Annotated in this window: 44 protein-coding genes and 1 tRNA gene; 19 read left to right on the forward strand and 26 right to left on the reverse strand. The window is 49.5% G+C overall.

Features of this window, described 5'->3' with window-relative positions:
• Positions 1-221: 221 nt before the first annotated feature.
• From phnE (ACX93W_RS26355) to ACX93W_RS26370, 4 genes are all read right to left on the reverse strand, one after another.
• Positions 222-1,028: a phosphonate ABC transporter, permease protein PhnE gene (gene phnE / locus ACX93W_RS26355; RefSeq protein WP_459395348.1), complete on the reverse strand. Its 807-nt coding sequence runs from the start codon at positions 1,026-1,028 to the stop codon at positions 222-224.
• A complete protein-coding gene (phnE, locus tag ACX93W_RS26360; protein ID WP_459395349.1) occupies positions 1,025-1,837 on the reverse strand; it encodes a phosphonate ABC transporter, permease protein PhnE in 813 nt (270 codons plus the stop codon). The genes phnE (ACX93W_RS26355) and phnE (ACX93W_RS26360) overlap by 4 nt, the downstream gene beginning before the upstream one ends.
• Positions 1,834-2,634: a phosphonate ABC transporter ATP-binding protein gene (gene phnC, locus ACX93W_RS26365; protein ID WP_459395350.1), complete on the reverse strand. Its 801-nt coding sequence runs from the start codon at positions 2,632-2,634 to the stop codon at positions 1,834-1,836. The genes phnE (ACX93W_RS26360) and phnC overlap by 4 nt, the downstream gene beginning before the upstream one ends.
• 101 nt (positions 2,635-2,735) lie before the next feature.
• A complete protein-coding gene (locus ACX93W_RS26370; protein ID WP_459395388.1) occupies positions 2,736-3,737 on the reverse strand; it encodes a phosphate/phosphite/phosphonate ABC transporter substrate-binding protein in 1,002 nt (333 codons plus the stop codon).
• Between the two features lie 182 nt (positions 3,738-3,919).
• Between ACX93W_RS26370 and ACX93W_RS26375 the strand changes: the two genes are divergently transcribed.
• Positions 3,920-5,569 carry a bifunctional metallophosphatase/5'-nucleotidase gene (locus tag ACX93W_RS26375; RefSeq protein ID WP_459395351.1) on the forward strand — a complete coding sequence of 550 codons (1,650 nt, stop codon included), beginning with the start codon at positions 3,920-3,922 and terminating at the stop codon, positions 5,567-5,569.
• 122 nt (positions 5,570-5,691) lie between these two features.
• On the opposite strand, the gene ACX93W_RS26380 is transcribed toward ACX93W_RS26375, so the two are convergent.
• Positions 5,692-5,985, reverse strand: coding sequence for a hypothetical protein (locus tag ACX93W_RS26380; RefSeq protein ID WP_459395389.1), 294 nt, complete (start codon positions 5,983-5,985; stop codon positions 5,692-5,694).
• Positions 5,986-6,142: 157 nt separating this feature from the next.
• Here ACX93W_RS26380 and motA point away from each other — a divergent pair, with 157 nt between their 5' ends.
• Both motA and ACX93W_RS26390 read left to right on the forward strand, forming a co-directional pair.
• Positions 6,143-6,949 (forward strand): flagellar motor stator protein MotA, encoded by an 807-nt coding sequence (motA, locus tag ACX93W_RS26385; RefSeq protein ID WP_459395352.1) that lies wholly within the window; start codon positions 6,143-6,145, stop codon positions 6,947-6,949.
• Positions 6,927-7,793: a flagellar motor protein MotB gene (locus ACX93W_RS26390; protein WP_459395353.1), complete on the forward strand. Its 867-nt coding sequence runs from the start codon at positions 6,927-6,929 to the stop codon at positions 7,791-7,793. Before motA ends, ACX93W_RS26390 begins: the two co-directional genes overlap by 23 nt.
• Positions 7,794-7,944: 151 nt before the next feature.
• Here the strand turns inward: ACX93W_RS26390 and rluF are convergent, their stop codons facing one another.
• Entirely contained in the window at positions 7,945-8,646 is a 702-nt protein-coding gene (gene rluF / locus ACX93W_RS26395) for a 23S rRNA pseudouridine(2604) synthase RluF (protein ID WP_459395354.1), read from the reverse strand.
• Positions 8,647-8,992: 346 nt separating this feature from the next.
• A complete protein-coding gene (locus tag ACX93W_RS26400) occupies positions 8,993-10,798 on the reverse strand; it encodes an ATP-binding protein (protein ID WP_459395355.1) in 1,806 nt (601 codons plus the stop codon).
• A 227-nt stretch (positions 10,799-11,025) separates the two neighbouring features.
• On the opposite strand from ACX93W_RS26400, the gene tadA reads away from it, so the two are divergent.
• Positions 11,026-11,490 (forward strand): tRNA adenosine(34) deaminase TadA, encoded by a 465-nt coding sequence (tadA, locus tag ACX93W_RS26405; RefSeq protein ID WP_459395356.1) that lies wholly within the window; start codon positions 11,026-11,028, stop codon positions 11,488-11,490.
• Positions 11,491-11,496: 6 nt separating this feature from the next.
• Here tadA and ACX93W_RS26410 read toward each other — a convergent pair whose 3' ends face one another.
• On the reverse strand, positions 11,497-11,691 hold the full coding sequence (locus ACX93W_RS26410; RefSeq protein ID WP_459395357.1) for a Spo0E family sporulation regulatory protein-aspartic acid phosphatase: 195 nt from the start codon (positions 11,689-11,691) through the stop codon (positions 11,497-11,499).
• Positions 11,692-12,077: 386 nt separating this feature from the next.
• Here ACX93W_RS26410 and ACX93W_RS26415 point away from each other — a divergent pair, with 386 nt between their 5' ends.
• The 6 genes from ACX93W_RS26415 (at position 12,078) to ACX93W_RS26440 (ending at position 19,145) form a co-directional block, all read left to right on the forward strand.
• Positions 12,078-13,556 carry a UDP-N-acetylmuramoyl-L-alanyl-D-glutamate--2,6-diaminopimelate ligase gene (locus tag ACX93W_RS26415; RefSeq protein WP_459395358.1) on the forward strand — a complete coding sequence of 493 codons (1,479 nt, stop codon included), beginning with the start codon at positions 12,078-12,080 and terminating at the stop codon, positions 13,554-13,556.
• Positions 13,557-13,837: 281 nt separating this feature from the next.
• Positions 13,838-15,679 (forward strand): asparagine synthase (glutamine-hydrolyzing), encoded by a 1,842-nt coding sequence (gene asnB / locus ACX93W_RS26420; RefSeq protein ID WP_459395359.1) that lies wholly within the window; start codon positions 13,838-13,840, stop codon positions 15,677-15,679.
• Positions 15,676-16,809 carry a C39 family peptidase gene (locus tag ACX93W_RS26425; protein ID WP_459395360.1) on the forward strand — a complete coding sequence of 378 codons (1,134 nt, stop codon included), beginning with the start codon at positions 15,676-15,678 and terminating at the stop codon, positions 16,807-16,809. Before asnB ends, ACX93W_RS26425 begins: the two co-directional genes overlap by 4 nt.
• A gap of 55 nt (positions 16,810-16,864) precedes the next feature.
• Positions 16,865-17,602, forward strand: a complete 738-nt coding sequence (gene cuyB, locus ACX93W_RS26430; RefSeq protein ID WP_459395361.1) for a cysteate racemase — start codon at positions 16,865-16,867, stop codon at positions 17,600-17,602.
• A gap of 180 nt (positions 17,603-17,782) precedes the next feature.
• A complete protein-coding gene (locus ACX93W_RS26435) occupies positions 17,783-18,145 on the forward strand; it encodes a PadR family transcriptional regulator (RefSeq protein WP_459395362.1) in 363 nt (120 codons plus the stop codon).
• Positions 18,132-19,145, forward strand: coding sequence for an HAAS signaling domain-containing protein (locus ACX93W_RS26440; RefSeq protein ID WP_459395363.1), 1,014 nt, complete (start codon positions 18,132-18,134; stop codon positions 19,143-19,145). The genes ACX93W_RS26435 and ACX93W_RS26440 overlap by 14 nt, the downstream gene beginning before the upstream one ends.
• Before the next feature lie 768 nt (positions 19,146-19,913).
• On the opposite strand, the gene ACX93W_RS26445 is transcribed toward ACX93W_RS26440, so the two are convergent.
• From ACX93W_RS26445 to ACX93W_RS26490, 10 genes are all read right to left on the reverse strand, one after another.
• Positions 19,914-20,768 carry a carbohydrate ABC transporter permease gene (locus ACX93W_RS26445; protein ID WP_459395364.1) on the reverse strand — a complete coding sequence of 285 codons (855 nt, stop codon included), beginning with the start codon at positions 20,766-20,768 and terminating at the stop codon, positions 19,914-19,916.
• Between the two features lie 51 nt (positions 20,769-20,819).
• A complete protein-coding gene (locus ACX93W_RS26450) occupies positions 20,820-21,731 on the reverse strand; it encodes a carbohydrate ABC transporter permease (protein WP_459395365.1) in 912 nt (303 codons plus the stop codon).
• A gap of 127 nt (positions 21,732-21,858) precedes the next feature.
• Positions 21,859-23,241, reverse strand: coding sequence for an extracellular solute-binding protein (locus tag ACX93W_RS26455; protein ID WP_459395366.1), 1,383 nt, complete (start codon positions 23,239-23,241; stop codon positions 21,859-21,861).
• Positions 23,242-23,296: 55 nt separating this feature from the next.
• On the reverse strand, positions 23,297-24,607 hold the full coding sequence (locus ACX93W_RS26460; protein WP_459395367.1) for a glycoside hydrolase family 125 protein: 1,311 nt from the start codon (positions 24,605-24,607) through the stop codon (positions 23,297-23,299).
• 218 nt (positions 24,608-24,825) lie between these two features.
• Positions 24,826-26,001 (reverse strand): GntR family transcriptional regulator, encoded by a 1,176-nt coding sequence (locus tag ACX93W_RS26465; protein ID WP_459395368.1) that lies wholly within the window; start codon positions 25,999-26,001, stop codon positions 24,826-24,828.
• Positions 26,002-26,282: 281 nt separating this feature from the next.
• On the reverse strand, positions 26,283-32,771 hold the full coding sequence (locus tag ACX93W_RS26470; protein WP_459395369.1) for a rhamnogalacturonan lyase family protein: 6,489 nt from the start codon (positions 32,769-32,771) through the stop codon (positions 26,283-26,285).
• Positions 32,772-32,961: 190 nt separating this feature from the next.
• Positions 32,962-33,756: a (2Fe-2S)-binding protein gene (locus ACX93W_RS26475; protein ID WP_459395370.1), complete on the reverse strand. Its 795-nt coding sequence runs from the start codon at positions 33,754-33,756 to the stop codon at positions 32,962-32,964.
• Positions 33,757-34,755, reverse strand: a complete 999-nt coding sequence (locus tag ACX93W_RS26480) for an ABC transporter substrate-binding protein (protein ID WP_459395371.1) — start codon at positions 34,753-34,755, stop codon at positions 33,757-33,759.
• An 82-nt stretch (positions 34,756-34,837) separates the two neighbouring features.
• Entirely contained in the window at positions 34,838-36,478 is a 1,641-nt protein-coding gene (locus ACX93W_RS26485) for an AraC family transcriptional regulator (protein WP_459395372.1), read from the reverse strand.
• A 160-nt stretch (positions 36,479-36,638) separates the two neighbouring features.
• Positions 36,639-37,652 carry an ABC transporter substrate-binding protein gene (locus ACX93W_RS26490; protein ID WP_459395373.1) on the reverse strand — a complete coding sequence of 338 codons (1,014 nt, stop codon included), beginning with the start codon at positions 37,650-37,652 and terminating at the stop codon, positions 36,639-36,641.
• A gap of 195 nt (positions 37,653-37,847) precedes the next feature.
• Here ACX93W_RS26490 and ACX93W_RS26495 point away from each other — a divergent pair.
• Positions 37,848-37,924, forward strand: a tRNA-Arg gene (locus ACX93W_RS26495).
• 172 nt (positions 37,925-38,096) lie between these two features.
• On the opposite strand, the gene ACX93W_RS26500 is transcribed toward ACX93W_RS26495, so the two are convergent.
• Positions 38,097-38,249: a hypothetical protein gene (locus ACX93W_RS26500; protein WP_459395374.1), complete on the reverse strand. Its 153-nt coding sequence runs from the start codon at positions 38,247-38,249 to the stop codon at positions 38,097-38,099.
• A 105-nt stretch (positions 38,250-38,354) separates the two neighbouring features.
• Here ACX93W_RS26500 and ACX93W_RS26505 point away from each other — a divergent pair, with 105 nt between their 5' ends.
• The 3 genes from ACX93W_RS26505 (at position 38,355) to ACX93W_RS26515 (ending at position 40,245) form a co-directional block, all read left to right on the forward strand.
• Complete coding sequence (locus ACX93W_RS26505; protein ID WP_459395375.1) at positions 38,355-38,585, forward strand: helix-turn-helix transcriptional regulator; 231 nt, start codon at positions 38,355-38,357, stop codon at positions 38,583-38,585.
• 449 nt (positions 38,586-39,034) lie between these two features.
• A complete protein-coding gene (locus ACX93W_RS26510) occupies positions 39,035-39,667 on the forward strand; it encodes a Ger(x)C family spore germination protein (protein WP_459395376.1) in 633 nt (210 codons plus the stop codon).
• Between the two features lie 32 nt (positions 39,668-39,699).
• Positions 39,700-40,245, forward strand: coding sequence for a Ger(x)C family spore germination C-terminal domain-containing protein (locus tag ACX93W_RS26515; protein ID WP_459395377.1), 546 nt, complete (start codon positions 39,700-39,702; stop codon positions 40,243-40,245).
• A gap of 63 nt (positions 40,246-40,308) precedes the next feature.
• Here the strand turns inward: ACX93W_RS26515 and mnhG are convergent, their stop codons facing one another.
• Genes mnhG through ACX93W_RS26545 form a run of 6 tightly spaced genes read right to left on the reverse strand, consistent with a single transcriptional unit; the run spans position 40,309 to position 46,009 of the window.
• A complete protein-coding gene (gene mnhG, locus ACX93W_RS26520; RefSeq protein ID WP_459395390.1) occupies positions 40,309-40,683 on the reverse strand; it encodes a monovalent cation/H(+) antiporter subunit G in 375 nt (124 codons plus the stop codon).
• The gene (locus ACX93W_RS26525) at positions 40,676-40,960 is read right to left on the reverse strand and encodes a Na(+)/H(+) antiporter subunit F1 (protein WP_459395378.1); all 285 of its coding nucleotides are present in this window, start codon (positions 40,958-40,960) and stop codon (positions 40,676-40,678) included. Before ACX93W_RS26525 ends, mnhG begins: the two co-directional genes overlap by 8 nt.
• Positions 40,957-41,286 (reverse strand): Na+/H+ antiporter subunit E, encoded by a 330-nt coding sequence (locus ACX93W_RS26530; protein ID WP_459395391.1) that lies wholly within the window; start codon positions 41,284-41,286, stop codon positions 40,957-40,959. Before ACX93W_RS26530 ends, ACX93W_RS26525 begins: the two co-directional genes overlap by 4 nt.
• A gap of 12 nt (positions 41,287-41,298) precedes the next feature.
• Entirely contained in the window at positions 41,299-42,804 is a 1,506-nt protein-coding gene (locus tag ACX93W_RS26535; RefSeq protein WP_459395379.1) for a Na+/H+ antiporter subunit D, read from the reverse strand.
• Entirely contained in the window at positions 42,801-43,136 is a 336-nt protein-coding gene (locus ACX93W_RS26540) for a Na(+)/H(+) antiporter subunit C (RefSeq protein WP_459395380.1), read from the reverse strand. The genes ACX93W_RS26535 and ACX93W_RS26540 overlap by 4 nt, the downstream gene beginning before the upstream one ends.
• A gap of 2 nt (positions 43,137-43,138) precedes the next feature.
• The gene (locus ACX93W_RS26545) at positions 43,139-46,009 is read right to left on the reverse strand and encodes a Na+/H+ antiporter subunit A (RefSeq protein WP_459395381.1); all 2,871 of its coding nucleotides are present in this window, start codon (positions 46,007-46,009) and stop codon (positions 43,139-43,141) included.
• 1,148 nt (positions 46,010-47,157) lie between these two features.
• On the opposite strand from ACX93W_RS26545, the gene ACX93W_RS26550 reads away from it, so the two are divergent.
• The 5 genes from ACX93W_RS26550 to ACX93W_RS26570 are packed head-to-tail and all read left to right on the forward strand — an operon-like array spanning position 47,158 to position 51,429.
• On the forward strand, positions 47,158-48,204 hold the full coding sequence (locus tag ACX93W_RS26550) for an FAD:protein FMN transferase (protein WP_459395382.1): 1,047 nt from the start codon (positions 47,158-47,160) through the stop codon (positions 48,202-48,204).
• Between the two features lie 17 nt (positions 48,205-48,221).
• Positions 48,222-48,884 carry a potassium channel family protein gene (locus ACX93W_RS26555; protein ID WP_459395383.1) on the forward strand — a complete coding sequence of 221 codons (663 nt, stop codon included), beginning with the start codon at positions 48,222-48,224 and terminating at the stop codon, positions 48,882-48,884.
• Positions 48,871-50,265, forward strand: coding sequence for a TrkH family potassium uptake protein (locus tag ACX93W_RS26560; RefSeq protein WP_459395384.1), 1,395 nt, complete (start codon positions 48,871-48,873; stop codon positions 50,263-50,265). Before ACX93W_RS26555 ends, ACX93W_RS26560 begins: the two co-directional genes overlap by 14 nt.
• Before the next feature lie 36 nt (positions 50,266-50,301).
• A complete protein-coding gene (locus ACX93W_RS26565; RefSeq protein WP_459395385.1) occupies positions 50,302-51,114 on the forward strand; it encodes an undecaprenyl-diphosphate phosphatase in 813 nt (270 codons plus the stop codon).
• 21 nt (positions 51,115-51,135) lie between these two features.
• The gene (locus tag ACX93W_RS26570; protein WP_459395386.1) at positions 51,136-51,429 is read left to right on the forward strand and encodes a hypothetical protein; all 294 of its coding nucleotides are present in this window, start codon (positions 51,136-51,138) and stop codon (positions 51,427-51,429) included.
• A gap of 142 nt (positions 51,430-51,571) precedes the next feature.
• Here the strand turns inward: ACX93W_RS26570 and ACX93W_RS26575 are convergent, their stop codons facing one another.
• Positions 51,572-51,748, reverse strand: coding sequence for a hypothetical protein (locus ACX93W_RS26575; protein ID WP_459395387.1), 177 nt, complete (start codon positions 51,746-51,748; stop codon positions 51,572-51,574).
• Positions 51,749-52,533: the final 785 nt, after the last annotated feature.

The following is a 52,533-nucleotide window of genomic DNA, read 5'->3' on the forward strand; positions in this document are numbered from 1 at the left end:
TGGTCATGGGTTATCCCTGCCTCATCACTATAGGTTTTCTCCCATCATAAAGGCTTACCTCTTCGTTGAGTAGTCTTGTTTTTCATTTATCCATAACTTGGAACTCTTGTGGGGCAAGCTTAGTCATTAATGTCCACTAGAGCAGAGCGGCCAGCATAATAGAGTAGAGCAGCCGGCAGAAAATGGCAAAACGGCCCCGAACAAATCCAGCCGCTCTGTGCTTACACCAACTTTTTGCGAATGTAGCCGGATAGAAGGTCGATCAGTGTAATCATCACGATGATGCCCAGCAAAATAATGCCGACGCGAGGCCAATTGCGGGCGCTGAGCGCAAAGATCAACGGCGTGCCTATGCCGCCGGCGCCGATAACGCCCAGAATCGTCGCGGAGCGCACATTGATTTCGAAGCGGTACAGCGTATAGGACAGAAATCCGGGCATGACCTGCGGAAGCACGGCAAACCACATCTGCTGCAGCCGGGTAGCCCCGCAGGCCAGCAGCGCTTCCGACGGGCCGGGATCGATATTCTCTACCTCGTCAGCGTACAGCTTGCCCAACATGCCGATGGAATGAAGTCCCAACGCAAGCACCCCTGCGAAAGACCCTGGTCCTACAGCTTTGATAAACATCAACGCCATAATGATTTCCGGAAACGTGCGAATAAAGCTGAGCATCATTCTGCCCGATCCCGTCAACCATCTGAAGCGGCTCATATTACGCGACGCCCAGAATGCAAACGGGATACAGAGCACAGCCGAAATGACCGTGCCAAGCACTGATATCGCAAGCGTGTCGAGCAAACCGCGCAGCAAATCCTCACCCTCGGGCAAATAAACGAAATTCCAATCCGGCGAAAAAATACCGGCAACGATCGCCTTCGTCACCTGGCCGGCGGTTTCTTTGAAGCCGCCCATAGGCACGCCGGAAAGCGCCCAGATGTAGACAAGGGCCAGCGCAACCACAATAATCAGGCGGAACGGGCTTTTGCGCGGTTTGGGCCGGACAACTCCGGCTTCTGGTTTCATCATAGCAATTTCTCCCGCAGCTTGGTGCTGGCGTAATCAATCAACAGCACGATTACAAGCGTCATCAAAATAATGGCACTGGTCTTGTCGTATTCCAGAAATCCCAGCGTAGCTTCATAATAAAGGCCGATGCCGCCCGCCCCGACAAGGCCCAGAATGGCGGCAGCGCGCACATTGATTTCAAAGGCGTACAAAACAAACGACGTGAACTGCGCCGCGAGCTGAGGCACCACGCCAAATACAATGAGTTGAATCCGGTTCATGCCGACCGCGGTCATCGCCTCAAGCGGCCCTCGATCAATCGTTTCCAATGCTTCATACGTTAACTTCGCGATCAGGCCAAGCGAAAACACCCCTAGCGCAAAAATACCGGGAACCGGCCCCAATCCAAAAATCGCAACAAACATCGCAGCCAGCAGCAAATCCGGCAGCGTGCGGATCAGATTCAACAGAAACCTGGCGGGATGGTACACCCAGACATTGGGCGTCAGATTGCCCGCGCAAAATATAGCGACCGGAATAGCGCCTATCGCGCCTATCGTTGTGCCCAACAGAGCCATTCGGATGGTTTCCAGCATACCCGGCAGGATGTTGTCCATATAGCTCCAGCGAGGAGGAAACATCTCCCGAAGCAGTTCCAACATATTGGGAATTCCCTCAAACAGCTCGCCAAAGCTGGCTTCCGTCTGCTTTGCGCTGGCAACGAGCAGCAGCAGAATGATCGCGGCGGTCAACACATGCTTGGTGCGTTCCGGCGGCTTGGGTCGGGTCGAGACGGCAGCGCTCTGCGGAGCGCCCATTTGCGTCTTCATGCCGTAATCCCCTCCTGCCCAGTCGGCCCGTTTCCTTTGCCCAGCAGCTCGTCCTCCTGAATCGGACGACCGTAAATAGCGGCAAACCGTTCATCCGTTGCTTCCGATACCGGCCCGTCAAATACAACCTCTCCCGCCCGCAATCCGATAATTCTCGTCGCATATTCACGCGCCAGGTCGATAAAATGCAAATTGACGATCGTTGTAATGCCCAACTCCTGATTAATGCGCTTCAAGTCGTCCATGACCTGTTTAGTCGTTAACGGATCCAGCGAAGCGACAGGTTCGTCGGCAAGAATGATTTTGGCCTCCTGAGCCAAAACGCGGGCAATCGCCACGCGCTGCTGCTGTCCCCCGGACAGTTGATCCGCGCGGATATAGGCTTTATCCACGATGCCGACACGCTCCAGCGCGCCGAAGGCCAACTCCACGTCAGCCGCCGGAAACCGCCCCAGAATCGTGCGCAGCGTCGAATGATAGCCAACGCGTCCGGCAAGCACATTGCGAAGCACGGTGGAACGTTTGACAAGATTAAAGCTTTGAAAAATCATGCCGATATCCCGCCGAATCATACGCAACGATTTCCCGTAGGACCCTGTTATGGATTTGCCGTTAATAACGATGTCGCCTTCGCTAATATCGTGGAGCCGGTTGATCGAACGCAGCAAAGTCGACTTCCCCGCTCCCGACAACCCTACAACGGCTATGAATTCCCCCTGCTCGATTGTCAGGTTAATATTGTTTAATCCTTTGGTTCCGTTGGGATATTCCTTGGATACCTGGCGCAGCTCAATCATCACAACATGCCTTCTTTCTTGGAAATAGTTCCTTCTTTCCATCCAACGCGCAAAAGGCCGGAACAGCGCAAGAAACGCTGATCCGGCCTGTTCGCTGCTTACTACTCTGTTTTTACTTTTTCGTTATACTGGCGGACAATTTCGAAATTGCTGTCTTTGGACTCAACATAACCCTCGTGGGTGTAGATTTCTTTGATGATGGCATGCCCTTCCTCATTTTTGCCGATGTCGATGAAGGCTTGTTTGATTTTGTCTACCCATTCCGCGCTCATATCGGAGCGTACGGCGATCGTGTCGTTTGGAATCGGCTCAGTGAAAGCCAAGACGCGGGTTTCTTCAAATACAGTCGAATAATCCTTTGTTACGATATTGCGGGCATCCTGAAAAATCGCAGCAGCGTCCACATCGCCGTTCAGAACAGCCAATACGCCTTGGTCATGTCCTTTAACGGTGATTGGTTGAACATCCTTCAGCGGATCGATGCCGTTATCCAGCAGCAGTCCGGCAGGCCATACATAACCAGCAGAGGACGTTACGTTTTGGTAAGCGATTTTGGCGCCTTTCAAATCAGCAACGGATTGAATCGGCGAATCCTTTTTCACGATAAACAATGCTTTGTAAAAGTCCACCAGATCTTCGGTAGGAGCGCCCGTCACATCGTCGACTCCGAAGCGCTGCGCCTGCAGAATTACTTCAGCCGCGCCCTTTTCTTTAGCAAGCACGTATGCGGTTGGCGGCAGGAAACCTACATCCACCTTTTTGGAAGCCATAGCTTCAATAATCGTGTTGTAATCGGTCGAAACGCTAACTTTAACCGGGATGCCAAGTCTTTCGTTCAGCAGCTTTTCCAGCGGCTTCGCTTTAGCTTCCAGCGTTTCGGCATTTTGGGAAGGTACGAACTGCACGGTTAATTCAGTCGGAGCATAACCTTCGGGAGCAGCCTCCGATTGCGCAGGTGTCGATGTACCGGCACCGGGGCTGGGCGAACCCCCATTGGCGCCATTGCTTGAGGATTTGTTGCCGGCTCCGCAAGCCGAGAGCAGCAAAACCAGGAACAAAACAGAGATCAATAAAGCAGACTTCTTCAAGTGAACACCCTCCAAAACGATTCTTGTATTTTTGTGCACTTGTCCACTATAAGCAAGAAATATTTGGGAAACGTCAAATCCATTTCGTATATTTGTAAAATTTGAGGAAGGGCTGTAAAGAGCTGCGGCATCTGCTAGAATAGCCTCATTACTATCGCGCTCGGCCTAAAAAGCGAGCCATACAGGGAGTGAACGCTGTGCCAATTAACCCATCCAACACCATAACAGCCGTCTGCGACATCATGATGACCAGCGACATTCACGGAGCAATTCGCCCCGTCGATTACAATACAAACGCCCCCCGCCGTGAGGGCCTTGCCATGTTGGCATCGCTCGTTGCTTCCGAGCGGGAAAAGTCTCCCGAGCTCCTGCTTATCGACAACGGCGATCTTTTGCAAGGTTCCCCTCTGGCATCCTACGCGGCTGCCTTTACCGGACAAGAGGATATTCATCCCTTTATCAACGTCTTGAATGAACTTCGCTACGATGCGGCGGTCATCGGCAATCACGAATTCAACTACGGCCTGCCTTTGCTGCGCAAAGCCGTACAGGATTCTCGCTTTCCATGGCTGTCTGCCAACATCGTTGCTTTGGAGGGGCAAACGCCTGTTAGCGAGAATCCCCCTACAGCAGGGCTGGTCCCCGCTTTTGGACCGCCCTATATGATCAAGACGTTATCCTCCGGCGTTAAGGTAGCCCTGCTCGGCGTCACGACCCATTACATTCCAAACTGGGAGCAGCCCGCTCATATCCATGGGCTGGCGTTTCTGGATACGCTGGAAACGGTGCGCCGCTGGGTTTCCCACATTCACGAGCATGAGCAGCCGGATGTGCTGGCGGTCAGCTACCATGGCGGATTTGAGCGCGATCCCGAAAGCGGCGAGCCAACCGAACGATTGACAGGCGAAAACCAAGGTTATGCCATATGCATGGAAGTTGAAGGGATCGACGTGCTGTTGACCGGACATCAACACCGCCGCTTAACAGGCGAGATCAACGGAGTAACCATTGTCCAACCCGGCGTCTCGGGAGCGGCGTGCGGAAGGATTGCTATTGAACTGGAGAAGCGCGAAGGCGAAAGATGGCGCATTATGAAGAAGGAAGCCCGGCTTTTGGAAGCCGACTCTGAAGGGAATAGTCCGGATCGTGCCGTTATGGAGCTGACGGAGACGACTGAAGCAGCGGCTCAGGCCTGGCTGGACCAGCCCATCGGCGTTTTAGATGGTAATTTGTCGGTTGACGATCCTTTTTTGCTTCGCCTTAGGGAGCATCCCTTTATGTCGTTTGTCCATCAGGTGCAGATGGAGGCTACGGGAGCTGAATTATCAAGCGCGGCATTTCTGAGCGAACAAGGCGGCGGGTTTTCGGGAAGCATCACCGTCCGGGATATTTCATCCAACTTTATCTACCCCAACACGTTGACTGTGCTTAGGCTGAGCGGAAGGGATATCAAGGAGGCCTTGGAGCAAAGCGCTCGTTATTTTGCGATGAATGATACGGGGGAGATCGGGGTTAATCCGGACTATCTGCGGCCCAAGCCGCAGCATTACAATTACGATATGTGGGCCGGTATTCATTACGAATTGAACATAGCAAAACCTCCGGGCTCGCGGGTGGCAAAGCTGGAGCGCAGCGGGCAGCCGCTGGAGATGGACGGCGAATATTCCGTCGTCATGAATAACTACCGGGCTTCCGGCGGAGGGGATTATGCCATGTATGTCGGCAAGCCGGTTCTCTATGAAGGCGCGGACGATATGGCCGCTCTGGTTGAAAGATACATCCGCAATCACCAGCCGCTCTCCGTTCCGAAGACGGGGAATTGGAGAGTGACAGCCCCGCGGGATTGACCATATTCCGTAGTAGGGAAAACAAGTCGAATCCCGCTGCAAGCGTTAAAGCTTGTTACCGATGCAGCCGAAAAAAGGACAGCTGGCAGACGAATCCGAGAGGCAGAGCCGTTTGCTTTGCCTCAAATCAAACGTACGATCTGGATAACATTGTCGCCTTGCGTTACCTCAATTACATGATGCTTGTTATTGTAGGAGACGGCTCCTTGCCCCACCTCGATTACCGGATGTTCGCCCAGCCCGAAGAACACATCATCCGCCAGAGCTTCCATCACTTCGCTTCTTTCTTCCTCGCCCAGTGCATCCCATTCTTCCTTTTCCATTTCGAAAAATGTATAATTTTCACCAATTTTACCCACAGCAGCGGTCAATTCCGTTAAAATTTCGCTATATTCTCTGGCATGGCGCACTCCCATTTTGTTCACAACTCCTTAAATTTACGGAACGGATTCCGTTTACTCTAATCTCAGAATACCCTTTTGACGATATAAATAGAAGTGGACAAACGCAAATGCCTGTCGCTCTTCTTTGGCGGCGCAGAAAATGCAGAATACATACTGGACGGGGTGTAAGATGAAGAACTCAACAATTATTGGACTCGTGTTAGGGATTATCGGAATATTCGGCGGAATGGTGGTAAAAGGCGCAAGTCTGTCATCACTATTAAATCCCGCCGCTTACTTGATCATTATCTTGGGTACAGTAGCTGCTGTTATGATTGCTTTTCCAATGTCCGAGCTTAAAAAAGTCGGAGCATTGTTCAAAATCATTTTTAACGCACCTCAGCTGCCTGAACGCGAACAACTCATCGCACGTTTTATGGATTGGGCATCCATTACTCGCCGCGAAGGCTTGCTGGCTCTGGAAGCAAAGGTTGATGAAATCGAAGATGACTTTCTCCGCAACGGCATGCGCATGATTATTGACGGAAATGACCAGGATCTGGTGCGTGATGTATTGCTTGAAGATATTGCCGCTACAGAGGACCGCCATAAGGCCGGCGCCTTGATTTTTACGCAAGCCGGCACCTATGCCCCTACACTCGGGGTTCTCGGCGCGGTGGTTGGACTAATCGCTGCCTTGGCAGATATGAGCGATATGGAAAAACTGGCTCATGCTATCGCGGGTGCGTTTATTGCAACATTGCTGGGTATTTTTACAGGATATGTATTGTGGCATCCCTTTGCCAACAAACTCAAACGTATTTCCAAGCAGGAAATTCAGATCAAGCTTATGATGCTGGAAGGCCTTTTGTCGATTCAATCCGGCGTTTCCACCATTGCAATTAGCCAGAAGCTGTCTGTCTTCCTGACCCCTACGGAGCGGAAACAAATGAGGGATAAGGAGGAAGGGGCCGTTGAGCAAAAAGCACAAGCATGATGACCACGAAGAACATGTAGACGAATCCTGGCTTATTCCTTACGCGGACTTACTAACCCTGTTGCTTGCCCTTTTTATCGTGCTTTATGCCACAAACTCCGTCGATATCAAGAAGTTTGAGCAGATGTCGCAAGCTTTCAAAATCGCATTAAACGACGGTGGCGGCATTATGAATATGCCTTCCATCACCCAGGATGGCGATAGTGCCGACAAGAAGAAAAAAGAGGAAGAGGAAAACAAGGATAGCCAGAACCAGGAGCAAGAAGAGCAGCAAAACCAGGAGAACCAGAAAAATCAGGAAGATCAAATGTCCGAAAGCGAGCTTCAGGAGCTGATCAAGCGAGAGGAAGCGGAGTTTGAGGATTTAAAGAAAAAAATCGATGCGTATATTGAGAAAAACGGCTTGGTCAGCGATTTGGAAACTCATCTGAATTTATCGCAGCTGGTTATTACGATCAGCGACAATGCGCTGTTTGCTCCGGCACAGGCCAACTTAAAGCCTGAAGCAAGAGAACTGGCCGTTGCGATAGCCATGATGCTTGAGGAATATCCCGACTATGATGTTGTGGTTGCCGGACATACCGACGATACGCCAATCAACAACAGCCAGTTCCGTTCCAACTGGGATCTGAGCTCCATACGGGCCGTCCGATTCCTTGACGTTATGCTGGAGAACGAAAATATTGATCCAAAACGCGTCAGCGCGACCGGCTATGGCGAAAATCATCCTGTAGCGGAAAATGATACCGTCGAGAACAAGGCAAAAAACCGCCGCGTTGAGGTTTCCATTCTCCATACGTATATCGATACCCGAAATGTGCAAACCTTAAAAGCTTCGCAATAGGCTGCGCATAAACCGGAATTATTGAAAATAAGCGATAGAGCCGCCGGCAGCTTCTCCTGGAGAGAAATTGCCGGCGGCTCTTGTTTTCCTGCATACCCGTTATGTTTGTTAGCGACGGCAGTTTACAGCGCCCGTTAACCGTAATGGCCGGTTATCTCGGGTTGTAGTCGAGCATGTTGAACAGCTCCAAACGCTCGTCTTCCGTCAAATCCCGCCATTTTCCGCGCGGCAGGTCGCCAAGCATGATGTTCATGATGCGAATCCGCTTCAGCTGACGGACATGGTAGCCAAACGCCTCGCACATTCTGCGAATTTGGCGGTTTTTCCCTTCAGTCAACACAATACGGAACATTCGCTCCCCGATCCGCGTCACCTTGCAAGGAAGGGTCATGCTGCCCAGGATACGAACTCCGTTCCCCATGCCCCGCAGGAATGAATCCGTCACCGGCCTGTCCACCGTTACGATATATTCTTTTTCGTGTTTGCCTTCGGAGCGCAGGATCGGATTAACCACATCGCCGTCATTCGTCAGCAAAATAAGCCCTTCCGAATCCTTATCCAGCCTGCCAATCGGAAAAATACGCTCCTTGTGGCCGACAAAATCAACGATGTTTCCTTTAATATGGAGCTCGGTTGTGCTGGTTATGCCAACCGGCTTGTTAAGCGCGATATAAACCGTGCGCTTGCGCTCTCCGATGCGCCGGCCATTGACCCTCACATCATCGCCAGGTTCAGCCTGGCTGCCCAATTCGGCCACAATCCCGTTAATGGTCACTTTGCGGCTTTCAACCAGTTTGTCCGCTTCCCGTCTTGAGCAAAAGCCCGTTTCACTAATGAATTTATTAATTCTCACAGCTGCTTCACCCCGTTCATGCGTATCCTACACCAGGAACGGATTTTGTGCAACAATGATGTATATATGTTAAAAAAGAGCTTCAGCGGTGTGGGCCGGCGTGTGAGAAGTTCTTCCGATCGCAGTTGTTCCCAGATTTGCCTGAATAAATTGTTCAAATGGTGAAATCCGGGAACACAAGCGAACGCTTGAAACGTTCTAGAAGAACGTTGCTTCGTAAGCATATGCTTTTCTCCTGAACCCCTCACACTCTGGCCTAACGCTGCTTTTTTTAAAAATACATGTACTGCTGCCCAAAAAGGACGGCTCATGCCAAAACTACTTTTCCAGCAATGCAACTACTTCTCTACCCTGCCGCGGCATCCTTTAAGACGGGTAAGGTCACTTTGACGGAAGTGCCGATGTTGACCTGGCTTTGAATATCCATCGTGCCCTGGTGGCTGTTGATAATTCGTTGGCTGACCATAATGCCGAGGCCGGTCCCTGATTCCTTGGCCGTAAAAAAAGGATCGCCGATTTTGGATATCATGTCTTCCGGAATGCCGATTCCTTCATCGGTAATGCTGATGGCTACGCTGCCGCCTTTCCGTTGAACGGAAATATGGACAACTCCGCCGCCCGGCATCGCCTCGATCGCGTTTTTGAGCAAATTAATAAAGACCTGCTTGAGCTGATTTTCTTCGCAGGAGATAGCGCAATTCTCCTCCGTGAACACTTGGCGGAATACAATATTGTGCAGATGGGCCTCGCTGTCCAGAAAAACCAGTACATCCTGCAGCACATCCCTGACATCCTTCGCTACAAACTTTGTTGCTTGGGGCTTGGCCAAAATCAGAAACTCTCCCACGATCAAATTGATCCGATCAAGCTCCGACAGCATCAGCTTTACATGCGATTGATTGAGATTTCCGCTCTGCTGCTGCAATTGCAGGAACCCCCGCAGCGTTGTGAGCGGATTGCGGATTTCATGCGCTACGCCTGCGGCCAGCTGCCCAACCGTGGTCAGCTTCTCCGAACGGCGAAGCAGCTCTTCCATCCGGTTGCGCGATCGCATGTCCCGGCATATGCTTGCAAATCCCGTAATTCTGCCGTCGGTTTCCCGTATAGGAGACAACGTGACGCTGACGGGGATCATTTCTCCTCCCAGGGTCACGCGCATCGTTTCGTGGGCAGGCAGCTTTTTTCCTTTTTTCAGCTGCTCCAGCATATGGCGAATTTCCTTAATGTTCGACTCCGGTATGGTCGGGTGAACAGTGCCCAGCACAACCGATTCCTCGTAACCGAACAGCTGCTCAAACGCCCGGTTGACTTGAATCACCTTCCCGTCGACGTCCATCAGATGAATCGCATCGTTGGAGTTGTTAATAAAGGATTCCAGGTACTCCTTCATATTGCGATTTTCCTCAAAAGCACGCCGAAGCTTATTCATATAAATGCTCAAATTTTGAGACATGGCGTTTATTTTGAGCGCGAGCAGTCCGAATTCATCCTTTCCCCGAATCTGAATCGGCTTCTGGAAGCGTACGGACGATACTTCATTCACCTTCCATAAGATATCCTTTAGCGGACGCATCATGACGCCGACCAGCCAATACACCAGAACGATGGCGGCGACCATAAAAAAAGCGGAATACAGCAAGGTGTAATCACGCTTGACCGCTACGATGGATTCGATGATGGACTGTTCATACAAAATGATGATGTCGTACGGAGCTCCCTCTTCCGGCTCATAACGGGTCAGATAAAGCCGGATGTCCCCATCTGCCGCTTCCATTAAGTCAAAATCTTGACCTGCATCAGCTTGCGGAACCGCGCCATCGTTGATAGCATTTAGATAGCGGCTTTCGCTTCCGTACCGCAGTTGTCCCGTCTGCCGGTCGTATACCGAAACTCCAACAATGGCGGGGTGTAACTTCTGAAGAACGGCGATCATTTTTTCGGGATGGTCGGGGCCCTCGGGTTGGCCGGCTGCTCCCGGCTTTTCATACTCCGCAATATTTTCCGTTAACTGCACGGAGATGCTCTTCATGGATTCAAGCAGTATATTTCTAACTCCCTGAACCATGGAGTATTCACTTAGAAGGTGATAGAGCACCAGCACGGAAACCAGCATGAGGGTAATGACGATGGACAGTTTCGACTTTATCGACAATGAACGACACATCCTTTTGCGAAGATGAATCAATAGTTGCATATCTCAAATCCTATACACAGTCTATCAACATCATCAACAGAGGTTATGCACATCAGTGGACTTAATGTGGATAAACATGTGGATAAGTCAATAGTTATCCACAATTTTGTCCACTACCTGTTAACATCGGAACCTTTGTTCGTTGTACAAACCTTTGATTATGAAGTGAATGGAGCCTAGAAGTCATGAGAAGAGAACAAGAAGATCAGGATTGGATGCTGGAAGCAATAGCGGAAGCGCACAAGGCCGAAGCCATCGGTGAAGTGCCAATCGGAGCCGTCATCGTCCGTGACGGGCAAATTATCGGCAGAGGCCATAATCTGCGCGAGACGACCCACGATCCAACAGCCCATGCGGAAATGGTTGCCATCCGGCAAGCTTGCGAAGCCATCGGAGCCTGGCGTCTTCTGGATTGCACCCTGTATGTCACGCTGGAGCCTTGTCCCATGTGTGCGGGCGCCATCGTGCAATCGCGCGTCAAGCGGGTGGTGTACGGAACGACAGATCCCAAGGCCGGCTGCGCCGGGACGCTTATGAACCTGCTGCAAGAGCCCCGTTTCAACCACGAAACGGAGCTCACAAGCGACGTCCTGCAGTCTCAGTGCGCGATGCTGCTCACTCAATTTTTCCGACGGCTGAGGAATCGATAATCTATTCTATTGTTTACTCTCTGTTTTGCTTGGCAATTGGATTTCGCTGCGTTGGATATGCTGCAGGGCAACAATCAACTGGTCAGCCTCCTCACTGATAGCGAGCACGGCAGGGTCCGTCAAACTGCCTCTCGCCTCGGCGATTTCATGAAGCTTTAGCCTAAGCGATTGCAGCTGAGCAAGTAAGTAATTTTTATCCATGTTCGCTAAAAGGCACGCTCCTTATCTCGTCGTGGTGTGGAATAGTACCATTATACTCTTTGCGCCAAAAAGTTTTTGTAAAAATCTGTCGACAACCTCCACCAAATTTCAGGCAATTTTCGACAAATTAAGGATATTGTCGATTTTTCTAGGACTATTGTCCCGAATGACTCTTTGTCCTTCGCCAAGTGTGACGGCGCACAATTGTAATATAAGAAGCGATGAAGTAAAATGACTTCAAGACGCTGTACGGGGCGGAATCATCCCTACATGAAGCCTCCGGCCCGATACGGGCCTTGAAAAAAGACAGAACATATAGATGAAGGCTTCCGGCAACGGGCCTTCGATCTCATTAACTATAGAATAAACATGAAGGGGCTGATGGCATGCTGCTGAGTTCCTTATTAAAGGATCTTTCCTATACGCTGCTCGCGGGCAATGTCGACGTTCCGATTACCGGCATCGCGTTCGACTCCCGCGAAGTTGAGCCGGGGGGCTTGTTTATTGCCATTGCCGGCTTTACGGTTGACGGACATGATTATATCGCCAAAGCCATCGAGCTTGGAGCTGCGGCTATACTGGTTGAACGCGATGTAGCGGCAGAAGGTTCCGCTACCGTGTTGAAGGTCGGGGACACGCGCGTAGCGATGGCCCATCTCGCGGCTGCTTTCTACGGCAATCCAGCGGATCAGCTTCAGGTGATAGGCGTAACCGGCACAAACGGAAAAACGTCCTCCGCCTATTTTATTAAATCCATTCTGGAGGAGTCCGGGGAAACGGTTGGCGTCATCGGCACCATCGGAGCTTTGGCCGGAGGACGGGCGCTGGCGACTCGTTCCACCACGCCAACGACCCCGGAATCGCTGCATCTTCAGCATATGTTTTGTGATATGACGGAGTCGGGGGTTACCTCCTGCGTGATGGAAGTATCATCGCATGCTCTCAGCCTGCACCGCGCGGCGGCCACCAATTTCCGCATCGGCGTTTTTACCAACCTGACGCCCGACCATCTGGAGCTCCACCGGACGATGGAGGAATATTTCGAGGCCAAAGCCATGTTGTTCGACATGACCACCGAAGCCAACATCATCAACCTGGATGACGAATACGGCGTAAAGCTGGCGGACCGTCTGAAGGACAGGGAAACCAGACTTGTCACATACGGTATTGAGTCAACGGCGGATGTTTACGCCACGGATATCCGGCAGGAAGCCGACCATACGTTTTATATCGCCCATACGCCTGACGGGAGCATCGACATTCAGGTAAAGCTGCCAGGACTCATTTATGTCTACAACAGCCTTGCTGCTGTAGCCTGCGCTTATGCGGCAGGCATTCAGCCCCGTCATATCGCCGGGGGCATCCGTGCCGTCTCCAGCATTAAAGGAAGGCTTGAGGTCGTTTACCAGGATGATGACCGCAAGGTCGTTGTCGATTTTGCGCATACCGAGGACGGCCTGGAAAAAGCGCTGACGACCTTAAAGCCGTTTACGAAAGGCCGGCTGATTCTGGTATTCGGCGTTTACGCCGCTCCCGGAGAGCAAGGCAGTCCCAAACGGAGCGCGATGGGCAAGGTAGCGGCGCAATACGCCGACCTCAGCATCGTCACCTCCGATAATCCGAAAAATCAGGACCCCGACGCCATCATTGCGGAGGTATCTGCAGCCGTTGCCGCCGAAGGCGGGCAATATATCGGCATCGTGGACCGCAAGGAAGCCATTCGCCACGCGATCGACATCAGCCGCAAGGACGATGTCATTCTGATTGCCGGCAAAGGACACGAAACAACCCAGGTCATCGGGAAAACCGAAATTCCGTTTAATGAAGCGGAAATTGTGCAGGAGTGGATTAGCGGCAAGGCTTGATGCGCGCGGCTGCAGTGTTTTGGGCGGCGGCAATCGCCGCGTGGGCAGCACGGTGCTGCTCCCCGTGTTGACGGGAAGGCAGCATCGTCGCTTCCACCTGTGATTGACGAGAAGGCAGCGTCGCTGCTCACGACTGTTGTTGACGGGAATGCAACGTTATTGCTCCCACCTGCGGTGGCGCCCCAACACTGTGCTTGCGCTCGTGATATTGTCGGCATGGCGGCAATTCATGCGCCGCCTCTCCGGCTTTTAAATCTAAGCAAAGGAATGGCAACTTCATTATGTGTGGATTTACTGGATTTGCAGACAGCCGCCTTGAGGCGGACAAGCATGCCATCATTCAAGACATGATGGATACCATCGTGCATCGCGGCCCCGATAGCGGGGGCGTATATTCCGATGAATCGGTAACGCTAGGTTTTCGGCGTCTCCAGATCATCGACTTATCCCCGGAAGGCAGCCAGCCCATGTACAATGAGGACCAGAGCTGCATTCTTATTTTTAACGGAGAAATCTATAATTATCAAAGCTTGAGGCAAGATCTTCTGGACAAAGGCCATCAGTTCACCAGCCATACTGACAGCGAGGTTATCCTTCACGGCTACGAGGAATACGGCACGGATATTCTGAAGAAGCTGCGCGGCATGTTTGCCTTTGTCATCTGGGACCGCAACAACGGCACGTTGTTCCTGGCCCGCGACCACTTCGGCATCAAACCGCTGTATTACAGCCGGCATACGACGGACGGAAGCCTGCTGTTCGGCTCCGAAATCAAGTCGTTTCTGAAGCAGCCTGCTTTCGTCAAGGAATTGAACAAGGACGCGCTGAAGCCATACCTGACCTTTCAATATTCCGTGCTGGACGAAACGTTTTTTAAAGGCGTATACAAGCTGCGCCCGGGCCATTATATGCTTTATAAGGATGGACAGCTGGAAACGCGCCAATACTGGGACGTTACATTTGACGCCAAGGACGGAACTCTCAAGGATTACGTCGAAAAAATCAAAGCTACGATGACGGAATCCGTCGACTATCACCAAATCAGCGATGTTAAAGTCGGCTCTTTCTTATCGGGCGGCATTGATTCCAGCTATATTACGGCCCTGCTGAAGCCGAACAAAACCTTTTCGGTTGGTTTCAAGGACCATGAAGGCATGTTTAACGAAACCCATCTTGCCGAGGAACTGTCGGATATTCTCGGCATTGAAAATCACCGCAAGATGATCAGCGCCGAAGAATGCTTCGAGAAGCTGCCGACCATTCAATATCATATGGATGAGCCGCAGTCCAATCCCTCCTCCGTCCCGCTCTATTTTCTTGCGGAATTGGCGAGCAAGCATGTTACGGTCGTGCTCTCCGGCGAAGGAGCCGATGAAATATTCGGCGGATACGCTTGGTACGAATCTACTCCGGCAATGAAGAAATATTCCCGCCTGCCCTTCGGCCTGCGCCGAGCAGCTTCCGGATTTGCCAAAGGCCTGCCGCGCAACCGAATTACCGCGTTTGTGGTGAAAGGCGGCCAAACCGTCGAGGAGCGTTTTATCGGACAAGCCAAAGTATTCGAGGAAGCCGATGCGCTAAGCGTGCTCAAAAACGATTACAGGGGCGGTCCCTCCGTCACCAGCATTACAGAGAAGGTTTACGCCAACATCCAGGGCAAGGACGATGTGACAAAAATGCAATACCTGGACATGAAGCTGTGGCTGCCGGGCGATATTCTGCTCAAAGCGGACAAGATGAGCCTGGCTCATTCCCTGGAGCTTCGTGTTCCTTTTCTGGACAAAGTGGTAATGGGGCTTGCCGGACAATTGCCGACACCGCTCCGCATTCATCCCGAAAATACGAAATACGCGCTTCGCACCGCCGCCAAAGAGGTGCTGCCGGAGGAGTGGGCTAACCGCGAAAAGGTTGGTTTTCCCGTGCCGATTCGCCACTGGCTGCGTGAAGAAAAATATTATGGCATCGTCAAAGAGCTGTTTCAGTCCGAAACCGCCGGCATCTTCTTCCACCGGGAAAAGCTTGTGACGTATCTGGAAAAGCATTATTCCGGAGAAGCCAACTATGCAAGATATATATGGACGGTTTATGTGTTCCTGATCTGGTACAAGAGGTTTTTTGAATGAAGAAAAGCAGAGGAAGACAGCGTGGAAGAATCGTTCAGCTCATCATTGCGCTGATGTTGATCGTGCTGACAGGCATCATCGTCATGCGTTTTTCGGACCAGGGCGGAGAGCGGCAATCCTCTGCTTCCCTGGCCGTAAACAGCAGTTCAACAGCTAGCGCCACTCCGGCCCCCACGCCGACGCCAAAGCCAAAACAAGGCAGCATTATCATTACCGTTACGGAAGAAGAAACCGGTTTGCCGGTGGTTGGCGCCGAAATCAGCGTAAAAGGAACCGGTTCAGCCGAAGCTAATGCGGAAACGCTGGCAACCGGCTCAGACGGTACGGCAAAATCCGGCCTGCTGGATTACGGCACCTCCTATACGGTTAGTCTGACCGGCGCTTCGAGCGCCTACAGCATCGACCAATACGAAACAACCGTCAGTATTGGCGCTCCAACTCAAACAACTGCGATAAGCCTTGGCTTGATGGAGCATGTCAAAGAGGTTGCCCGCGCCGAAGACGGAACGGTTTCCGTATCCAAGTCTTATATGGAAATTCCGGTCATTATGCAAAAGCCGGAGCTGCCTAACGGCTGCGAAATCACCTCCCTGACCGCCGTTCTGAATTTTTACGGCTATACGGCGGACAAGCTGGATATGGCGGATAATTATTTGCCCAAGGAAGGTTGGGTGCGCAAGGACGGCAAGCTTTACGGCCCTGATCCCAACAAGGCTTATGCCGGCGATCCACGAATGCAGCCGGGCGGTTTCTTCAGCTTTGCGCCGCCTATCGTCGATGCGGCCGAAGCTTATATCGCCGATAACGGGGGCAGTCATACGGTAACCGACATTACGGGAAGCACCCGTGAAGAAATCGTGGAAAAGCTGATGCAGGGCATTCCAGTAGTAGCTTGGACCACGCTGGATCTGTCGGCTCCAAAAATCGGCTATTTCTGGTATTTCAACGATACCGGCGAGCTGTACAATGCGCCAATCAATCTGCACGTTGTTGTTCTTAACGGCTACGACGTCGATACCAATACTCTTCATGTAATGAACCCGCTCGAAGGACAGGTATCTTATTCGGCGGACACTTTCTTCAAGAGCTATGAATTAATGGGCAGCCACGCCCTGATTGTGGAACCGTAGGCCCAGCCCGGCCTCGGAGGGGCAACTATTTTATAACTGCAAAGTAGGTTGAATCATGAACCAGACAAGCCTGGGCGTTATCGGGGGCATGGGCCCCAAAGCTACGGCCGTTTTTTTCGATATGATGCTGGAGAATACGGTGGCGGATCGGGATCAGGATCACGTGGATATGGTCATTTTGAATCATGCCAGCTTGCCTGACCGTACCACTGTTATTCTTGAAGGCCGGGAGGAACAGTTTCTGGAGGCGGTCTCCAAAGACTTCAAACTGCTGGAGCGCGCGGGTGTGTCCCATATCGCCATTCCATGCAACACCTCCCACTATTTTTACCGGCAAATGCAGGAGATGACAACAATCCCGATCATTAATATGGTCGAGGAAACCGTCAAGCTGGTATATGAGCGTTACGGCGAAGGAAGCAAGGTAGGCATTTTGGCCACCAACGGTACGATCAAAAGCGGCATTTATAAGCAGGTATGCAATCAATACGGTCTTCAGCTCCATGTACCGGATGAACGGCAGCAGGCGCAAGCTATGAAGATCATCTATACCAATGTCAAAAGCAATATGGATTTCTCTCCAGAAGAGCTGGAAGAGCTGATTCAGGAGCTGATTGGCAACGAAGGCTGCTGCTGCGTCATTCTGGCTTGCACGGAGCTTTCCTGCATTACGCTGGGCTCCGTTGCATCGGAAGTCAGCGTCGATGCCATGCAAGTGCTGGTGGAAAAAGCAATTGCACTGTCGGGCAGGCAAACGGTGCATTCTCTTTCTGTTAGCAACGAGTTGGAATAAGGCTCCTGCCGGAATCGATCTAACCCCCTATCTTAGATGGGGGGTTTTTGGTGTGCGCCGACAACAATGGAACCTCGAAATGAACGACTCCCCTTTTAAAAAAGTAATAAATTCCGCTTATTGATGTGGCATTTACAATAGTGTGTGTCATACAGTATAATAAAACCAGGAGTTGATGGAATGGCTGAAGTAAATGAAACGGTTAACGGTTTGCTTAGCGAGCTGCGAAGAGGGACCATTGTCATCGGCGTACTCAGCCAGCTATTGGATGAACCGCAATATGGCTATTCGCTGGTCCCGGTTCTGAAGGAGAAAGGGCTGGCCGTTGACCCTGGAACGCTATATCCGCTGCTACGCAGGCTGGAGAGCCAGAAGCTGCTGGAGAGCATGTGGGACACCAATGAGTCGCGGCCGCGCAAATATTATGTGCTTAGCTCCTTCGGTAGAGACGTATACAGAGAGCTTTGCAAGGAATGGCGCAACCTTATGGGCAGTATGGAAGGAATTATAGGTGCGGGAGGAATGCGGGATGGAATTGATTGATCGGTATATTTTCAGCGTTACGCAGCAGCTGCCCGAAAAACAGCGAGCCGATATTAAGCGGGAGTTAAACAGCTTGATTGCGGATATGCTGGAAGAGAGATCGCAAGGAGCCGTTTCGAAGGGAGATGTCGAAAGCGTGCTTCTTGAACTGGGACACCCCGATGCGCTGGCGTCAAAATATCGTGGACAAAAGCGATACTTTATTGGTCCCGCCTTATTCGGACCGTATCTAGACACGCTTAAAGTCGTTTTTATCTCGCTTGCCATCGCCATGACCACCGTATTGTTTTTGGACGCGTTTGCTTCCCCAAGTGATCCGGTCGATAAAATCATTAACTATTTAGGCTCCCTGTACTCCGCCGGCTCTCAAGGCTTCTTGTGGGTGACGCTCATATTCGCCTGGCTGCAATACCGCCAAAGTAAAAATGCGATTGGCGACGGGGAGAACCACGCCGAATGGAAACCTTCCGCGCTCCCTCAAATCCCTCACGCAAAAGCGCAGATTAAAATGCGCGAGCCTATCATTAATATCTTTTTGACCATCCTTTTTATGTCTCTTTGCCTCTATGCGATTGATTGGATTGGCGTTTGGACCTATCAGGACGGGACTAGGTTTGCGATTCCGTTTTTTGAATCAGACGTGTTCCGTCACTATTGGCCGCTTGTCTGGATCATTGGGGCGCTGGGCATATTGAAGGAAACCTTGCGTATTATTGCCCGCAGAAGAAGCGTAAAGCTATTGGCGGCCCATGCCGTATTAGCGGCTGTGTCGACACTGCTGCTCGTTATGATTCTGGCGGATGCCGCCATCTGGAATTCAGGCTTCGTTGACCATCTGGTAAATGCCGGGGTATTGTTCACAGGAACCGAAAGCTACGATACGGTATCCTCCTTGTGGAAAGGCGTTTCGGAATGGGCCTTGTTTGCCATCGTCATCGTTGCTTTGATCGATATTGGCTCCGAAGCTTACAATACGTTCAGCACCAAAGATGCGGGCTAAGGCGCGAAAGGCATGAAAGGCGCGAGAGAGAAATCCCATAACGGGAAACATGAGGAATTGCGTGCCGTGTTGCAGGGTTGAAGGAGAGTAGATGTACCCTTCTGGCAGTAACTCTAGGCCGAGGGTTTCTGGGGGTGTGCAGCCGTGTTGCGCACTCTTCCGCTTTCCATGTAATCGGCTGCTGTCTTGCGCTGTATCTCACCTAACGGTCAGATCTGTCCATTACACTCGTTTTTTCGCCAAAATGGATTTGTAACGGACAAATCTGTCCATTAGAGCCAAAAAATTGACATTTTCCGCTTCATTTACGCTCTAATGGACAGATATGACCAGTAGAAATGGTCTGGTCGGTTCAAACGTCTTCTAAGGACCATTTTTGTCCGTTAGAAAATTCTTCGAGTCCGTAAGGCTAATCCTTCTTGTGCTTTTAACAGGTCTACGCAAGCAGGAAACCACAAACGCGGCCTTTACAAAAAAAGCTTCCAACCCGTGAACGGGAATGGAAGCTTTTTTGATATGAGGGTAGCCGCTTGTGATGGATAAGCGCATGTCCCGCGTGCAGCTTTTGATGCGATCAGTTAGCACGGGTCCCGCTTGCAGCCTTTGATGCGATCAGTTAGCACGGGTCCCGCTTGCAGCCTTTGATGCGATCAGTGAGCAAATCTCCCACGTGCAGCCCTTGATGGAATCAGTTGACACACATTCCGCTTGCAGCCCTTAATGCGATCGGTTAACACATGATGTATGGGCAGCCTCCGTTTTAACAAGCTAACCTTTATTGGCTCCGCCGAAGCTGAAGCCTTGAGACATAAAGCGTTGGCCGATGATGTAGAGGATAACAGCCGGCATGGTGTATAGAATAGAGAACGCGGCAAGCTTGCCATATTGAACGATGCCGTTTTGCCCGAAGTACTGATAAATGGTAACCGCCGCAGGCAGTTTCTCGGGACTTTGCAGCAAAATGAACGGCACCAGGAAGTTGCCCCAGCTTCCGGAGAACGCATAGATGCCAACCGTAAAGATGCCTGGCAGCAGCAACGGGGTGATGACGAGACGAAGCGTAGTCCAGATCGACGCACCGTCCACCCATGCCGCTTCCTCCAGCTCAACGGGAACGGAATCCATGAAGTTTTTCATCATCCAGATGGAATACGGCAAAGCGGAAGCCGTAAGGAACAAGATGGTGAAGAACAAATCGTCTTGAAGTTTTAAAGCGATAAAGAATTTATAAACAGGAACCATCACCGCCGTAATCGGCAAACCCGTAGCAAATAGAATGATGTACATAAACATCTTTTTGTAGCGCAGCTGATACCGGGACAGCGGATAGGAAGCCAGACCGGCTACGATAACAACCAGCAGCGCTTGTCCCAGGGCCAGAATCAGGCCGTTGGCGAAGGAGCGCTGGTTATCAGCGCTGGTAATGGTAGCTGCATAATTGTCAAGCGTGGCCTGCTCCGGCAGCTTCAGTTGCAAAGTGGCGTTCGCATCGAACGAAGCCAGCGCCAACCATAGCAGCGGCAGCAGGAACAATACGCCAATGATGCTTAAAACGATATAGGGTAACGCCCGGTTCGCCATGTAGCGGTTGAACAAGGGGCGCTTGCGTTTGACGCTGCTCATAGTTGCATCCTCCTTAATTTTCGCGAATTGCCTTGGTGTTCTATGCGGAAGCTACAGCTTCACTTTGAGTAGCTTCATGTACAGCAGGCTGGCAACAATGCCGATCAGGAGCAGGACAAGCGAAATCGCCGTTCCATAGCCAAGCTGATAGTTCACGAAGGCCTGATGGTACATGTACAGCGGCAAGGTTTCCGTAGCATTACTTGGGCCGCCGCCCGTCAGCGCAAAAATCAGGGTGAACGAACCAAGCGTCTGAAGCGTGATCAGAACCATGTTAGTCACGACCGAGCTCATAATCATCGGAATCGTGATGCGAACAAGCCGCTGCCAAGGAGAAGCGCCGTCGATCATAGCGGCTTCCTCTACTTCTTTTGGAACATCGCTAAGCGCCGTCTGGAACACCATCATGGAAAACGCAGTCCCCCGCCAGATATTGGCGATAATAACGGCTACCATCGGAAAGGTATATAACCAAGTTATCGGTTCAAAGCCAATGCTTTCGATGATGGCATTGACCGTGCCGGTATCATTCAGAAATGCAAACCACACAAAAGCGGTAACGACTTCAGGCGCAACCCAGCCCGAAATAACGATGGAGCCGATGACGCTGCGGAAGGTTTGATTACGGCCGTTCATCAGAAACGCGATGATAAAGCCCAGCACCTGCTGGCCAACAACGGCTGAGAAGATCAGAAATACGATTGTATTCCACACGGAAATGCGGAACGTTTCATCCTGGAACATGTACGTAAAGTTTTGAAAGCCTATAAACTTGGTATTGGCGGCCGCAGCCCCCGTTAAAGCCATGTTAGTAAATGCTAAATAAAAGGTTAAGGCTGCTGGTACAAAGAAAAAGAGCAAAAGTAAAACCCAAGTAGGCGATAAAAAGAGAGCCGCCCTCCACTGCTCGCTGCGATTCCCATTCCGCTTCCGGTTGGAAGATCGGTTGTTGGTGTCTCCCATCTGGCACCCTCCTGATGTGAATTAAACAGGCAAGCCGATTGCTGCGAGCAACAATCGGCTTCCCGATTTCGTTACTGAACGGGACCGCCTTACCTGCAATATGGCAACGACCCCGATAAAGGCTTTATTACTTCGCCGTTACTTTATCAGCACCGACTTTTCTTTCCACGCTCTTCGCATAATCCTTCATGGCTGCTTCAGGCGCAAGCGAAGCGCTCGCTACTTTTTCAACCATTTCCTGTACTGCCGTGGAAACTGCAGGGTAATCGGAGTTCGTCGGACGAACATGCGTATACGTGATAAATTCAGCTGCTACACCATACAGCGTGCCCGGTTGGCCCGTGTACTCTTCGTCTGCCGCAACGTCTGTACGAGGAGTCAAAGCGCCGTCCAGCATTGCGAATTCTTTGTTGTGCTCTTTGCTGGTTGCCAGTTGAATAAACTTAAAGCCCAGTTCTTTTTCGTCGGCTTTGGCGCCAACGCTCAGTGTCCAGCCGCCGGACATCGACGTAAAGCCTTGGCCTTGTCCGTTTTGCGTCGGCATCTTAGCGAAGCCGTATACGTCCAGCGCTTCCGGCCATGGCTTGCCGCCTGTAGGAGACCAGTTGCCTGTCAGCCAGTTGCCGTTCAATGCGATAGCAACTTTGTTATTCGGCATCAGGTCGGTTTCAAGAATTTGTCCAGCCTGTGCAGTCATCACTTGCGAAAGCTTAGGACCCATGCCCTCAGAGTAGATCGTGTTGATAAATTCCAGGGAGCTCAGAAGGCCCGGGCTTTCAGTAACCCATTTGCCGTCTTCAAACATTGTGTCGTCCGTGCCATACAGCAGCATTTGCAGAGTTTGCATCGTTGTAGCCTCTTGACCCGCTTTGCTGGAGTTCATCCAGAACGGAATAACGTCAGGAAGCTGGGCTTTAATCGTACGGGATGCTGTCAGGATATCATCCCATGTTTTTGGCTCCCATGGTACAGGAAGACCGGCTTGCTCGAACAACACCTTGTTGTAGTAAAGTCCGCGAACGTCAGTGGAAAATGGTACGCCGTAGATTTTGCCGTCCGTTCCCGTTACGGCTGCTTTAATGCCTTCGTTGAAATTGCTCCAGTCATCCCAAGTATCAACAGCCAGCGGCTCCAGATAACCGGCTTCGCTGTCCGCATTGATCATGAAGGAATCCTCAGCCAATACTTCCGGCGCTGTTTTTTCGTCCATCATCAGAAGCGGAATTTTTGTAGCATATTGCGAGCCCTCGATCGGGTTCAATTCAACCTTTACGCCGGGATTGGCTTTTTCAAACTCTTCTTTAACGCCAGTCAGCCATTTGCCCCAGTTGTCCGTTTCATTCCATTTGCCGTAAGCGACTGTAATTGTTTTTGTAGCGCCCGCGGATGAACCGTTGCCGTTCTCGCCGGAAGTGCCGGTGTTGGAGCCGCCAGTGTTGTTAGAGCAAGCTGCCGCAAATAATGTTACAGCCGCCAATGTTCCCGCCAAAACTGTTTTTCTGATTGTCATCCTAAAGTCTCCCCTTTTGACTGTCTTGTGATTTTGACTTGACGGTGTTCCTATCTTAACGAGTGTTCATACTCGATGGAACCGAATATCCAAGGTAAGTCAGGATCAATTCGCTGAACAGAGAGTTGGCCCAAGAAAACCATTCGCGGGTATATTCCGCAGGATTGTCCTTATGGAAGCCCTCGTGAAGGAAGTCGGTGCCGGCATCAGTGCTTTCCAGCACATTCAGCAGTTGTTCGATCTCTTCCTTATTCTGAGAAGTCAGCGCTTGCATGGCGAGCGAAATATGCCAGATGTAACCTTCAGGCGTATGCGGACTGCCGATTCCTTTAGCAGCCGTGCCGCTGTAGTAATAAGGATTTTCTTCGCTCAAAACAAATTTTCGCGTATTGAGGTATACCGGATCGTTGATATCGCAGCATCCCAGGTAAGGCAGGGACAAAAGGCTAGGCACGTTGGCGTCGTCCATCAAGTTATAGCCGCCCAGACCGTCCGTCTCGTATGCATACATCGTGCCGTGTGTCGGATGCTCAACCGTGGCATGTTTGACCGTGCCGGCTTGAATTTCGGAACGAAGCGCCGCAGCTTGCTTGGCCAGCTCTTCATCCTTCAGAATTTCGACAGCGATGGTCGCCATGTAGTCCAGAATAACAATTGCAAACAGATTGGATGGAATCAGGTAACCGTACTCACAAGCGTCGTCGCTTGGGCGGAAGCCGGACCAAGTCATGCCCGTTGGCGCGCTTGGCGTTCCTTTGCCCTCATTAGGCAAAGTATCCGATGCCGGGCAATCAAACCGCTGGAAGCGATAAGCCGATTGCTCATCGTGATTCTGCTCCGTTCTCCATAGCTTCAGGATACTGTAGCAGGCTTCGCGGAAATTATTATCCAGGTGGCTGGTTTTGCCTGTTGTATTCCAGAGCAGATACGCTAGCTGGATAGGATAACACAGAGAGTCGATTTCGTACTTGCGTTCCCAAATCCATGGGGTCATTACTGTATCGTCGTTTTGATGGCCTCTGCCGTCTGCGGTTTCATTAAATGCATTGGCATAAGGATCATGCAAAATATATTGAATCTGCTTTCTGACAACGCCTTCAATCATAGCCGCTAGCTCTTGATCTTCTTTGGCCAGAATCAGATAAGGCCGAACTTGAGCTGCAGAATCCCGAAGCCACATAGCCGGAATATCGCCGGTAATGACGAATACGGAGCCGTCCGATTGCGGCTTAAGCGTCGTAATCAACGTGTTTGCATAACAATTGCCGAACATGCGGGCCAGCTTTGGCCGGTCCTTCAGTTTTTCCTCTACTTCCCGAATCAAGCCTTGCACCGATCCAGGCAGCGCTCCTATTTCTCTAGACATGCAACACATCCCTTTCAATTAACCGCTTTCATGGTGTTGATTAGAATATTAATATACCTTATCCAATAAGTCAATATGTTATGTTATATTATTTTAGCAAATGACTTATACCCTATTATGCGCAAAAAATCCCCCTTCCATGTGAGGAAGAGGGATTTTTATTTTAGAGCTGAGGTGGCTGTTAATGGTGTTCTTACATGCCGATAGAATCTCGGCGATTAGGCCTGCTGCGGCGCCGGACCCGTCGATTTGCCGGGAACCAGCTCTACATCCAGCGAAATTTTGCTTGGAAGCGGATTGCCTTCAATCAGCTTCAACACATTGTGAACCGCCAGCTGTCCGATTTCCTTCTGGTTTTGCCGCAGGTGGGTAAAGGAATACAGCGCCGATGTGCTTGGCGGGCTGTCAAAGCAAATAATGGAGATTTGGCTTGGGATATGCATGCCTAGTCCCTCCACCGCTTCCTTGGCGATCAGAGCCAGCTCGTATTCCATGGCGAACAACGCCGTAATGCGCGGGTGCTCCAGCAGCATGCTTTGAATCATTTTGACATTTTTCTGGATTTGATCATCTGCCGAACCGGTTCCGGTCCAATTCATATCCGTCAGCCAAGAGGATCTATCCAGCAAAATACCGCCTTCGGCATGCGCCTGCACGAAACCTTCGATACGTTCCTCAATCGCCACATTATCTGTTACGCGGGAAGCCAGCAGGCCGATATGGCGGTGCCCCCCCTGAAACAGATGCTGTACGCCCATGCGGGTCGCCGCTACGTTATCCGAACTGATTGCCGTTGTATCCGTCCATTTCAAATAACGGTCCACCAGCACATGCGGGAACTTGTCGATTACGAGCTTGAGTATTTCCGTGCTGAAATTCTGTCCGCGCGTCGGATAAATAATAAGCCCGTCCACGCCGTATTCCCGCAGCATCATAATGGCTTGCTCTTCAACATCCGGCTGACAGAATGAAATGCGCAGCAGCAAATAAACGCCCAGCTCTTGGGCCGTACGCTCCATCTCCGCCAACATTTCCTTGCCGTAGCTGTCGCTAAAATCCTCCATAATCAGCCCCAGCACGAGCTGCTTGCTTCGCGCAGGCTCCTCGGCCGAAGGTTCTCTCACTTGCGGCTGCTGCGGTTCCGGCTCCGCCGTTTCCCCGGAATTATGCTGGATGACAAAGGAGCCGCGGCCTGGCTGTCTCATAATATAACCGTCCTGCACAAGCATATCGAGAGCTTTCTTGGAGGTGATTCGGCTGACCGAAAACTCCTCCATCAGCTCTTTCTCCGAAGGGATGCGGTCGCCGACCGCGTATTCCCCTGCCCGAATTCTGTCGCGCAGCATCAGATACATTTGCTCATACCGCGGCTTTAAAGATTTTATGCCTTCCATACAACTCACCTTCAGCATCTATTTGTCATATTTTCATAATTACATTGCTTCATTAATAGCTAGATTAGTCATTACAACTTAGTATACTATGTTATATCATTTATGGGAAGGTTGAAATCGCTTTATTTTCAATCGGATGGAAAAACAGCACCGCCTGCGGCATTAAACCGGGCAGTGCTGCTTTTGCGCTTGCTCTTCACTTGCGTTTGATTTCGCCTTACTTTTGCTTTTGCTTTACTTTTGTGTTTATTCAGTCTGGCGACATGCCGCCCTTCATTTTTTTAATGCCGTCCTTCCAAATGGGCAATCATCCGGTACAATACTTGAATGCTCTCCGCTCGCGTCAGACTTTCCTGAGGAGCATAGCGGTTGCCTCCGCGCCCTTCGATCCAGCCTACGGCATGCAGGCGACGAACTGCCTCTTCGGCCCACGGGCTAATAGAGGAGTTGTCTTTAAAAGCCGTCTTTTCTGTCTCCGGCAAGCGGTCTTCATCCGATGCAAGCCCGTAGGCCCGCAGCATCATCACGGCCATCTGCTCCCTTGAGATTGGAGCATCCGGCCTGAAAAGTCCATCCCCGTAGCCCTGAATGATACCGGCTTGATGGGCAACTGCCACTTCCTTTGCATACCAGGATACGGGGGACACATCACGGAATGTGGACTGAACATTCATATCGAGACGCAACGAGCGGACCAGCAGCGCGGCGAACTCCGCACGAGTCACTTCCCGATCAGGGGCAAACCGGTTGCCGCCCGTGCCCGATGCAATTCCTTTGGCCGAAAGCGCCCTTATGGCAGGGTAACCCCAGAACGTAGGCGCTACATCCTCAAAGGAACGTTGGATCTGAAGGATGCCATAATCGCTGAAATGCCTAATGTCCGCCGTAAGCCATCCGTCCGATAATACGCCGCCGGCGTAGACGATCTCTCCATTTTCGGCGAAATGGAACAGTCCGGAAATGTCGCCCTCCGCGGAATCCGGCAGACGCAGGCTGAGCGCAATCGGAACGTCGAAGCGGTCAAGCTTGGTCACGGCTACTCCATTTTGGGCTAGCGCAAGCTCCAGGCGATAGACATCTCCCGCTGTCACGACCACGGTTTGGCCCGCTCCAACGGCCCGTTGAGCCAATTCCTCCGCCTCCGAGGCTTCAAGCTTCTGCAGAATTAGCCGAATCGTCGCCCCGCCTTCCAAATTACCTGACGAAACCCGCTCCAGCAGCTGAAGGAATACCCGGCCCGGCATCTTCAATGAAAGGCCAGCCCCGGTCACCAGCACGTCGTTCTCCTCCGAATATTGTCCCGGATCAGACGGCAATAAAATCTCTTTGGTTTCCGGCTTCAAATGGATAACCGCTACGCCTTGCGCATCATAGGACAAGGTATCCACCTTCAGAATTTCGTTATCGGCTTCTCCGACAATCGGGCCTATCCATCCGCTTCCCGGAGTTCCGCCGGTATTCCATAATTTAAGACCTTGTATTGCTCCATTGATGTCGTCCAAAGCGGATTCCAGGGCGGCCGGGGTTGCCAGCGTCTCCAGATTGCTCTGAATTCTGCTAATAGCAGCAAGCAAGGCTTCATAGGAGTCCGCCGTATAGCGGTTGTCCGCATTGGCAATTGCCTTGGCTTCTTGCAACATCTGTAACAGAATATCCAGCTCAACCGCAGCTCGATCTCCCGTCGAAATCATCGGCTTTGGAGCCGGGTCCATGCCTTCGCCCAGGAAAAAGCCGGTGTGAGGCGGCTGGTTGTAGGCGACATTTTGCCAAGCTACCCCAAGGCGATAGACCGGATCATGCATCAATGTATAGATGCGATGCTCCGTTACGTCAACGGTCGTATGAATCTGCAGCTCGGTGCTGTCGCTTGAAGCCCAGATCACCTCTTCCCGCCAATCGCCGAACAGGTCCGCCTGAAGTACGGGATTGCCTTTTGTATGGTTGCTGGTGCGCGTTCCCTCCGGTCTATAGATTTCCTCCAGCGTGGAGGTCTCCCAGTTCCATTTTTCGATTTTTCCATAGCCGTGAGGATCTGCGTCGGGATCAAAATCGTGATCCAATAGCTCCCGCAGCAAATCGCCGTCCCACCATACGGCGTGGTTGATGGATTTAGGCGAGTTTTCGGAGATGACTTCTCCTTCGACCGAATACAAATTGCTGCGGCCCGTGACTCCATTCCAACTGTTCGACGCCCATATTTCCGCCCCCTCATAACGCGGGTCAATGTCCGCCGCAAGCCCACGGCCTACGTCGCTGCCCGTCCGTACGCCCCACAGAATTTCGCCCGTTTCCGCATCGCGAAGACTGAAGCCATACGGAGAGGAGGAGGATTCATGAGGCTGGTATACCTCAAGCCCTTGCCGGTTCGGATTCAGGTTCGATACATGAATGGCATCGCCGTGTCCCCAGCCGGTTGTGTACAGGCCGGTTCCGTCATGATCAATGACGCTGGCGCCGTAGATGATTTCGTCAAACCCGTCGCCATCCACATCCGCAACGGACAAATTATGATTGCCTTGTCCGGCATATGAGCCGTTGCCGGAATCGTTGCTGTCGAATACCCACTGCTGCTTCAGCTCCCCGTCCGTAAACGCATAAGCGGCAAGCACCGTGCGGGTGTAGTAGCCGCGCGCCATGACCAGACTTGGCTTTTGGCCATCCAGATAAGCGACAGCGGCAAGAAAACGATCCACCCGATTGCCGTATCCGTCGCCCCAACTGCTGACGTTGCCCCTCGGCGGATGATAATCCACAGTATGCAGGGCTTTGCCTGTAGCGCCTTCAAAAACCGTCAAATACTCCGGCCCATCCAGAATATAGCCTGCCGAATTGCGCCAATCCGCGTCGGCATCCCCGATGACCGTTCCTTCTCCGTCTATCGTGCCGTCCGCTGTTTTGAAGGCAATTTCGGCTTTGCCGTCGCCGTCAAGATCATAGACCATCAGCTGAGTGTAATGCGCGCCCGCCCGAATATTCCGTCCGGCGTCTATGCGCCATAACCGTGTGCCGTCCAGCTTGTAGGCATCAACAAACACATTGCCCGTATAGCCCGACCGCGAGTTATCCTGGGCATTCGAAGGCTCCCATTTCAAAATAATTTCGTACACGCCATCCCCGTCCACGTCCCCGACGCTGGCTTCATTGGCCACGTACGTATAGGCATTGCCGTCCGGCGTCACGCCGTCTGCCGGTTTGTCCAGCGGAATGCTCCAATACTGCTTGCTCCATACGGGCACCTTGCCGGTCGACAAAGCGCCGCTGCCGCCAATGACCTTCACCTCGTACTCCGATTCCGCCGTCCCTTCAAGGTCCAGGTAGTTGGTGCTGGATACAATGGGTTCGTTGTTCACTTTAACCCCGTTGCGGTAAACGTTGAACCGGACGCTTTCGGGATCGGTGCCCAGCATTCTCCAGCCGACATAGACGCCGTTCTCCGTTTCAATCGCAACAACCGACCGGTCCAGCTTCTCCATTTGCCGGATCAGCGGCTGTACAGCAGGGGAATGCAGCGGCTCGCCGAGCGCGGAAATGCCTCCTTCACCTACAGCTCCGACCCGATAGTAATAGTCGCTGTGTAGCGATACGCTTTCATCGAGATATGACGCCGTTTCCGACGAGCCAATCCGGACATACGGTCCGTCCTCATGTCTGGAGCGGTAGACGTAATAGGCAAGCGCTCCCTCCGACTCCCCCCATGCCAGCTTTACGGCATTGTCTTCCGTCCCTGCAATAGACAATCCGACAGGAACGGCCTGAGCCGACAACTCGCCATTCCACAAATCGGCTTTAACTTCGTTGCTGGGAGAGGATTCGATACCCTCGACGGTTACCAGCGTGACATGATACACATATGAAAGTCCCAATTCGGCCGTCTCATCGCGGTAAGCCGGCTCGTTCGTGCTGCCGATCAAAACAAATCCGGCTTCGCCATCGATTTGGCGATATACATGATAGCTGGCCGCCGCGCCGGACCTTGTCCATTTCAAGCCGACTGCGGCATCCGGCGTCAAAACAATTTCTTCCGTTGTTAAGCTGTCAATCGACGACATCGATATGATTTCCAGCGCATTGATTCGTCCGTTGTCCCGAATGTCAATGTTCAGCTGGCCGTCGCTCACGGTCGTCATTACCGTCAGCTCCGCAAATTGACCGGCAGGCGAGGTGATGCTTCCCGCATCCACGCCCTCCACCGTAAAGCCCGAACGGTTAAAAGCAATTTGATCGCCCGCGATGATGCGCAGGAAATAGTCGCCGTCCGGCACATCCACCATAAAAGAATATCCGCTGCCTATAACAAAATCCCTTCGCAAATCATCCGGAGTCCCTCGGTCGCGCTGATCTACGGCTTTGCTCAAGCCGTAACCCACGCTTTCGTCATATACCGAGTTATTGGCTATACGAATATATCCTTGGGCAACGGGACTTGTGGCTGAGCCAAAATCAAAACGCCAGCTTGGCGGCGGATCGGGCTCATTCGGCTGCTCATCGCCCACATAAGGCAGCGGCCCCGCATTCGGCACAGTCACCTTGCTCCAATCGATATCCGACGCAAAATAAAAGCTGGGATATGCCGGCTGATTGTACGTCGTATTTTGCCAGGCAATGCCCGTCCGGTATTGAATATCGTGCATTAGCGTATGCAGCTTGCGATCCGTCACTTCGGTGCTCAAATAGATACGGATGGCGGAGCTGTCCGCCGTACGAACCAGCAGCTCCTCTCTCCAATCGCCGAAAATATCAGCGACAAGCGATGGATTGCCTTTCGTGTAATTGTTTGTGCGGGTTCCCGTTGCGGTCAGAAGCCGTCCGCGCTCCCAATCGTCGATGGTTGGCGTATCCTCGCGCGAGCCGTTTACAATGGCCGTGCTCATATCCGCAGACCATTTGATGTTCATGTTGGTGCCCGGCATGCTGGTTCCCAGCTGATCTCCGCCGGCGCTCCATAAGCCGACCGCCCATGTCTCCAGGCCGCGCTGGCCGCGCGCGATATCGCCAATCATACCGCGCCCCGTATCCCTGCCGGTGTAGCCGCCATAGATGACCTCGCCTGTGGCTGCATCCCTTAAGGCATAACCATATGGGGCCCACGGGCCGCCTTCAAACACGCTGAATATTTCCAGGCCGGGCCGGTCGGGATCAATATCCGCGACATGCATGGCGTCTCCATGCCCCAAGCGCACATATGCTCCGGGATCGGCGCTGCCCTCCGGCAGCGTGGCGAAGGAACTATACCGCAGGCTGCCGTCATGATCGATCGTGGCCGCGCCGTAAATGATCTCCTGCTTGCCGTCCCCATCCACATCGGCCGTGCTGAGAGAATGATTGCCTTGCGTCGTTATTTTGCCAAAAACGGGATCGGTTCCGTCGACGCCATGCGGACTGTCATGAAACGGATTGCTCATGGGGGCATGTCCGCTATCCACATACCAGCGCTCCGAAAGACGATTTCCATCCCAATCGTACGCCACCAGCGTCGTGCGGGTATAATAGCCCCTCGCAAATACAGCGGAAGGTTTATAGCCGTCTAAGTAAGCTACGCCAGCCAAGAAACGGTCCACGCGATTGCCGGGTTCGATCCGGGCCATGGCGTAATCGCCCCAAAGCAAGCCGTCGTCGCCGCGTCCCGGCTTGTAATGCACCGTCTGCAGCTCGGCTCCCGTCTCGCCGTTAAACACGGTCAAATATTCCGGACCGCTCACAATAAAGCCTTCAAACTCCCTCAGCCGGTTGTTCACGCTTCGAGAAGGCGCATAGGTGTCAAAAAAATAGTTCGCCAGCAGCTCCGCATCCTCGCGGGCCAGCGGGTATTGGAAGCTATGCGTATCGGCAATTCCCAAGCTGTCCTCGATGGTCGAAGGCCAATTGCCGGCCATTACCTCCTCATGGGCATGCCAATTCATGAACATTTCAACCACATGCTGAAAATAATCCTCCGCGCTAAGGCGGTAATCGTCCGAATGACTAAATCCTTCCGCAATATCCTCCTGCGGCATCGTAATATAGCGCTCGCCGGCAGGCTGTCCGTTGGCGTAAGAGATTATTTTGGTGCCGGGAGCCGTCTTGAACATCATCTCGGCTTTGCCGTCTCCATCAAAATCATAGACCAGGAACTGCGTGTAATGCGCCCCCGACCGGATATTGACACCCAGATCGATCCGGTAGAGCAGCGTCCCGTCCAGCTTGTATGTGTCGATGTAGGTGTTGCCGGTATAACCTCGCTGGGACACATCCTTGGAGTTGGTTGGCTCCCATTTGACGATGTATTCATATTGTCCGTCTCCGTCCACATCGCCTACGCTCATATCATTAGCGTGATACTCGTAGCTCTCGCCCGCAGGCGTAACGCCGGGTGCAGGCCTTTGCAGGGGCAGATCATAATGCGGTTGCGCCCAAGGCTGTACGGAGCCGCTTTGCTCCTGCTCGACCCCACCCAGTAAAGCGCTTACATAATAGGCGGAAGAGGTATCGCCTTCCTTATCCAAATAATTAGTGCTGTCTGTTACGGTTGCTATTCTGGAACCATCTCTGTATACATAAAAATCAGTTCCCCGAAGTCCGGAATCGGAATACCCCTTTACCTCATTGGCCAAAAGCCGCCAGCTTAGGAAGATGCCCTCCGAGGTTGCCGCCGCTACGAGACCGCGATCCAGGCTTTCCAGCTGAATCTGCATCTCACTACCTCCATTGTTCTCTGCCGATGCCACTCCTCCCCAGTTTATACTGGCAGCCAGCATGACCACAATAACAAGCATTGAAATTTTCCGGTGCACGATTAGCCTCCTTTTTCCCTTTGGTTTACGATTTCGGTTGCTTTCCCTCTCTGCTGATAACCGTCCCGCTCCACCTCCTTGCCCCCCATTTTACAAATAACGGTTTCCAAAAGCTGTTTACATAACCGAGTAAAATCAACAAAAAACAGACTTTCTGGAGAAAAGTCTGTCTCAGTCATTCGTTTTCGTATCAATCATTTGCATTCGTATTGGCCATTAGCAACGTTAAACGCTCCTCGTTAGCCAGCTTCGGGCAGGAAGCGCAATAACCGTGCGATTCGAGCTTGTGCGCGAGACAACAATGCTTCCGCAGATAGAGGGGCGGTCCCGTCCAGCGCGGATGTTTAAACACCTTATATCGGGGAGAATCCAAAAATGCTGCGGAAGCCAGCATCCCCCAATCCTCCTGAATGATCGCGAGCCGATCCTGTCCCAAATGAAATTCCGAATTTGAAGCAAGACTGGCATATAAGCTGTACACATTGTGTCCGATAATCGACCACATAACCTTTTCATTCGCGCCCGTGCAAGACGACACAGCTCGCAAAATCGGCATCAGATGTTCTTCAAGCCGCATTATATATTGTCGCGTCATCGCAGAGCGGTCCATCACTCCGGGCTCCAATCGTTCAAATGACGCCGGATACGCTGTATAATACATGATTCCACGATTGGCCAGAGTAATCCCGACTTTTCCATGCTCCAAGCTTAGCGGAACGTCGAACAAGCTCCATGCGGCAAGCGCTCCTCTCGCCCATACCGAATAGCGCTTGGCGAACAGCGTCCCCGTTACATGAAGCCCGGGTTGGCCCAACGCCGCTTCTTGCCGCTCCAGAATACGAACCAGCGAGCGTTCAGCAATCAAGTCTTCGGCGGTATAGGAAAAGGAACGGTCGGAGGCAGGCTCGGAATGAAGCGTTATGGCAAAATAACGGCTAAGGGAGGCCGCAGCCTCCCCCAGGTCCCGAAATGATAGCTCCGCCATCTATTGAATCATGCCAAGCACTTCGTCCAAAATCTTACCACGGCCGATAACGCCCCAGCCCTTAAAAAGCCAAAAGGAGTCCGTCTCATATACATTTCCGTTCTGAACAGCCGGCAGGCCGGTCCATAGCGCCGACTCATTCATGCTCTCCATAAATTCGCTGCCGTTAGGATCAACCTCAAGCACCAGCCGGTCTGCGCCAAGCTGCGGAAGTGTTTCCAATGAGAGATCCTCTCTCTGTTCCTTCGGCGTTAAGTCTGCCGGCTCAAAGCCCAGCTCCTGGTACAGGAAGACATTTGTGGGATGCCCTTGCTGGGCGTAAATTTGGACTATGTCCTTCCTGATTCGAAGATACGCCAGCTTCTTGTCCGACAAAGCGCTCACCCTCTCCTTAACCTCGGCCACTTTGACTTGGAGCTCGCTAATGACGCGCTCTGCTTCCTCTGTCTTATCGTACATTTCGGCAATGGTCATCAAGTCATTGGTCCATTCATTCGGCGCATAATCAAGCCACTCCGTTCCCAACACGATCGTAGGCGCGATCTTGTTAAGCTCTGAATACGTCGACTCCGCAGTGCGACTTTCAATCAGAATGACCTCGGGATCAAGTTCCAGGATAGCCTCCAGATTAGGGCTGTCCGCCGAACCTACCAGACTGACGCCTTGAAGCTGGTCTGCCAAATAGGGCAAGTAATCGCCGCCGTATCGGGCTTCTACGTTAACGCCTACCGGCTTCTCTCCGATCGCCAGCAAGTGATCGATATAGGCGGCCGAGAGGACGACAATCCGTTCAATTTTGGCCGGAATCTCGCTTGTCCCCCAGAGATGGGCAATGCTGCGCGTAGTTGGTTCTGCTGCTGCCTCGCTCGCGGCAGGCTCTTCACTGGCCGACAGCTGCGTTGATTCGGGCGCCGCGCCGTTGCCGCCACAAGCGGCTAGAATGAACATAACGATGGTCAGCATGAGCCATCCGACTGTTTTTTTCCTGAAAATATACATGTTTTGTCTACCCCTCTGTCTAGTAATGATAATAATTATCATTATATGGGCGGCAAAAGGTTACTACAATGGAACAAATACCTCAATCACGATGCATAATATCACCATCCGCCAGCTTCAACTGGCGTGCAATACGCCTGGCGGCAGACAGCCTTCCAGAGGGTCCCAATGTCCGAAAAAACAAATCGCCGGCTTCATAAACGCGTCCTTCTCTGACGGCTGGCATGGCATTCCATTCTTCAGACTGCTGCAGCGTCTTCAGACGGTTAAAAGCCTCCTCCGTGGGGTCGGTCATCAGAAAGATGTGATCAGGCCGGAAGCCACTCCAATGATCTAACCGGAAGTCTAACCACGGCTTTCCGGATAACCCTTCCGGCACTCCCAATCCCAGATCGCCATGCAACAGCGAGCCCGTCTGATTAGCAGCGCTGTAGATCCTGTAGAATGAACCGCATACCCGCACGAAACATGCGGTCTGGCGTCCCCAAGCGGCCATGATCCCCTTCCTCATCTCCTCTTTGGCGATCGTATAACGTTCAATCCACTGCCGAGCCTCTTGCTCCTTACCGAATAAATCCCCAACCTGCCTTAACGTTAGGCTGTAATCATTGGAATGCTTCAGGACAGCTATTGGAGCAATGACGCTCAGCAATTCGTCTTCCCGAAGCCTGTCGCTGGTCAATATAAGATCCGGTTTCGCATGAAGGAGCTTGCCGTATTCCGGATCCGGATTGTAACCATCCAGCCATACTCTCCCTTCGTCCTTATCCTCCTGCCTTGCCGTTATGTGCGTAGAAGAGACTCGTCTTGCATAGGATAGCGAAGCAACCGGCTGCAACCCCAACGTCATCAAATAATCATCGAGTCCGTAATAAACGGTGGCGATCCGCTTGCATTTGTTCTTAATATATAAGGTTGGAGCGACGCCCTCCGCTTTTTTGAAAGCCCTGCTGAAATAATGTTCATCCTTGTAGCCGACCTTTCGGGCGATCTCCTTAATTTTGCCGGAATCCAGCAACAGCAGCTTGGCCTTGGCCATGCGCTTCTGCTCCACGTATTTAATAGGCGTCATGTTCATCAGGGACTTGAAGGTTCTTATAAAATGATTGATGCTGAGCCCAGCCATGCTTGCCAGCTCTTCCAGCCTCAGGTCCTTCATAAAATGTTCGTTCATATAGGAAATAGTGTATTCAAGGCCAACAATGTGGTCGTTTGCCGACTGCCTTACCAGCTCTTTGTTCAATAGTATGGCCAGCAACCGCTGCAGCTTGAATGTTCGCTGAAGCGCAAGCGGCATATCGCCATGATGCTCGCTATCTTCTTCTTCATGCGTCCATTGATCCATCACTCTTAACACACGTCGGGCGACATCATCGGAAAGCTTGCCTTTAACCGGCAGCTCCAACTCCGTCGTCTGCCAGCCTTCTGCCGTTTTGAGAAGCCGAACACCGTCGAATAACAAGAGGGTATAAGCAACAGGCTCTCCCATCGCGACTTTCCCCTCCACCAATGTGCCTGACGGGAGGACGATCACATCTCCTTCCCCCACCAAATAGACGGTTCCGTTCACGATCAATGTGCCTTCTCCGGACGTGATGACCGCAATGCAGTGTTTGCGCATACTCCGCTGCGGCAGCATCTCTGCATGACTCTCATGCTGAAGCAGCTTAATAGAAGAAAACCAGCTACGGCCAAGCTGTCCGTTGATTGCCGAATTTTTCATGACGCCCCCCGTCCTTTCCGCCGATATATGAATGGAATCTTTAGAATGAGACTAGCAAATAGAACTAATCTTCGCAACCGGAAGACTGTTCCTTGCCGCTCCCGCAATAAGAAGGGGCGTTCCGAAGTCGCCGTTGACCTCTGGAACGCCCTTTCTTCGTTTACTTCGCGGAAATCAAGCTGTCCGCAATATATTGCAGCTGGGATTGCATCGTGACTGGATCGTTGAACGTGTCTGCCGTGGGATCAAGCTGAAATACGTTTCCCGCTTTCACGGCAGGAAGACCTAGCCATACCGCGTTTTCGTATACGATCTTCGGATCTGCCGTATCGCCTGACCACGGCGAAGTAAAGATAATATCCCCAGCAAATTGCGGCAGCATCTCCATCGAAATGGATGCCCAACCCGTTCCGCTGTCAATAACCTGTTTCTGGCCTTCCTCCGGCGCTTTCAGACCAAACTCGCTGTAGATGATCTCGCCACCGCGCCCATAGTTATGGCCGAAGACGTACAGTCCTTTCTCGTATGGATTAAGAATGGATACGGTTTTATTGCCTACAGCTGCTTGCACCTTGGGTTTCAACTCATTGATTTGGTCTTCCCACTGCTGTATCCAAGCCTCTGCTTCGGCTTCCTTGTTTGTCAATTTGCCGAATTCCATCAGTTGTTCCCTATAAGCCTTGGTGCCATAGTCGATAGTGACAACCGGTGCTATTTTCTCCAGTTGGTCAATACCTTCCGTTCCGCTGAACACAACGATCAGGTCGGGATTCAGAGCAAGCACGTTTTCGGGTGTCGGCTCGTTGCCCAGGCTTTGCGCGCCTGCAAGCTTATCCTTCAAATACGGGCTATTAAAAACTCCTTCCTGAACGCCAACAGGCGTGACACCCAGAGCGAGGAAGTAGCCCGTATAAAACGCCGTTCCGTCCACGATGCGTTGCGGATTGCGCGGGATTTGAATATCCCCGTTGGCGGCTTTAAAGATAACCGTCTCGCTGTCGCCTGACGCCGCATCCGCCGTTTCTGCGGGAGCAACAGTCGCCGTTGGTTCGGAAGCTGTGACGCTGCCCCCCTCGTTGGCGCTATTGCCTTCGTCTCCTCCGCATGCCGCAAGCACGGTCGCCAGCATAAATAATAGAACAAGCGACAACAAAACCTTTTTTGACTTCAACACAACTCTCCACCCCTGTATATTTCGATATTGATAATCATTATCAATATAGCATGAAGGTTGGCCATTGGCAATTTATTTTTGGGGCCGCATTGCATGCTAAGGCAGGCTGAATTGATCAGCTTCGTGACGAGGTAAATACTCCCTTTTTGCAAGTTGCGCCGAGGGAGGCTCCGGTGATATAATATATCTTGCTGCGCGCCCGTAGCTCAGCAGGATAGAGCGACAGTTTCCTAAACTGCAGGTCGTACGTTCGAATCGTATCGGGCGCGCCATATAATAGTCCTGAGAACCCTTGATAATCAAGGGTTTTTCTTTTTTTCATTACCGAGACAATATTGATTGATAAGCTATTGGGATCGGAATTGGGATCGGAGTTTGTTTTTTTAGGGGAAATTTATATGTATGCCTAGTAAGATTTAGTTAGGGTGCCCGCCTGCCAGTCTCTTAGCCTATGTTGATAACTTTTGTCTCATTGGCGAACTCAACCTCAACATCCACTGGAAGCGAGACACCTTTAATTATTAAAATTGCGTGTAATAAGGTTTTGAGTTGTTCTAGTTCCATTGTATTCTCACATTCAAAAGTGATTTGTACCACATAAATCCCTCCTGTGACGATCTTGGTTGATTTAACTCTTTTAAAAGCTATATACTCAAAGTACAAGTCCTCTGAGTTAAAAAAACTTATTGAAAGGTGAACCTTATGCTTTCCCTGGAGCTAGGGGAGAGCCTGCTGGAACCACGATTGAAAGAGGCTAATTTAACCAAGGCTGAATTCGCACGTCGCCTTGGGGTTTCTCGCCAGTTCATTAACCTAATCATCAAGAAAAAGAAGATGTTCTCGCTTGAGATGTCTTTGAAGGCCTCCTACATCCTGGACTGTGAACCCAGAGACCTCTACATTGTAAAAATCAACGACAGCGGGCTTGAGTAGTTTTAACTACTCCCCTATGCCCATATTGTCAATCTATAGATTGACAACTGCGCCAATTGTACCATCGTAAACTTGGGTATTTTGTCACATTTTGTCGAACGAGCAAGTTTACAACTTCCATTAGCCAGTTGTACATATGTCTGACATTTTCAATTAAAATAAGCCACCAAAAATATGGTGACTTTTCTTTGCTTATAAAAGAATACTACGAATTCCCCAGTAAATAGTTTGATAAAAGTATGATCCAAATTGTGCTCTTTTGGCAGCATGTAAATCATCATGGCGTTCCTTGTGAAGTGAGTACACCTTTAGTGATATTTGGGATGAAAAAGTGAAAATGGGAGAAAATAAAAGTACTCCATCGAGCCTGTTTACAGGGCTCCTTTCCAATTCAATAAATGGGCATCGCATGGGCGATTTACAAGATCTTTAGGAGAGGAAATCACATTATGATCATCTTTCAAAAGCAAATATGTATCGTCCTCGTTATATGTTTGACTTTTCCACTCCTAACTGGCTGCTGGAACAGAAAAGAATTAAATCATATAGCCATTCAGCTCGCAACGGCAATAGATATGGTGGGAGATGAATATCAGGTAGCTACTCAGGTTGTTATTCCTGGCGAAGTCTCAAAATATGAAAGCAGCAATAATTTATCTCCTGTTACATTATTCCACGCGCAAGCACCAACCATTTTGGAAGCCTTTCGCAAATTGACTGTAAGAAGTCCTGGAAAGATTTATTCTGCTCATATTCGCCTTGTTATTATTGGTGAATCGCTTGCAAAGCAAGGAATATCAGAAGTATTGGATATATTTAATCGCAATCCTGAGACACGTAAAGATTTTTTTATAGCTATTTCCAAAAAAAGTGATGCAATGGATGTGTTAGAAGTCATCACTTCTTTGGAACGTATTCCTGCAGATAATTTTTACCATATGATCGAGACATCGAGAAAAAATTGGACAATAAGCAATGCTGCGACCATAGATGAACTTATCGAGGAACTCGTGTCTGAAGGAGTAAACCCCGTACTCCCCGTATTGAAGTTATACGGCAGCTTAGATGAGGGAAAAATATAACGAATGCCCAGGAAGTTCAGCCTAATGCATATGTGAAATTGGAAGGGCTAGCTGTTTTTAATAATGATAAGCTTGCTGGATGGTTTGGTGAAGAACAAAGCAAAGGTTATAATTTTATTAAAAACAATATTCGAAACTCAGCAGGACATATTACATGCCCCAGTGGTGAACTTATTGGTATTGAAACCTTGCGTAATGAAACTAAAATAAATGTTGAAATTTCAGAAGGCAAACCAGTAGTAACCATCAATATCAAGAATGTTAGTATTGTTTCGGACGTACAATGTACAATAGATGTTAGTTCGCCAGAAACCATCAATGAAATTAAGAAGAAAGCCGCAGAACGGATCAAGGGAATAATAGAACGTACTATTCATCACGCACAAAGAAAATATCAATTTGACGTTTTTGGATTTGGTCAACTTTTTTATCTAGAACACCCTAAATCATGGGCAAAAATGAAAGAAAACTGGTCAATCTATTATTGGCCAAACCTAGAAGTCAATTGCGACATAAAAGTTCAAATCCATAAAATCGGGACAACCCGTACCTCGGTAAAGGATGCTTTGCGCTTTTAGACAATAAAACCTAAAAAGGGCCAACCCGATCCGCCAGGAACGAGTCAGCCCTTAACCTGTCAATTACCAGTTATCTTTATCAACTTCGCGTCTCTCGCTTTTACTTGCCGCTTTCAAATCATCCTTTACGCTTCCCTTCCACAGAGCCACACCAGATCGGTAAGCAGCCCGCGCATTCAAATGACCGGCGACCGGAGAGGTTAGGAATACAAATAATATCCCAAGCAGAAGCTTTAAACTGAAATGTTGATGGAATATCCAGAAATATAAAAACACACCACTAAGAATGAATAATACCCCAAGTGTCGCACTCTTTGTTGCGGCATGAGATCGCAGATACACATCCTGCAATCGGATAAGACCTAGCGCGCTGATTACCGCAATAATCGCCCCAAGTAACACGACAACCCCTAACATGACTTCAACAATCTTATTCATCAGTTCCAGATTCAAGGACAATCCCCCTCTCAATGTACCTGGCCATTGCCGTTGTGCCAATGAAAGTCAAAATTCCGATGACCAAGATCAGATCAAAATACGCTTCGGTCTTATTCACCATCCCAATTACGGCAACCATGGATAAAAGCAAAATGCCAATCGTATCCAGTGAAGCTATACGATCCACGATTGACGGTCCGAGCAACAAACGATATAGGCAACCAAGAATGGCTATCGCCAATAGTCCGAGGGCTATCCAAAGAATCGTTTCCATCATCTTGTTACCTCCAGAATCGCCTTCTCGAAAGAATTTTTTATTTGCTCGGCCAAGTCATCCGATTCATTGATATTCATCGCGTGAATAAATAAACTTCCCCCGTCTCTCGATACATCCAACGTCAGTGTACCCGGCGTTAAACAAATCAAACAAGCTAACAGTGTGATCTCAAAATCCGTTTTCAACTCGGTATCCATTTTGAAGATACCGGGCCGAACTTTGATTTGGGGGCGTAAAACCTCGACTAGAACCGTAATGCCGGACAAAATTAACTCCTTGTTAAACAATGCCAGCAATTTCATAATCGCCCATATCTTTCTTAACATTCTCAATCTCATCTACTCCTTCAGGATTGCCTTCACATATTCAGCGGGATTCAGCAAAGTGTGTCCCGCTTGTTCTGCAAACGGGTAAATCCACTCCGCTCCTACTCCCATTGCGATAATGATTACAAACAGCCCTGTTGCCGGAAACCACAAGTTCAGCCAATTGGCATGCCCCGATTGGATTGGCACCTTTACATCGTCCGATGCACTGGTTAACCGTTCTTCCCCCCAGAAGGCAGCCATGAATATGCGAACAAGCGAATACAAAACGATGAAGCTAGTAAGAAGAGAAATCGCCGCAAGCATATAATGTCCTTCCACGAAACCGCCGCTGATGATTTGCAGCTTTCCAGGGAACCCACTTAACGGAGGAATTCCCGCCAAAGCCAGCGCCGTAACGAAAAACATCCAGCCAAGCACCGGATGGCGCTTTAATAATCCACCCATTTTATCCAGATCGCTAGTACCGGCCGCCTGAATAATCAACCCGCCAAGGATAAACAAAAGCGCTTTGCCCACCATGTCATGAAGCAAGTAAAAAACCACTCCCGACAACGCTTCTTCATTCGCCGTCGCTAAACCAAAAGCGATAAACCCGATACTAATGATGACGTTATAATTCAATATTCGCGAGATATCCCGATAGGTCAACGCTCCCAAAGCCCCCATAATCATGGTTGCGCCCGCCATCCAGGCAATCCAAGTATGCGTTACAGCAGGATCCCCATTGAAAATCAACGTGAAAACCCGCACTAACGTGTACATCCCCACTTTGGTGAGCAGTGCACCAAACAAGGCGATAACCGCCGTAGGGGGAGCACTGTAAGAGCCAGGAAGCCAGAAAAACAATAGCAGACCGGCTTTTAACGAAAACACAATCAAAAATAGAATCGCAATGACATTTAATATCCCGTCTTGTCCGACTTCCGCCACCTTAACGGACAAGTCGGCCATGTTAAGGGCCCCCGTCACTCCGTAAAGATATGCAACCGCCACTACAAAGAGCGTGGAAGAGACAATATTGATTAATACATATTTAATCGTTTCTTTGAGCTGCAGCTTCGTGCCCCCTAGCACAATTAAAGCGTAGGAAGAGATAAGCATAACCTCAAAGCACACAAACAGATTGAAAATATCACCCGTCAGAAAAGAGCCACTGACACCAACCAATAAAAAATGTAGCAGCGGAAAATAAAAATGGCGTTGTCTTTCGTTATCAATGCTTCCCATCGAGAAAAAAACGATAAACATACCGATTAAAGCCGTTGCCAAAACAAGTAAAGCAGCCGTCATGTCGGCAACAAAAATGATGCCGTAAGGTGGAACCCAACCGCTCATATACAGGGTTTGAATTCCACCCTGCTTCACCTGCGCCACTAATACAATCGCCACTGCCATGCCCGCAATACTGCCGATTGCACTTATCCAGCGCTGAAAGGCTATATTTTTCCTGAAAAATACTAGCACGACCGCCGTCAGTAATGGAACCAGTAAGGGCCATATGAGCAAGTTATTCATTCGGTGTCCTCCCTTAACTCTTCCATATCATCAGTCCCCAATTTTTTATACGATTTATAGGCCAGTACAAGCAAAAACGACGTGACACCAAAACTAATGACAATTGAAGTCAAAATAAGTGCCTGTGGCAAGGGGTCTGTGTACGATTGTGCCTCTTCCCCCAGTAATGGAGGAGCCCCTGTTTTTAGTTTGGACATCGTAAGCAGTAACAAGTGGACACCATGAGTTAAAAACGATATTCCTAAAACAATCCGCAACAAGCTTTTCGACAGCAGAAGGTAAACGCCGATTGTAAACAAAACGCCAATCGCAATGGACATGTACAATTCCATCGTTACTTATCCCTCCCTATCGTAAATAAAATCGTTGACGCGACCCCGATGACAGTGAGGTATACGCCTAAATCGAATAATGTAGCTGTTGCGAGCTCCAGTTCCCCGATAAAAGGGATAGTAAAATAATCGAAGGTTTGACTAAGGAATGGCACTTTAAACAAGAACGATCCCATGCCGGTAAACAGCGCGATCAAAATGCCGATAACAGTCATGCGTTTGAAATCGAAAGGCACCATTTTCTCGAATCGTTCCAGTCCAACCGCTATCGCACATAACAGAAGCGCGGCCGATGCCATCAGTCCGCCGATAAAGCCGCCGCCGGGATGATGGTGTCCCATGTAGAACAGATACACCGAATACAACAAAATCAGACCAACCGCAAACTTCGCAATCGTCCGCAATATCACGTCGTTGCTTCGGATACCGCTGTAAATATCCAATTTGAATCCATATGGACGTTTCGGATTCAAAGCGTCGTCTTCCCTTCTCAGCTTGATGAGGGTGTAAATGCCGAACGAAGCAATGCCAAGCACGACAACTTCCAACAGCGTATCGAATCCCCGGAAATCAACCAAGATGACATTGACGACATTTTTGCCGCCCGCCAGCTTATAGCTATTTTCGATAAAGAAATGGGAGATAGAGTCAAACTTTCTACTGCCGCTAACGCTTAGGGAAACAAGCGTCATGACAACGCCAACGCTCACGGCAATCCCGATATTCCACAGCTTGGTTTTCCTTTTGACAACCTCTTTCTTTAATTTGGGCAAATGAGAAAAACAGAGCAGAAAAAGGGCAACCGAAACCGTTTCGACGATCATTTGAGTCAATGCAAGGTCCGGAGCCCGGAAAAGTACAAAGAATAACGTAACCATATATCCCGTCATACCCGTCAAAATAATCGCCATCAATCTGGAATTGGCGAAAGGTACCGCTAAGGCGGACAAGATGAGCGCCGTGATGATCACCACTTCATAAAAAGAAATGGGTGCAAATTCATCCATTTTCACTGTGAAGCCGCCTGCGTAAAACAGATTGAAACCCAGAGCAAAGGTCAGGAATATAAAAATGTAGATCAGATAATGCCGAATCGATCCCGTCATATACTTTCGCGTGAATCGGCTTGCACCGGAATCCAATCTCTGTAACGAATTGTCATAGAAGCTGTTTAATGAGGCACCCAGCTCTAAGGGTTCGTTCACCCACTTAAAGCGGCGATGCATGAAGAAGATCGCCGTACCAATCGCCGCAACCCCCATCGTCATGTATAGCTCGGTTGTAAAGCCGTGCCACATTTCGATATGAACCATAAACGACTCATTCGGCTGTAAACCGAATGGATATACGGCCGCCATCGCAGGTTCGATTATGGAGTGGGAAAGCAGATTCGGAAAAAAACCAATAACCACGACCAGCGAAGCCAGCACCACTGGCGGAATCAGAAGTCCAAGCGGCGCCTCGTGCGGCTTTTTCTCCAATTTATCAAATTGCGCCTTCCCACCAAATGTGCGGAATACGACCAATAGGCTGTAAGCAAACGTAAATACGCTGGCAATCCAAGCGATCATCGGGAATAAAGTTCCCCATATATCCATATTGGCAAAGGACATTTCCCGAATGTTCAACATGGCGGTAAAGAACATTTCTTTACTTAAAAACCCGCCAAACGGGGGAATCCCGGCCATGGAAAATGAGCCCAGTAGCGCGATCGTAAAGGTGACTGGCATCACCGCCATAAGCCCGCCGAGCTTGCGGATATCCCGTGTGCCGGTCTCATGATCGACAATTCCGACAACCATGAACAAAGCGCCTTTAAACACCGCATGATTGATCAAATGAAATATCGCCGCGGCAGTTGCTTTCGTGAAAAACACATATTGGCTGGTTCCGGCGTAAAACGCGGCTGCCGAGCCAAGGCCGAACAAGCTCATAATTAGACCCAATTGACTAATCGTGGAAAAGGCAAGCAGTGCTTTTAGATCGGTTTGCTTAATGGCCCGATACGATCCGTAGACTAACGTAGCCAAGCCAATGCCGGAGACAGCCCATAACCAGATCGAACTTCCGGCAAAAACAGGACTGAGACGGGCAACCAAATAAATTCCCGCCTTGACCATTGTCGCGGAGTGGAGGTATGCGCTCACCGGCGTTGGAGCCTCCATCGCATCCGGCAGCCAGATATGAAACGGAAACTGAGCCGATTTCGTAAAGGCGCCAAGCAGTACAAGCAGCATGGCCGGAATGAACAAGGCGTGCCCGGAAATGACCGACAAATCCGAAATGAGCTCCCGAATGCTAAAGGTGCCGGTCATGACATACAGAAGCACAAAACCGGCAAACATCGCGAGCCCGCCGCAAACGGTAATCGTCAATGATTTTAACGCTCCGTAACGGGATCGCTCCCTTTTATTCCAAAACGCGATGAGTAAAAACGATGAAATGCTGGTTAATTCCCAAAAGCCGTAAAGCACCATCAGATTGTCCGATAACACAAGGCCCAACATAGCGCCTATAAACAACATCAGGTAAACGTAAAAACGCGCCAGATTTTCTTTTTGTTTATCCAGATAAAAAACCGAATAAAACACCACCAAGGATCCAATGCCTGAAATCAACAGCCCGAACAAGAGACTGAGCCCGTCAAGCCAAACCGTAAACTCGACGCCGAGCGACGGAATCCACGGAAGAGAATAATGCAGGGATTCTCCGCCTGTCACAACAGGTATGAAGCTGAGCAGATACGCGAATAATCCAATGGGTAGCGGTAACATAAACCACCCCATGTGAATACCTGGCCAGACTTTCTTGAACAACGGCACACAAATCGCAAACAAAAACGGTAGCGTGATAATGACATGTATAGCTGACATTCCGGGCCCCCTTATTTCATTTTCACCCAAGTATTCCCTTGGTCGATTTAGCCAATTCACTTATCAAAAGAGCTTGCTCAAACACGGCCCCTTGTATTTCAACACCAAAAAAACACAAAAAGAGCCCGCGTTGGCAGGCTCCTCCGATTTATAACTATGAAATTGGTCTTCAAATCTGTTTGTTATTATACAGTGCCTCCTTTCTTTTTGTCAAAACGTCTTTTCTCAGGTATGAGTGAATGATTTGTGGGGATCATTAGGAAAAGAAAGGTGGTCCCTTGTTCATGAAGGAAAAATGTTTGATTTGCGGAATTCTTTTTTTCTTGACAATCGTCATGGTCATTAAATTATTTCCGGACTTTGCACAAGCTTCGAAGGTTCAAGTAAAATCACAAATATTCGAACCCCGTGAGTATGTGAAAATAGTTCGTACAATTCCTTATTCTCAGGAGGAATAAACAATGCTGACAAATATTCTATCTATTGGGGTTCCTCTTACCATGGATTGCATCCATATACTGGTTAAGAAAAAGTGCAGTTTATTTTCTTTTCATTTCTCCTATCTCCATAACAATAGCTTGTATTTTTAACACATTGGGATTGTATTTCGACTTTTGGCATATCGCTCCTTTCACTGAAAAAATCGAGCCTCTAGCTTATATGCCGTTTAACTTTGGTATATACCCTGTACTAGGATCTTTAATGACAATCCTTCTTCTTCAAAGTAGGTTTAAACCCATAACCATCATTACTTTTTTCAGCTTTACAACATCTGTATTCGAATTCCTTGCTTACTTGTTGGGTATTGTTTCTTATGAAAATCATTGGAATATAGGGTGGACATTCGTTTCCTACCTATTGGCCTATACGCTTATCTATATCTACGCCATGGCAATAAGAAATCGGATGAAATTGTTTTGACCAGTTGGGCTTCGGTTTCCATGTTACATGCATACCTTTTTCCAATTGCTAAATCATTGCATTTCCATCTGGTTCTCAGCTATAATGACGTAAATGAATAAGAAGTTAAAGGTGGAGCCTGTCATTAACGGGATTGCTCTATCTAATTTTAGGGAGCCTGTGATACGGGTTCCCTTTTTGTTTGCCCATAACAAGAATATGAAATATCCGAAAGAAGGGCTAACGTTTTGACTAAAAAAATTCTTTTACAATCGCTGATTCTTCTAGCTATCCATTTATTGTTGGCTGGGTGTTCAACATCATCTGTTGCAGATCAGAATATGTCAGCAGGAAAATCTTTTTTTGTTTTCGACACTATTGTTCAGGTGAAAATTTATGATCGATCAGTTCCGAATTCCCTGTTTGAAGATATTGAAGATTTGCTGCATCAAATTGACCAGGAATTAAGCAGAACCAATCCTTCAAGCGAAATCTACAAGGTGAATGAGAGTGCAGGTCTTTTTCCCGTACAAGTCTCATCGAGCACATTTGATCTAGTCTCCGAAGCCATTACGTACGCAGACAAGACGGATGGGCGGTATAATCCTGCGATTGGTCCTCTGGTACAATTGTGGAATATCGGAAACGAGGGGGCACACATCCCCAATGAAGAGGAGATTCAATACACGATTGCATTAACGGATTACAAAAAAGTTGAGACTGATGAAAACAACAACACCATATTTTTGAAAGAAAATGCCATGATTCTCGACCTTGGTTCAATTGGAAAGGGATATGCGGCAGATCGGATAAAAGAATATCTGCTGAGCCAAGGCGTGCGGAGTGCACTTATTGACCTTGGGGGCAACATCGCCGTTGTTGGTTCTAAGCCGTCAGGTTCATTATGGTCGATAGGCATTCAAGATCCGGACGAAACCAGAGGCACTCCCATCGGCACGGTAAAAGTCCAGAATAAAACAATCGTGACTTCGGGCATCTATGAACGATATTTCATCGAAAACAATCAGTATTACCATCATATTCTTGATCCTGAAACCGGTTATCCCATAGAGAGCAATCTAAGCAGTGTCACCATTATTGCAGATTCCTCAGCCGAAGCAGATGCATTATCAACAATCGCCTTTTTATTAGGAATAGAACAAGGCATAGCATTTATCGAAGCTACTCCATCCGCTGAAGCAATTTTTGTATCCAAAGATAAAGGATTGTATGCAACTTCTGGCTTTCTGGATTCTTTCCATAAATCCAATGAGGAGTACCATATCGTGAACTAACGAAAGGAAGTGCTTTTTTGAAGAAGCAATTCATTGTAATTGGTCTAGGCAGATTTGGAGCGAGTCTTGTAAAGACGTTGATTATAAATGGCCACGAAGTGCTTGCCGTAGATAAAAATGAGCATCTCGTACAAGAAATTTCAGGGATCGCCACTCATGCCATCCAAGCCGATTGCACGGATGAAGGCGTGTTAAAGGAGCTGGGTGCACGAAACTTCAGTCATGCCATTGTTGCGATCGGGGACGACTTGCAAGCAAGCATTTTAACGACCCTACTATTGAAGGATTTGCAAATCCCTAGAGTAACGGCCAAAGCAAAAAACGAAATGCACGGTCAGGTCTTAACCAAAATTGGCGCTGACCATATTGTTTATCCGGAACGGGACATGGCCGCGCGCCTAGGAAACCAGCTTAGCTCCGACAATCTGATTGATTACATCGAGCTCTCGCCTGACCATAATTTAGTGGAATTGAAGGCTCCCGCCGCAATGAACGGCAAATTGCTTCACCAATTAAACATTCGGGCAAGGTACGGCTGCACGATCATGGCAATCAAAACAGGGGAGCAAATGAATGTTTCGCCAAAGGCGGAAGATGAAATTCGTACGGGCGATATCATGCTGATCATCGGAAACAACTCGGACATTCGGGATCTGGAAGACGATTATGAACAGAAATAATCACCACCAAGGAGCCTCCTTGCTCGATTGGCTCGCCTTTATTGTAAATCGATTAAAAAAACGTATGAACCCTCCTCAATTAATACTTATTATCTTTTTTGCTCTCATTTGGGTGGGTGCTCTGCTTCTGATGCTTCCCTATTCTTCTGCATCGGGTCGGTCCATAGGGCTTCTTAATGCTCTATTTACAGCAACTTCCGCCGTCTGCGTTAATGGCCTGGTCGTTGTGGATACCGGAAGCGTGTTTTCGACCTTTGGGCAGATTGTCATCATGATTCTCATCCAAATCGGCGGATTGGGCTTTATGACCGTTGGCGTTATGGTCGCTATCATCATAGGTAAACGAATTGGACTGCGTCAGAGACTCATCCTTCAGCAAACGACGCACTCCACCTCATCGCAAGGTTTGGTGAAGCTCTCGATATATATGGTCTTGATTGCTTTCGCTTTTGAAGCATTAGCGATGGTTGTCCTAACCCTTCGTTGGCATTCGGACATGGGATGGGGGCAAGCTGCTTATTACGCGCTTTTTCATTCCATTTCGGCGTTTAACAATGCGGGTTTCTCCCTATGGTCGGATAGCTTGTCGCCTTTTATTGGCGATCCTTTCGTAAATTTGACCATTGTTGTCCTGTTCGTAACCGGAGGCCTTGGCTATATCGTAATTGTCGAGGTTTTTAGCAAGCAATCCTGGGGCAAGTTCTCTCTACACACCAAAGTGGTATTACTGGGGTCGGCGATCCTTTATGCCGCAGGTTTTGCTTTGATTTATTTACTTGAAAGCTGGAATCCTGCAACCTTCGCGGACTTAAATACAAATGAGAGGATCTGGTCCGCCTTCTTTCAGGGAGCCGCCCCAAGAAGCTCCGGCTTTAATACCATTGATATCGGGAGCATGCTGACCACTTCTCAATTTCTCATTATCATTCTGATGTTTATTGGAGCTGCTTCCGGCGGAACAGGTGGCGGCATCAAGGTAAACACGGTGTTCGTCCTCGTATTGGCGACGCTGAATACGTTCCGTGGCGGGGGACAGATTCACGCATTTAAACGAAAAATATCGTCTGAAACCGTCTTCCGTGCTTTGGCAGTCGCTATCAGTTCCCTTGCCTTCGTGCTGCTCGTCTCTTTGCTACTTACGCTTTCGGAAGGTATGCTGGAAGAACATTTTTTGGAAGTGCTATTTGAAGCCACCTCCGCTTTCAGCACAACCGGATTGTCGATGGGACTGACTACCGACTTATCCCCGCTAGGCAAGATCATCATCACGATCACGATGTTTGCCGGCCGTCTGGGACCACTGACACTTGCTTTTGCATTAGCTCAAAAAACGCGCTCCTCCAAAATCGGTTATCCCGAGGATCATGTGTTGATCGGCTAATGGTCAATTTTATAGAAGATGAGGTCGAATTCAGTTATGGACACTCTTAATTTACTGCTCAAATATGTATTTCTGGGAGCCGTTCAAGGGTTTACGGAACCCATCCCTGTATCTTCAAGCGGTCATCTCATTGTGATGCAGCAACTCATTGGATTGCAGCATCGAGGACTTTCATTCGAAGCTCTTTTAAATGCAGCTTCACTTATAGCCATTATATTCATTTATCGCCACATGCTTCTCCGCTTAGCCATTAATGGCTTTCGCTTTGTTCAAACCCGGGAACCGAAATACCGGGCGGATTTTAGATTTATTCTCTACGTCATTCTAGGTACTATCCCGGCTGGATTACTTGGTCTACTATTTACAGATACCATTGAAACCATATTTTCATCGATCAAAATGATCGGCATTTCCCTTCTAGTTACCGGTACGGCGCTCTGGATCATACGCAACATGCGGGGAGTCAAACGTGACGGAGATTTAACGTTCAGGGATTCCATTCTTGTTGGATTCGCGCAAGCGGTAGCCTTGATTCCTGGAATTAGCCGCTCAGGCGCTACCGTCATCAGCTCGATCGCTGTTGGCATGCGGCAAGAAACGGCGTTGCGGTTTTCGTTTATGCTCTACATTCCGATTAGTCTTGCAGGCCTAGTTCTTAGCGTTTCCGATATCGCAAAGGATCCGGAAATGTCTACATTGTGGGCGCCATATATACTAGCATTTGTCGCTTCCTTGGTATTTACTTATATATCCATGAAGTGGCTGATGAATGTTATGGAAAAGGGAAATTTGAAATATTTCGCTTACTATTGCTTTGCCGCAGGTATTGTGCTTATCTTTATTCTGTAAAGAAACCGGGGGGATAGTTTGTTGGAAACCGAAATCGCCAATCAGCCCTACATCCATTTGGAAAGAAAAATAACAAACAATGAGCAGGTAACGCTCACAACCCATCATCAAATCATTATTTATCCTTCTCGTATCGTCACTCATCACCACGTATTTCAAATGAACGAAGTTCATGATATGTCTTATCGACAATTTGGAGAAAAAGGAGGGATTTTATACTTACATACGAATCGAGGGGTATATCCATTTCATGTGGAATCCGCCCCCATTTCGTTAATAAAAGCATATAAAAATAAAGTGAGCCCATTAAGTTAACCAATTCAATGAAGAACGCCAATCTACCAAAAAATAGGGTTCGTTAGATCTCCCACGAATAACCCTCGGAATTAGAAATTATACACCCTCTTTAAGCCAGTATCTATTAGCTGCTATAGTGCAGCGTATTTCTCCTTTATCTTCATGCTTTATGGATTTTAATGGGGAAGTTATCCGCAGTAAGTCCTTCTACAATTAATACCTGTTCATCTTTTACTTCAGGTATTTCCAGTGTTCTCTTCACTACTAGTACAGCTTTATTGGGAATATGTGGATATTTACATGCAATCCTTTCAGTAAGTTCCAAATTGATTTTCAACAAATCTCCTCTGAGTATCTCGCCGTGAATTTCTATGCCATATCTGATTCTTAGCCATTAAGATGAAATACCTGCTAAATCCCGTCCCTTTTCTTGTAAAAAGACATTGTACTTCATATCTTCTCCTCCAAATTAAGAAAGCACCTCTTAATAAAGCCAAGTTGACTCTATCAAGAGGTGCTTCCTCAGTATTTTATTCGATTAAATGTAGTATATAATAAGAACTACAACAGTACAATCGCATTCCACTACGCGTTGATTCCTCAAGTGATTTGAAAGCTGGTCTAGGTACTATTGTACATCTCTTTCCTATTTCAACTTGCAGCGCTCTTTTTGTAATTCCAAACGTATCCTCGCAAACCCTTCAGGTGTAATGATAATACAATATACCATCATCCGTGTGATCTTGCCGGAGCTGGATATTCCCTTCCTTTTATTTCCTCTTTAAAGCGGTTCCATAAAGCAAAATGACTTCTAAGCTTCGGATTGAAAACTCCTTCCGAAAGAAAGAGGAGCTACTTACCAGGTTAATTCCTCTTTGTAACATCTGTTCAATTTTTGGGAAAATAACGAGGTCCTTGATTATCTTTAATTCTTCTTTTGTTTGCACTCCTGTTATTTTTACCTGATTATGCTGCTCATACTGCTTTTTGGATCGTCTACACTAAGTTGGACAGAAAAAATAAGGGCTTGTAGAATAAACGTATCATGCTAAGGAGCGGATCTCTACAATGCCTAAAAAACAACGACGCACATTTACAACGGAATTCAAAAAGCAGATGGTG

This window comes from Paenibacillus sp. CAU 1782 (genome assembly GCF_054551715.1).

What these genes read in the sequence shown, in the direction of transcription:
- phnE (WP_459395348.1), bottom strand. Translation starts at nt 1,028, where the DNA reads ATGATGAAACCAGAAGCCGGAGTTGTCCGGCCCAAACCGCGCAAAAGC.
- phnE (WP_459395349.1), bottom strand. Translation starts at nt 1,837, where the DNA reads ATGAAGACGCAAATGGGCGCTCCGCAGAGCGCTGCCGTCTCGACCCGA.
- phnC (WP_459395350.1), bottom strand. Translation starts at nt 2,634, where the DNA reads ATGATTGAGCTGCGCCAGGTATCCAAGGAATATCCCAACGGAACCAAA.
- ACX93W_RS26380 (WP_459395389.1), bottom strand. Translation starts at nt 5,985, where the DNA reads ATGGGAGTGCGCCATGCCAGAGAATATAGCGAAATTTTAACGGAATTG.
- motA (WP_459395352.1), top strand. Translation starts at nt 6,143, where the DNA reads ATGAAGAACTCAACAATTATTGGACTCGTGTTAGGGATTATCGGAATA.
- tadA (WP_459395356.1), top strand. Translation starts at nt 11,026, where the DNA reads ATGAGAAGAGAACAAGAAGATCAGGATTGGATGCTGGAAGCAATAGCG.
- ACX93W_RS26410 (WP_459395357.1), bottom strand. Translation starts at nt 11,691, where the DNA reads ATGGATAAAAATTACTTACTTGCTCAGCTGCAATCGCTTAGGCTAAAG.
- ACX93W_RS26415 (WP_459395358.1), top strand. Translation starts at nt 12,078, where the DNA reads ATGCTGCTGAGTTCCTTATTAAAGGATCTTTCCTATACGCTGCTCGCG.
- asnB (WP_459395359.1), top strand. Translation starts at nt 13,838, where the DNA reads ATGTGTGGATTTACTGGATTTGCAGACAGCCGCCTTGAGGCGGACAAG.
- ACX93W_RS26425 (WP_459395360.1), top strand. Translation starts at nt 15,676, where the DNA reads ATGAAGAAAAGCAGAGGAAGACAGCGTGGAAGAATCGTTCAGCTCATC.
- cuyB (WP_459395361.1), top strand. Translation starts at nt 16,865, where the DNA reads ATGAACCAGACAAGCCTGGGCGTTATCGGGGGCATGGGCCCCAAAGCT.
- ACX93W_RS26435 (WP_459395362.1), top strand. Translation starts at nt 17,783, where the DNA reads ATGGCTGAAGTAAATGAAACGGTTAACGGTTTGCTTAGCGAGCTGCGA.
- ACX93W_RS26440 (WP_459395363.1), top strand. Translation starts at nt 18,132, where the DNA reads ATGGAATTGATTGATCGGTATATTTTCAGCGTTACGCAGCAGCTGCCC.
- ACX93W_RS26445 (WP_459395364.1), bottom strand. Translation starts at nt 20,768, where the DNA reads ATGAGCAGCGTCAAACGCAAGCGCCCCTTGTTCAACCGCTACATGGCG.
- ACX93W_RS26450 (WP_459395365.1), bottom strand. Translation starts at nt 21,731, where the DNA reads ATGGGAGACACCAACAACCGATCTTCCAACCGGAAGCGGAATGGGAAT.
- ACX93W_RS26455 (WP_459395366.1), bottom strand. Translation starts at nt 23,241, where the DNA reads ATGACAATCAGAAAAACAGTTTTGGCGGGAACATTGGCGGCTGTAACA.
- ACX93W_RS26460 (WP_459395367.1), bottom strand. Translation starts at nt 24,607, where the DNA reads ATGTCTAGAGAAATAGGAGCGCTGCCTGGATCGGTGCAAGGCTTGATT.
- ACX93W_RS26465 (WP_459395368.1), bottom strand. Translation starts at nt 26,001, where the DNA reads ATGGAAGGCATAAAATCTTTAAAGCCGCGGTATGAGCAAATGTATCTG.
- ACX93W_RS26475 (WP_459395370.1), bottom strand. Translation starts at nt 33,756, where the DNA reads ATGGCGGAGCTATCATTTCGGGACCTGGGGGAGGCTGCGGCCTCCCTT.
- ACX93W_RS26480 (WP_459395371.1), bottom strand. Translation starts at nt 34,755, where the DNA reads ATGTATATTTTCAGGAAAAAAACAGTCGGATGGCTCATGCTGACCATC.
- ACX93W_RS26485 (WP_459395372.1), bottom strand. Translation starts at nt 36,478, where the DNA reads ATGAAAAATTCGGCAATCAACGGACAGCTTGGCCGTAGCTGGTTTTCT.
- ACX93W_RS26505 (WP_459395375.1), top strand. Translation starts at nt 38,355, where the DNA reads ATGCTTTCCCTGGAGCTAGGGGAGAGCCTGCTGGAACCACGATTGAAA.
- ACX93W_RS26510 (WP_459395376.1), top strand. Translation starts at nt 39,035, where the DNA reads ATGATCATCTTTCAAAAGCAAATATGTATCGTCCTCGTTATATGTTTG.
- mnhG (WP_459395390.1), bottom strand. Translation starts at nt 40,683, where the DNA reads ATGAATAAGATTGTTGAAGTCATGTTAGGGGTTGTCGTGTTACTTGGG.
- ACX93W_RS26525 (WP_459395378.1), bottom strand. Translation starts at nt 40,960, where the DNA reads ATGATGGAAACGATTCTTTGGATAGCCCTCGGACTATTGGCGATAGCC.
- ACX93W_RS26530 (WP_459395391.1), bottom strand. Translation starts at nt 41,286, where the DNA reads ATGTTAAGAAAGATATGGGCGATTATGAAATTGCTGGCATTGTTTAAC.
- ACX93W_RS26535 (WP_459395379.1), bottom strand. Translation starts at nt 42,804, where the DNA reads ATGAATAACTTGCTCATATGGCCCTTACTGGTTCCATTACTGACGGCG.
- ACX93W_RS26540 (WP_459395380.1), bottom strand. Translation starts at nt 43,136, where the DNA reads ATGGAATTGTACATGTCCATTGCGATTGGCGTTTTGTTTACAATCGGC.
- ACX93W_RS26545 (WP_459395381.1), bottom strand. Translation starts at nt 46,009, where the DNA reads ATGTCAGCTATACATGTCATTATCACGCTACCGTTTTTGTTTGCGATT.
- ACX93W_RS26560 (WP_459395384.1), top strand. Translation starts at nt 48,871, where the DNA reads ATGAACAGAAATAATCACCACCAAGGAGCCTCCTTGCTCGATTGGCTC.
- ACX93W_RS26565 (WP_459395385.1), top strand. Translation starts at nt 50,302, where the DNA reads ATGGACACTCTTAATTTACTGCTCAAATATGTATTTCTGGGAGCCGTT.